General features: G+C 69.4%; 45 protein-coding genes and 1 riboswitch (1 of these 46 running past the window's edge). Of the genes, 20 read left to right on the top strand and 25 right to left on the bottom strand.

All coding sequences use genetic code 11. The annotated features are described in order from the left end of the window. Positions 1-426: 426 nt before the first annotated feature. Positions 427-831 carry a peptidase inhibitor family I36 protein gene (locus ACFY2X_RS16980; RefSeq protein ID WP_389939043.1) on the bottom strand — a complete coding sequence of 135 codons (405 nt, stop codon included), beginning with the start codon at positions 829-831 and terminating at the stop codon, positions 427-429. A gap of 241 nt (positions 832-1,072) precedes the next feature. Beyond that, a riboswitch (guanidine-III (ykkC-III) riboswitch) is annotated at positions 1,073-1,140 on the top strand. Positions 1,141-1,151: 11 nt separating this feature from the next. On the opposite strand from ACFY2X_RS16980, the gene ACFY2X_RS16975 reads away from it, so the two are divergent. Beyond that, on the top strand, positions 1,152-2,033 hold the full coding sequence (locus ACFY2X_RS16975) for an MBL fold metallo-hydrolase (RefSeq protein WP_389939041.1): 882 nt from the start codon (positions 1,152-1,154) through the stop codon (positions 2,031-2,033). Positions 2,034-2,049: 16 nt separating this feature from the next. Here the strand turns inward: ACFY2X_RS16975 and ACFY2X_RS16970 are convergent, their stop codons facing one another. Beyond that, positions 2,050-2,796, bottom strand: coding sequence for an alpha/beta fold hydrolase (locus ACFY2X_RS16970; protein WP_389939039.1), 747 nt, complete (start codon positions 2,794-2,796; stop codon positions 2,050-2,052). A gap of 79 nt (positions 2,797-2,875) precedes the next feature. Between ACFY2X_RS16970 and ACFY2X_RS16965 the strand changes: the two genes are divergently transcribed. Then, positions 2,876-3,832 (top strand): helix-turn-helix transcriptional regulator, encoded by a 957-nt coding sequence (locus ACFY2X_RS16965; RefSeq protein ID WP_389939037.1) that lies wholly within the window; start codon positions 2,876-2,878, stop codon positions 3,830-3,832. Between the two features lie 6 nt (positions 3,833-3,838). Here ACFY2X_RS16965 and ACFY2X_RS16960 read toward each other — a convergent pair whose 3' ends face one another. Then, a complete protein-coding gene (locus ACFY2X_RS16960; protein ID WP_389939035.1) occupies positions 3,839-6,988 on the bottom strand; it encodes a PDZ domain-containing protein in 3,150 nt (1,049 codons plus the stop codon). Positions 6,989-7,089: 101 nt separating this feature from the next. Further along, positions 7,090-7,221, bottom strand: a complete 132-nt coding sequence (locus ACFY2X_RS16955; protein WP_389939033.1) for a hypothetical protein — start codon at positions 7,219-7,221, stop codon at positions 7,090-7,092. Between the two features lie 370 nt (positions 7,222-7,591). Here ACFY2X_RS16955 and ACFY2X_RS16950 point away from each other — a divergent pair, with 370 nt between their 5' ends. Together ACFY2X_RS16950 and ACFY2X_RS16945 are read left to right on the top strand one after the other, a co-directional pair. Next, entirely contained in the window at positions 7,592-9,004 is a 1,413-nt protein-coding gene (locus ACFY2X_RS16950) for a sensor histidine kinase (protein ID WP_389939031.1), read from the top strand. A gap of 159 nt (positions 9,005-9,163) precedes the next feature. Continuing rightward, positions 9,164-9,445 (top strand): DUF3040 domain-containing protein, encoded by a 282-nt coding sequence (locus ACFY2X_RS16945; RefSeq protein ID WP_389939030.1) that lies wholly within the window; start codon positions 9,164-9,166, stop codon positions 9,443-9,445. 15 nt (positions 9,446-9,460) lie between these two features. Here ACFY2X_RS16945 and ACFY2X_RS16940 read toward each other — a convergent pair whose 3' ends face one another. The 3 genes from ACFY2X_RS16940 to ACFY2X_RS16930 all read right to left on the bottom strand — a co-directional run bounded on the left by ACFY2X_RS16940 (position 9,461) and on the right by ACFY2X_RS16930 (position 12,792). Further along, entirely contained in the window at positions 9,461-11,092 is a 1,632-nt protein-coding gene (locus tag ACFY2X_RS16940) for a penicillin-binding transpeptidase domain-containing protein (RefSeq protein WP_389939028.1), read from the bottom strand. 74 nt (positions 11,093-11,166) lie between these two features. Then, on the bottom strand, positions 11,167-11,817 hold the full coding sequence (locus ACFY2X_RS16935) for a lysophospholipid acyltransferase family protein (protein WP_389939027.1): 651 nt from the start codon (positions 11,815-11,817) through the stop codon (positions 11,167-11,169). Between the two features lie 354 nt (positions 11,818-12,171). Next, positions 12,172-12,792 (bottom strand): NUDIX hydrolase, encoded by a 621-nt coding sequence (locus ACFY2X_RS16930; protein ID WP_389939025.1) that lies wholly within the window; start codon positions 12,790-12,792, stop codon positions 12,172-12,174. 133 nt (positions 12,793-12,925) lie between these two features. Between ACFY2X_RS16930 and ACFY2X_RS16925 the strand changes: the two genes are divergently transcribed. Next, on the top strand, positions 12,926-13,462 hold the full coding sequence (locus tag ACFY2X_RS16925; RefSeq protein ID WP_389939023.1) for a GNAT family N-acetyltransferase: 537 nt from the start codon (positions 12,926-12,928) through the stop codon (positions 13,460-13,462). Between the two features lie 52 nt (positions 13,463-13,514). Here the strand turns inward: ACFY2X_RS16925 and ACFY2X_RS16920 are convergent, their stop codons facing one another. Next, complete coding sequence (locus ACFY2X_RS16920; protein WP_389939021.1) at positions 13,515-14,507, bottom strand: tyrosine-type recombinase/integrase; 993 nt, start codon at positions 14,505-14,507, stop codon at positions 13,515-13,517. A gap of 101 nt (positions 14,508-14,608) precedes the next feature. Here ACFY2X_RS16920 and ACFY2X_RS16915 point away from each other — a divergent pair, with 101 nt between their 5' ends. After that, positions 14,609-15,151 (top strand): MOSC domain-containing protein, encoded by a 543-nt coding sequence (locus ACFY2X_RS16915; protein ID WP_389939019.1) that lies wholly within the window; start codon positions 14,609-14,611, stop codon positions 15,149-15,151. A 139-nt stretch (positions 15,152-15,290) separates the two neighbouring features. After that, a complete protein-coding gene (locus tag ACFY2X_RS16910; RefSeq protein ID WP_389939018.1) occupies positions 15,291-16,385 on the top strand; it encodes a winged helix DNA-binding domain-containing protein in 1,095 nt (364 codons plus the stop codon). A 70-nt stretch (positions 16,386-16,455) separates the two neighbouring features. On the opposite strand, the gene ACFY2X_RS16905 is transcribed toward ACFY2X_RS16910, so the two are convergent. Next, entirely contained in the window at positions 16,456-17,337 is an 882-nt protein-coding gene (locus ACFY2X_RS16905) for a LysR family transcriptional regulator (protein ID WP_389939016.1), read from the bottom strand. Between the two features lie 154 nt (positions 17,338-17,491). Between ACFY2X_RS16905 and ACFY2X_RS16900 the strand changes: the two genes are divergently transcribed. Both ACFY2X_RS16900 and erm read left to right on the top strand, forming a co-directional pair. Continuing rightward, a complete protein-coding gene (locus ACFY2X_RS16900) occupies positions 17,492-18,184 on the top strand; it encodes a type 1 glutamine amidotransferase domain-containing protein (protein WP_389939014.1) in 693 nt (230 codons plus the stop codon). A 280-nt stretch (positions 18,185-18,464) separates the two neighbouring features. Next, positions 18,465-19,298, top strand: a complete 834-nt coding sequence (erm, locus tag ACFY2X_RS16895) for an ErmE/ErmH/ErmO/ErmR family 23S rRNA (adenine(2058)-N(6))-methyltransferase (RefSeq protein WP_389939012.1) — start codon at positions 18,465-18,467, stop codon at positions 19,296-19,298. A gap of 99 nt (positions 19,299-19,397) precedes the next feature. Here the strand turns inward: erm and ACFY2X_RS16890 are convergent, their stop codons facing one another. The 7 genes from ACFY2X_RS16890 to ACFY2X_RS16860 form a co-directional block, all read right to left on the bottom strand. Beyond that, complete coding sequence (locus tag ACFY2X_RS16890) at positions 19,398-22,580, bottom strand: discoidin domain-containing protein (protein ID WP_389939010.1); 3,183 nt, start codon at positions 22,578-22,580, stop codon at positions 19,398-19,400. A 13-nt stretch (positions 22,581-22,593) separates the two neighbouring features. Then, a complete protein-coding gene (locus tag ACFY2X_RS16885) occupies positions 22,594-24,288 on the bottom strand; it encodes a DUF5107 domain-containing protein (RefSeq protein WP_389939008.1) in 1,695 nt (564 codons plus the stop codon). Between the two features lie 11 nt (positions 24,289-24,299). Next, on the bottom strand, positions 24,300-25,139 hold the full coding sequence (locus tag ACFY2X_RS16880) for a carbohydrate ABC transporter permease (protein WP_389939006.1): 840 nt from the start codon (positions 25,137-25,139) through the stop codon (positions 24,300-24,302). Beyond that, positions 25,139-26,077: a carbohydrate ABC transporter permease gene (locus ACFY2X_RS16875; protein WP_389939004.1), complete on the bottom strand. Its 939-nt coding sequence runs from the start codon at positions 26,075-26,077 to the stop codon at positions 25,139-25,141. The genes ACFY2X_RS16880 and ACFY2X_RS16875 overlap by 1 nt, the downstream gene beginning before the upstream one ends. Positions 26,078-26,103: 26 nt before the next feature. Then, positions 26,104-27,543, bottom strand: coding sequence for an ABC transporter substrate-binding protein (locus ACFY2X_RS16870; protein WP_389939002.1), 1,440 nt, complete (start codon positions 27,541-27,543; stop codon positions 26,104-26,106). A gap of 134 nt (positions 27,544-27,677) precedes the next feature. Further along, positions 27,678-29,000, bottom strand: coding sequence for a rhamnulokinase family protein (locus ACFY2X_RS16865; protein ID WP_389939000.1), 1,323 nt, complete (start codon positions 28,998-29,000; stop codon positions 27,678-27,680). Further along, a complete protein-coding gene (locus ACFY2X_RS16860) occupies positions 28,997-29,992 on the bottom strand; it encodes a LacI family DNA-binding transcriptional regulator (RefSeq protein WP_389938998.1) in 996 nt (331 codons plus the stop codon). Before ACFY2X_RS16860 ends, ACFY2X_RS16865 begins: the two co-directional genes overlap by 4 nt. Before the next feature lie 137 nt (positions 29,993-30,129). On the opposite strand from ACFY2X_RS16860, the gene ACFY2X_RS16855 reads away from it, so the two are divergent. From ACFY2X_RS16855 to ACFY2X_RS16825, 7 genes are all read left to right on the top strand, one after another. Next, entirely contained in the window at positions 30,130-30,429 is a 300-nt protein-coding gene (locus ACFY2X_RS16855) for an L-rhamnose mutarotase (RefSeq protein WP_389938996.1), read from the top strand. Then, the gene (rhaI, locus tag ACFY2X_RS16850) at positions 30,422-31,540 is read left to right on the top strand and encodes an L-rhamnose isomerase (RefSeq protein ID WP_389938994.1); all 1,119 of its coding nucleotides are present in this window, start codon (positions 30,422-30,424) and stop codon (positions 31,538-31,540) included. Before ACFY2X_RS16855 ends, rhaI begins: the two co-directional genes overlap by 8 nt. Beyond that, positions 31,540-33,522 (top strand): bifunctional aldolase/short-chain dehydrogenase, encoded by a 1,983-nt coding sequence (locus tag ACFY2X_RS16845; protein WP_389938992.1) that lies wholly within the window; start codon positions 31,540-31,542, stop codon positions 33,520-33,522. The genes rhaI and ACFY2X_RS16845 overlap by 1 nt, the downstream gene beginning before the upstream one ends. Before the next feature lie 125 nt (positions 33,523-33,647). Then, the gene (locus tag ACFY2X_RS16840) at positions 33,648-34,295 is read left to right on the top strand and encodes a LysE family translocator (protein WP_389938990.1); all 648 of its coding nucleotides are present in this window, start codon (positions 33,648-33,650) and stop codon (positions 34,293-34,295) included. 95 nt (positions 34,296-34,390) lie between these two features. Then, positions 34,391-35,047, top strand: coding sequence for a LysE family translocator (locus tag ACFY2X_RS16835; protein WP_389938988.1), 657 nt, complete (start codon positions 34,391-34,393; stop codon positions 35,045-35,047). A 314-nt stretch (positions 35,048-35,361) separates the two neighbouring features. Next, the gene (locus tag ACFY2X_RS16830; RefSeq protein ID WP_389938986.1) at positions 35,362-36,321 is read left to right on the top strand and encodes an ATP-binding cassette domain-containing protein; all 960 of its coding nucleotides are present in this window, start codon (positions 35,362-35,364) and stop codon (positions 36,319-36,321) included. A gap of 71 nt (positions 36,322-36,392) precedes the next feature. Then, positions 36,393-37,148 (top strand): ABC transporter permease, encoded by a 756-nt coding sequence (locus ACFY2X_RS16825; RefSeq protein ID WP_389938984.1) that lies wholly within the window; start codon positions 36,393-36,395, stop codon positions 37,146-37,148. A 106-nt stretch (positions 37,149-37,254) separates the two neighbouring features. Here the strand turns inward: ACFY2X_RS16825 and ACFY2X_RS16820 are convergent, their stop codons facing one another. From ACFY2X_RS16820 to ACFY2X_RS16800, 5 genes are all read right to left on the bottom strand, one after another. Continuing rightward, the gene (locus ACFY2X_RS16820) at positions 37,255-37,821 is read right to left on the bottom strand and encodes a DUF4865 family protein (protein WP_389939218.1); all 567 of its coding nucleotides are present in this window, start codon (positions 37,819-37,821) and stop codon (positions 37,255-37,257) included. Positions 37,822-37,869: 48 nt separating this feature from the next. Then, positions 37,870-39,054, bottom strand: coding sequence for an RNA-guided endonuclease InsQ/TnpB family protein (locus ACFY2X_RS16815; RefSeq protein WP_389938982.1), 1,185 nt, complete (start codon positions 39,052-39,054; stop codon positions 37,870-37,872). 327 nt (positions 39,055-39,381) lie between these two features. After that, positions 39,382-40,551 (bottom strand): MFS transporter, encoded by a 1,170-nt coding sequence (locus ACFY2X_RS16810; protein ID WP_389938980.1) that lies wholly within the window; start codon positions 40,549-40,551, stop codon positions 39,382-39,384. Between the two features lie 51 nt (positions 40,552-40,602). Beyond that, the gene (locus ACFY2X_RS16805) at positions 40,603-41,376 is read right to left on the bottom strand and encodes an SDR family NAD(P)-dependent oxidoreductase (RefSeq protein WP_389938978.1); all 774 of its coding nucleotides are present in this window, start codon (positions 41,374-41,376) and stop codon (positions 40,603-40,605) included. 87 nt (positions 41,377-41,463) lie between these two features. Then, a complete protein-coding gene (locus ACFY2X_RS16800) occupies positions 41,464-43,449 on the bottom strand; it encodes an agmatine deiminase family protein (protein WP_389938977.1) in 1,986 nt (661 codons plus the stop codon). Positions 43,450-43,621: 172 nt separating this feature from the next. Here ACFY2X_RS16800 and ACFY2X_RS16795 point away from each other — a divergent pair, with 172 nt between their 5' ends. Further along, the gene (locus tag ACFY2X_RS16795; RefSeq protein ID WP_389938975.1) at positions 43,622-44,200 is read left to right on the top strand and encodes a TetR/AcrR family transcriptional regulator; all 579 of its coding nucleotides are present in this window, start codon (positions 43,622-43,624) and stop codon (positions 44,198-44,200) included. Positions 44,201-44,302: 102 nt separating this feature from the next. Here the strand turns inward: ACFY2X_RS16795 and ACFY2X_RS16790 are convergent, their stop codons facing one another. Further along, entirely contained in the window at positions 44,303-44,770 is a 468-nt protein-coding gene (locus tag ACFY2X_RS16790; RefSeq protein ID WP_389938973.1) for a MarR family winged helix-turn-helix transcriptional regulator, read from the bottom strand. A 115-nt stretch (positions 44,771-44,885) separates the two neighbouring features. Here ACFY2X_RS16790 and ACFY2X_RS16785 point away from each other — a divergent pair, with 115 nt between their 5' ends. Continuing rightward, on the top strand, positions 44,886-48,113 hold the full coding sequence (locus tag ACFY2X_RS16785; protein WP_389938971.1) for an efflux RND transporter permease subunit: 3,228 nt from the start codon (positions 44,886-44,888) through the stop codon (positions 48,111-48,113). A 410-nt stretch (positions 48,114-48,523) separates the two neighbouring features. On the opposite strand, the gene ACFY2X_RS16780 is transcribed toward ACFY2X_RS16785, so the two are convergent. Beyond that, complete coding sequence (locus tag ACFY2X_RS16780) at positions 48,524-49,561, bottom strand: hypothetical protein (RefSeq protein WP_389938969.1); 1,038 nt, start codon at positions 49,559-49,561, stop codon at positions 48,524-48,526. Positions 49,562-49,812: 251 nt separating this feature from the next. Between ACFY2X_RS16780 and ACFY2X_RS16775 the strand changes: the two genes are divergently transcribed. Next, positions 49,813-49,938, top strand: a complete 126-nt coding sequence (locus tag ACFY2X_RS16775; RefSeq protein ID WP_389938967.1) for a hypothetical protein — start codon at positions 49,813-49,815, stop codon at positions 49,936-49,938. Between the two features lie 137 nt (positions 49,939-50,075). Here the strand turns inward: ACFY2X_RS16775 and ACFY2X_RS16770 are convergent, their stop codons facing one another. Beyond that, positions 50,076-51,749, bottom strand: coding sequence for a beta-N-acetylhexosaminidase (locus ACFY2X_RS16770; RefSeq protein WP_389938965.1), 1,674 nt, complete (start codon positions 51,747-51,749; stop codon positions 50,076-50,078). Further along, positions 51,746-52,990: a Gfo/Idh/MocA family protein gene (locus ACFY2X_RS16765; RefSeq protein ID WP_389938963.1), complete on the bottom strand. Its 1,245-nt coding sequence runs from the start codon at positions 52,988-52,990 to the stop codon at positions 51,746-51,748. Before ACFY2X_RS16765 ends, ACFY2X_RS16770 begins: the two co-directional genes overlap by 4 nt. Positions 52,991-53,077: 87 nt before the next feature. On the opposite strand from ACFY2X_RS16765, the gene ACFY2X_RS16760 reads away from it, so the two are divergent. Continuing rightward, positions 53,078-54,026, top strand: the 5' portion of a protein-coding gene (locus tag ACFY2X_RS16760; RefSeq protein WP_389938961.1) for an ROK family transcriptional regulator. The gene runs 215 nt beyond the window's last position; 949 of the gene's 1,164 nt are visible here — the first part of the coding sequence; the start codon lies at positions 53,078-53,080; the stop codon falls past the right edge of the window.

Here is a 54,026-nt window from a genome sequence, read left to right as displayed (position 1 = left end):
GATATGGGGGTGGTTTTGGGGTGCTCCGCCCCCGCGGGTGGGGGGGGGCGGGCGCCGGCCGCGCCGGTGGGGCGCGCCCGTCCCGCGGTCTGTCCCTCAATGGGAAAAGGGTGTTGTGGAGCTAATTGCCTCGGTCGCCTAAGCAGGAAACCGTCGCGTGACTCCTCCGCTCCCTGAAGAGAGCGGCTTCTCGCTTCCCTCGACTGAGGTAGGCGACGGCCAAGCCCTGACCGTTTCAAACAAGGGAACCGTAACAGGGAAGCGATTCCCCTGCCGGGTAAACCCGACAGTCCCCTCGCTAGACACGATGGATTTCGACCTTTTTGTTACGCATGAATGGCGCCCGATCCGATGTGATTCATCCGATCGATCCATTCCGTGAAACCGCCGTTCGGCCGTGCGGAAACGCCCGTGTCCCGGGCCGGATCAGCACATGTCCCGGGGGCCCACGGCGTCGATCCGCTTGCCGAAGTTGGTGTCGTAGGCCTTGGCGTAGTCGCCGATGTTCACCCTGCGCCGCTCGGCCGGGTCCCAGTCGATGAAGCAGCCGGAGGCGTTGGCGTAGAACGAGTAGACGTGGTCGTGCAGGTTGGGCGGCATGTCGCGGTAACCGTTGGAGGGCATCCACCGCCACGGCGCGCCCCTGAAGTCCCTGTAGTACCAGAAGCAGATCTCGCCGCCACCGCACTGCTCGGCCGCGCGCCTGAGCGCTGCGGACTGCTGGGTGGAGGGTCTCGGCTCCGTCTGAGCCGGTGCGGTGAACCCCGTGCACAGGAGTCCGAGGGCGGCCATCGCCATAGCGGCGCGTGCTTTCTGAATGCCTGATTTCACCCTGAAAACCTCGTATTCGCTATTTGTTGTCGTCTGACAGGCGGTCCCCCTCATGATAGTTACTCTTAGTAGTGAAGTCATTACGGAAAATGAAAGTGCCGGTTTCGGGTCGTGGCGCCCGTGGAAATCAGGTCCGGCCGCGATGGGCGCGAACTCCGGACCGGTCTCCGGGCCGGGCGGGTGACCCTGCCGAGAAGATCCGGAAACGTCTCGGTTCCGACGTGTCGTGGTAATCTCCCGCTCGGAGGCACAGCGGTGCCTGCCCCGGACGAGATGTGCGCCGTACCCGGCCTGCTAAGACGACGCTCACTGGAGGCGTCATGGGTGCACGCGCGCGGCTGGCCGACTTCACGTCCGAAACCCCCGAACTCCGGGAGTTCGATGTCGACTGGATCCACGGATCGCCGTCGGCGAAGCACAACACGGACCCCGACATCCAGGTGTACGCCTACGACGAGCACACGTTCGTCCTGCGGCAGAACATGGCGATCAACTATGAGGCGCCGTTCCTGTTCCTGATGTTCGGCGACGACCGGGCCGTGCTCCTCGACACCGGCGCCACCGAGTCGGCCGAGTTCTTTCCCCTGCGGCGGGTCGTCGACGAGCTGGTCGAACGGTGGCTCGGCGAGCATCCTCGGGACCGCTACCCCCTGCTCGTCCTCCACACGCACCCTCACGGGGACCACGTCGCGGGTGACGCCCAGTTCGCCGGGCGCCCGGACACGGTCGTCGTCGGCGCGGATCTGAGCAGTGCCTGGGAATACTTCGGGTTCGACCGGGATCCCGGCCGGATCGCCCGTGTCGACCTCGGCGGCCGGACGCTGGAGTGCCTGGCCAGCCCCGGGCACCACGAGGCGGCCGTCACGTTCTACGACTCCTTCACCGGGTTCCTCCTCACCGGCGACACGGTGTATCCGGGGCGGCTGTACGTGCAGGACTGGTCCGCGTTCACCCGCACCATCGACCGCTTGATCGAGTTCGCCGCCGGGCGGCCGGTCACCCACGTCCTCGGCTGCCACATCGAGATGACCGGCGAGCCGGGTGTGGACTATCCCATCCGCACCACCTACCAGCCGGACGAACCGCCCCTGCAGATGACCGTCGGGCAGCTCCGGGACATCCGCAAGGCGATCGACGAGATCGGCGACCGGCCCGGATGGCACGCGTTCCCTGGCTTCGTCCTCTGCCGCGGAGACGGGTGAGCCGCCCGCCGCAGGCTCAGCCTGACAGGGCGGCGAGCGCGGCCGCGGTCTCCTCGGGCTTGGAGAACATCGGCCAGTGGCCGGTGGGCACGGCGTCGAAGCTCCACTCCGGCCCGGCCAGCGCCGCGAAGAACGGGTGGCCGGACGCGATCATCGCGTGAACCTGCTCCAGCGGGAAAGAGCAGGTGATGAGCGTCTTGGGCAGCCTGTCCGCGCCGCCCGTGAGCTTCAGCGGCTGGGTCATGGTGCCGTACGGCTGAGGGGTCGCGCGGGAGGCGAACCGCTCGCGCTCGGCCTCGCCCAGGCCCTCCAGGCTGGCTCCGGCCTGCTCCTGCTCCCGCCAGGAGATCAGCGGGTAGTCCGTTCCGCCGCCCTGCTCGGCGACCCGCTTCTCGATGAAGGCCGTCCACTCCGGCTCGTTGATGTCCATGTGGGACATGCCGTCGGGCTGCGGGCCGCTGTCGACGTAGACGACGCGGGCGACGCGCTCGGGGATCCGGTCGGCCGCGCCGGTGACGGGAGCGCCGCCGCCGCTGTGGGCGACGAGGATCACGTCGTGGAGGTCCGCGTAGACGATCACATTGATGATGTCCTGGATGTGCGTCTCGAGGTCGGTCTCGGCGGTGGCCAGATGAACCCGGTCGCCGAGTCCGGTGAGGGTGACCGGGTGGACGTCGTGGCCGGCCTCGCGCAGTGGCCGGGCGACCTTCTCCCAGGCCCAGCCGCCGAGCCAGAAACCAGGAACCAGGACGTAAGTGTTCATTTCACATCTCTCCTTCGTTGCTTGGTTTCACCCTAGAATCGAATCCGGACAGAACAGGTCCTGATTTCAGGGGAATCCGATGACCGTCACCCGAGTTCTCGCGCTGCTGGAACTGCTGCAGGCCAGCCCCGGCCTGACCGGGCCGGAGCTCGCCGCCCGGCTGGAGGTGGACGAACGCACGGTGCGCCGCTACGCGGTGAAGCTGGCCGAGCTCGGGGTGCCGGTGGAGGCCGAGCGGGGACGCTACGGCGGCTATCGGCTCCTGCCGGGCTACAAGCTGCCGCCGCTGATGCTCACCGACGACGAGGCCACGGCCGTGGTGCTGGGGTTGCTGGCCGGGCGGCGGACCGGGCTGGCGGTGGGTCAGGCGGCGACCGAGAGCGCGCTCGCCAAGATCCAGCGAGTGCTTCCGCGGGCGCTCCGCGAACGCGTCGACGCGGTGCCGGCGACGCTGGAGCACACCAGGGCCCCGGCGCCGGTGAGCACCCCGAAGGCCGGGCCGCTGCTCGCGCTCGCCGAGGCCGCCCGGCACGGGCACACCGTACGGCTGACCTACCGTTCCTGGAGAGGAGACGACTCCGAACGCGACCTGGACCCCTATGGGATCGTCTTCCACTCCGGCCGCTGGTACGTCGCCGGCTTCGATCACAACAGCGGGGAGATACGAACCTTCCGGGTGGACCGGGTGGCGGGCGCCGAGCGCACCGGGCAGGTCTTCGACGCCCCGGACGGCTTCGACCCGGTCGCGCACGTGGTCGGATCGCTGTCGGCGGTGCCGTACCGGCACGAGGTGAAGGTGCTGCTGGCCACGACCATGGAGGAAGCCGCCGGGAGGGTCCCGGCCTCGACGGCGAGACTGACCGAGACCCCCGGCGGGATCCTGCTGGAGACCAGGGCCGAGCGGCTGAGCGGGATGGCGCAGATGCTGGCCGGGCTCGGCTGGCCGTTCACCGTGATCACACCGGACGAGCTGCGCGGGGAGATCAGGGCGCTGGCCCGGCGGCTCGCCGAGGCCGCCGGCGACCCGGAGCCCTGACGGGTCTCACCGAGGCGGCAGGCGCGGGACCGTGAGCCGTGGCCGGTCCGCCGGGTTGGGCGTGTGCGGGGGATGCGTGGACAGGCGTTCCAAGGCGACCTCGATCGCCTTGTCGAGCTGGGCGTCCACGCCCCGGGCGTAGTCCTGGGGGGTGATGTCCACTTCGATGTCGGGGTCGGTGCCGTAGTTCTCCACCCGCCAGCCCACGTCGTCGAAGGCGAAGGAGAACTCCGGCTGGGTGGTGATCGTGCCGTCGGCCAGACGGTGCCGGGGGCAGATACCGACCACTCCTCCCCAGGTGCGCTTGCCGATCAGCGGGCCCAGGCCGAGCAGCTTGAAGGTGTGGCTGAAGATGTCGCCGTCGGAGCCGGCCCACTCGTTGGCGATCGCGACCATCGGGCCTCGCGGAGATTCCTCGGGGTAGGGCTCGGGCATGCCCCAGCGGGGGAAGTTGTAGCCGAGACGGCGGCGGCAGAGCTTCTCCAGCAGCAGCGCCGACACGTGGCCGCCACCGTTGAACCGGACGTCCACGATCAGGGCCTCGCGGTCGTGCTCGGTGAGGAAACCGCGATGGAACTCCGCGTAACCCTCCGGGCCCATGTCGGGGACGTGCAGGTAGCCGACCCGGCCGCCGCTGCGCTCATGGCAGCGGGCGCGGTTGGCCTCCACCCAGTCGCGGTAGCGGCCCGGCTGCTCGTCGCCGATGGCCCTGACGGTGACGGTCCACCTGTCCTCCCCCCGGCCGACGGTGAGCTGGACCTCCTGGTCGGCCTGGTTGACCAGCCGTTCGCCCGGACTCGCCGAAGGGCCCACGGGCTGGCCGTTGACGGCCAGTACGGCATCGCCCGGCCGTACGTTCACCCCCAGGCGGTTGAGCGGTGAGGTCGCCTCGGGGTCCCAGCGGTCTCCGCCGACGATCCTGGCGATCCGGTAGACGCCGTCCTCGTAGGACCAGTCGACGCCGAGCTTGCCCTGCCGGTAGTGCGGCCGGGAGCGGTAGGCGCCGCCGCTTTCGTAGGCGTGGGAGGTGCCGAGCTCGCCGAGCAGCTCCCACAGCAGGTCGGAGAACTCTCCCCGGGTGGTGATCCGGTCCACCAGCGGCAGGTAACGCCGGTAGACGCCGTCCCAGTCGATCCCCGCCATGTCCTCGGCCCAGAAGTTCTCCCGCTGCAGCCGCCAGGCCTCGCGGAACATCTGCCGCCACTCGGCCTCCGGCCGGATGGACACCTTGACCCGGGACAGGTCGATCCAGCCGCTCGCGCGGCCCGGCGTGTCGTCCTCCTCGGGCGCCTCGCCGGCCTTGATCATTCGCAGCCGTCTGCCCGCCTGGTAGAGGAGGGTGGCGCCGTCACGGCCGACCTGGAACTCCGAAACATCCTCGACCAGGGTCTCCTGCTTCTGGCCGGCGAAGTCGTAGACGTGCAGCGTGCCGTCCGAGGAGTCGGCGTAGTCGTCGCCGAGACTGCCCTCGACGGGGGAGGTCAGGTAGACGGCCTTGCCCTTGATCCCGGCGATGCGGTCGTAGCGTCCCTCGGGAACGGGGAAGGCGACGACGCGATCCTCGATGCCGTCCGGGTCGATGACCACCTCGGTCTCCGCCCCGTCGTCATCGTCATCGTCGTCCTTGTCGTCGTCCTTGAGCGGACGGGGCCGGGGGACGAAGGGGGAGACGACGTCGGCGCGGAGCCCGACGGCGTAGGGGCGGGAGCCGAGGGGGAATCCCAGGCCGTATTGGAGTTCGTCGTAGACCGGATTGAAGACGCGCTGGCCGATGAAGTAGAGGTAGTCGCCCCCGGGGTCGAAGGCGGGACAGGCGTCCCACAGCACCGGGCGGGTGGCGGGGAACGTCTCGCCGGTCTCGACCCTGCACAGCTTGATGGCCATGGTCTGCGCGGTGCCGCGGCAGGCGTAGGCGAGCCAGCGGCCGTCGGGGGACCACGCGGGGTCCTCGATCGCGCCGAACCTGCTGGAATCGATCACCGTGCTCCCATGGAGGTCGACCACGAGCAGTTCGTTGCGGTGATTGGTGATCGCGATCCTGTCTTCCTTGGGGGAGACCTCCAGTGCGATGACGTGCCCCGTGTCGAGGTGGTCGAGCCGGACCGGTTCCGCGCCGCCGTCGGCGGTGAGCACGACCAGGACCTCGCGGTCACCGTCGTCGCTGGCCGCCGCGATGAGCCGTTCGCCGTCGTTCAGCCAGGTCAGCAGGCGGTAGCGGACGCCGTACGGCGCGCCGTGCTGGCGGACCGGCCCCTCCCAGGCGGCGAAGGAGAACGCCTTGCCGTGGGTGGTGACGGCCAGGCCGCTGCCGTCGGGGTCGAGCGTGGCGCTGTCGAGGAAGTCCTCGGCCGGGACGAAGCGGCGGTTGCGCTGGGTCCGGGAGCTGCGCAGCCGTACGTCGATCCGGTGGGATTCCCCGTCCTCGACCAGGTAGAGCTCGGCTCCGGCGTGATAGACCAGCCTGCGGCCGTCGCCGGACAGGTTGCGGGCGTAGTAGTCGGCGTGGTCGGAGTGCCTGCGCAGGCCGGTGCCGTCCGCGGCACAGGAGTAGACGTTGCCGACCCCCTCGTGGTCGGAGATGAAGTAGACCCGGTCGCCGGCCCAGCAGGGCGAGGCGAGGTTGCCGGGCAGGGCGATGAGCCGCCGGAACCGTTCGGTGCCGATCCACAGATCGCCCGCCGTGCCGCCCCGGTAGCGTTTCCAGTGGGCCGGGTCGGCGGTGTTGCGGCCCAGCACGATCTGCGGCCCGTAGGAGATGGAGTTGGCCGGGCCGTACGGCAGGCGCTCGGGAACGCCGCCCGGCCGGACCCGGTACAGCCACTTCTGGCCGTCGAAGGGCTGGGCCTCGTCGCTGGCGTAGAGGACGGCGCCGTCGGGATCCCAGCCGGTGACGGTGGAGCAGGCCCCGTGGTGGGTCACCCGCCGGGCGGTGCCGCCGTCGGCCGGCATCACGTAGACCTCCTCGGGGCCCTCCTCGCGGCCGGCGAAGGCGAGGTGGTCGCCGTGCGGGGAGAACCGGGGGTAGCTCGCCTCGGCCACTCCGGCGGTCAGCCGGAAGGCCCGTCCACCGGTGGCGGGCACCGTCCACAGATCGTCCTCGGCGGCGAAGACCACCGTGTCGCCGAAGATCGCTGGGAATCGCAGGTAAGCGAACATCGTGTCACTCCATGATCGGGTGACCGAGGGCTCATCCCGGTCGCCCGATCATGATTTCACGCCTGAGGTAGGCGAAGACCTTCTGACCTACCATGCCCGTTTTATTTGGCTTCGAGATGTTTGGGTCTCTTCTCCCTGTTCTCCTTGTGCTGCTTGACCGAGCACATCGCCTTGAGTGTGGCCTTCTTCTGCTTGCCCGAAGTCTTGGCGGGTTTCTCGTTCGCGTCTCCCATGGTTCCCCCGTTTCATTCAGTGTGACAATGTGCCCATTTCTACACATCAAGCCTTTTACTACCCTATAAAGGCATCAATCACCCATACCTCATGGGTCACAGCGGGGCGCGGGCCATGCCGCCGCCTCCGGGGCGCGGTGTGACCGTGAGCCGGCTTGCGAGGGTGGTCCCGCGGTGAGGCGTCGGGCCGTCCGGCGACGCCCTTCATTTGGCGAGGGTTATGGGAACAAATATTCGATTCAATCGCAAACCTGGGGTCGATGGTTGTTCCCGGAATGCGATTGGAATGCTTATGACATGCGGATACTCATCGTCGAGGCGCTGCGCGGGCAGGCGGGCGAGGGCTCCGCGATGGACTGGGCGGCCGACGATGGCTAGGTGGCGGCAGCTGCTGCGCTCGGTGCGCGGCCAGGCCGTGAGCGTCAACCTGGTGATCTCGGCTGCGGTCCTCGCCCTGACCTTCACCCTGGTGGTGATGCATGTGCGCCATGACTCGGCGGACCAGGCAATGGACAGGGCCGCACGGACCGCGCGCGTCGTCGGCGTGTACCTCTACACCTACCCGGCGCCGGATCCGATTCCCGTGCCGTCCGACGGAGCCCCTCTGATCCAGGTGATCGGCTCCGGTGACGGGAGGGTCATCGCGGCCAGCCCCGCGCTGAAGGGCAAGCCGCGTATCTCCACCCTCGCCCCCGCCGCGAACGACAGCCGGGTGGACGGCACCCTGTGCGAGCCGTACTTCACCCCCTGCGGGCAGCTCGTCGCGTTGCGGATCAGAACCGCCTACTACAGGCAGGTGATCATCTACGCCGCGGCGCCGCTGCCCTTCTTCACCGGATGGGTTTTGCCGGTCCTCCTGGCGGTGCTGTTCCTGACGCTCCTGACATGTGGCGCGGTGAGCACCTGGCGGACCGTCGGCAGGGCGCTCCGCCCGGTCGAGGCGATCAGATCCGAGACCGCCGAGATCACCGAGACGGGGCTGGACCGCAGGATCACGGTGCCGGACACCGGCGACGAGGTGGCGCGGCTGGCCGACACCATGAACTCCACCCTCGACCGCCTTGAGCACGCGGCGACGAACCAGCGGCAGTTCGTCTCCGACGCCTCCCACGAGCTGCGCAGCCCCCTCACCGGGCTGCGTACCCGGCTGGAGCTGGCCCTGAGCGCTCCGGAGGACGAGCCCTGGGGAGAGACGGCGAGGGCGGCGCTACGTGACGTCGAACGCCTGCAGGAGGTGGTGGACGACCTGCTGGAGCTGGCACGGCTCGACGCCGGGGCCCTCGCGAGCCGGGTGAAGACGATCGACCTCGGGGAACTCACCGCGGAGGAGATCGGACGCCGGGCCAGAAGGGTGCCGATCACGGCCGAACTGGCCGGCGACGTGATCGTCCAGGCCGACCCGCTCAAGATGGCGAGGCTCCTGACCAACCTCCTGGCCAACGCCGAGCGGCACGCCGACGAGGAGGTGGTCGTGAAAGTCGCCGCGGAGGGGAAGGAGGCGGTGCTGGAGGTGATCGACGACGGCGAGGGGATCGAGCCGGCCGACCGGGAGCGGGTCTTCGACAGGTTCACCCGCCTGGACGCCTCACGAAGCAGGGACGCCGGAGGGAGCGGGCTGGGGCTGTCCATCTCCCGGGAGATCGCGATGGCCTACGGCGGGCGGCTGTATCTGGCGGACAGCCACCGCGGGGCCCGGTTCGTGCTGCGGCTTCCGCTGGCAGGAGCGGCCGACGGAGCCGATGGGGACGGCGGGGGCGGCGCGGGAACGGCGAGCATCCTCTGATCGGGGCCGCCGGAAACCGTCCCGGCCCGAGAGCGCACCGTCCGCGACGCGCCGGCGGGGGTGGAAAGAAGTGGTAAATCAGAGCCCTCGGAATGGATAATGATCTTCATGATTGGGGAGGAAGTCGGCACACGCCTTGCGTTCCGGTGGAGGTGCGGCATGGCCTGGTCGCAGGACGAGGAGCGAATGCTGCTGCAGATCGAGCGTCATCTCATCGACGAGGACCCGCGGCTGGCAGCGCGACTGGAGTCGTTCAACGAGCGCGTCCAGCGCAAGGAGCGCGGGCGCGGCAGGCGTGAGGCGAAGAAGGAGAAGCGGTCGTCCAAGCGCTCCCGCCGGTCCGCGATCGTCATCATGGTCAGCTGGGTGCTGATCGCGACCCTGATCGCCACGTTGCTCATCATGGTCCTGCGTCACGAGGCCGCCGCGCTCCCGCTCTAGGGCCGCCGTACGGGATCAGCCCAGGGCGTGCAGGAACCGCGCGGCCACCGGCGCCGCCACCGCGCCGCCGCCGGAGCCCTCCTCGACGATCACCGCGAAGGCCAGGTCGCCCCGGAAACCGATGAACCAGGCGTGGGTCTTCAGCGCGTCCTGCGGGCCGAACTCGGCGGTGCCGGTCTTGCCTCGGGTTCCGGACGGCAGGCCCGCGTCCTTGGCGGTGCCCTTGGTGACCACCGCGGACATCATCTGATGGATCTGGGGCTTGACGCCCTCGGGGAGGTCGCGCGGTTCGGACTTCTGCTCCAGGGAGGGGACCAGCGTCGGCGGGCGCCAGGTGCCGTCGGCCAGCGCGGCGGCGACCGAGGCCATCAGCAGCGGGCTGGCGGTGATCCGGCCCTGGCCGAAGGACTCCGCGGCCAGTTCGGCGTCGCTCTGGGCCTTGGGGAAGCTGCCCTTGGCGGCGGGGACGCCGATGCTGAGCGGTTTGTTGAAGCCGAACAACTCCGCGGCGCTCAGCAGCTTGCCGGCGTCCAGACGCTCCTGGGTCAGCGGGGCGAAGGTGGTGTTGCAGGAGTGGGCGAAGGAGTCGGAGAAGGTCACCGAGCCGTATCCGGCGTGGTGGGAGTTGCGGATCGGAAGGCCGCCGATCTTGATGTCCTTGGGGCAGGTGACCCGCTCGCCCGGGGTCATCCCGGACGCCAGCAGCCCGACGGCGGTGACCGCCTTGAAGGTCGAGCCGGGAGGGTAGTTGCCGTCCAGGGCCCGGTTGAAGCCGCCCTGGTTGTTCACCACGGCGAGGATCTCGCCGGAGGACGGCTTGATCGCGACCATCGAGGCGGTCTTCTTCAGGTCGCGGACCGCGTCGGCGGCGGCCTGCTGGACCCGCAGGTCCAGGCTGGTCTCCACCGCCTCGCCGTCCTCGCCCTCGATCTTCCCGGCGGTCTTGGAGGTCTTCTTGGCGGCGTCGACGATCTGGATCTCGGTGGTGGGTCTGCCGGCCAGGCGTTGCTGGAAGGTCTGCTGCAGCCCGCCGCGGCCGATCGCGTCGCCCGCCTTGTAGGCGGAGCCGAGTGCCTTGACGTCCTTCTCGGTGGCCTTGTCGAGATAGCCGACGAGCTGCTGCACCGAGCCGCCCACGTCGCCGCCGTCGATGCGGCGGCCGTCGGAGGCGGTGATGCCCGCCCGCCGCGGCCATATGGTCTTCAGCGCGAACCCGGCGCCTTCGGTCAGATCGGGGTGCACGGCCTTGGGAGACCATTTGACCCGCCAGTGGCGGTCGACGACCGCCAGGTCGATGAGACCGGAGTAGCTCCACTCGCCGATGTTCTTCAGCTTCAGCGTGGCGGTGTAGGCGGCCTGCCCGACGCCGTCGCCGGTCTCGCGTGCTCCCTCCAGCCGCACCGCGAGGTTCTCGACCGCGAGGTTCTTGCGCATGTCCTCGTAGGCTTTGGCGAACGCGGGGTCGGCCGTGCCGAGTTCGGCGCGCATGGCGGCCAGGTCACCCTTCTGCCAGGCCTGGGTGAAGCGCTGCGCCGTCTCCTGAGGGGTGCCCCGGGTGTGCAGCAGCCACCACGCGCCGCCGCCGGCGGCTCCCGCCACCAGCACCACCGCCACCGACGTGATCACGATCGTCTTACCCCGTGGCACCTGACTACCCCCAGTTCTCCGAGCCCCAGGGGCCGAAGCCTAGCGCGGCCAATGCGACATATGCAGACAAATGATCATTTGTTCTGGGTACGGCTGGGCGCATAGCTTTCCACGTACTCCTGCCCGGACAGCTCCTGGATCGCCATCATGATCTCGTCGGTCACCCGGCGCCGGTCGCGCGCGCTGGTCTCCGAACCGATGAAGGTCAGCGGCTTGCCGATCCGCACCCCGACCTTGCCGAGCTTGGGCACCGAGGCGCCGATCGGCAGCACCTCGTCGGTGCCGCTCATCGCCACCGGGATCACCGGGGCCCCGGTGGCCAGGGCCAGCCAGGAGACCCCGACCTTGCCCCGGTAGAGGCGGCCGTCGGGGGAGCGGGTGCCCTCGGGGTAGATGCCGAACAGCTCTCCGTCCCTGAGCACCTGCGCGGCCGCGTCCAGCATGTCCTGTGCGGCGGTGGGACTCTGCCGGTCGATGCTGATCTGGCCGGTGGCCCGCATCCACGCCGCGGTGACGGGATTGCCGGTGAAGTATTCGGCCTTGGCGACGAAACGGACCTGGCGTGGGAGCACCAGGGGCAGGAAGGTCGAGTCGAGGACCGACAGGTGGTTGGAGGCAAGGATGGCCGGACCCGACGCGGGCACGTGCTCAGCCCCGGTGACCGAGGTAGGCCACAGCAGATGAAGAAAGGGGGAGCTGACGAGCTTGGTCAGGCGATAGAGCACGGGCTCTCCTCATGAGACGGGTCTCACCACACTAGGCGATGGCCCGGCAGCCGACAGGTGTGCGTACCCGCACGAGCGGGTCCCAACGTTTGTAGCCTTTCTCCAAGGCCAGAGGCAAAACCATGGGCCCACCGGAGGTCGCGCCGGAGAAACGCGACGCCCCGCGAGAGCCGGAGCTCTCGCGGGGCGATAACGCTTAGTGCCGATGTGGCGGTCGCCTCCTCGGCGAGAGGCACAACACGGCTCCAGCCGAACGGTATTCCGTGAAGGCGGTAATTTGCGGCCCGGGGGACACAAACCACATCGGCACGATTACTCTAACCGACGTCCATCGGAGGTTATTCCGGGTCCGGGTCATCGGCGTGTCCAATGTGGCTGGGCGACCCCGGCAACCCGCAGGTCACGGCCCTTCAAGGCGACTTCGGCGAACTGCCAGAGGATTGCTCCGGTGGGAGCGTGGATCACGATCGAGGGGCCCAGCGGCATCTGCAGCAGGCTCCGCCCCTCCTCGTCGATCCGCCAGCGCGGCACCTCGGGAGCCAGGAATCGCTCCAGCGGCACCCGGTGAACGGAGGCCACCTCGTGGGGATCCCGGCGAGGGCTCTGCCGCCCGCCGAACGCCACCACCGGAGTGATCACGAATCCGGAGTCGGTGACGAAGTCGTCCAGCAGCCCGGCCACCTCCACGTCCCGGATCGAGACCTCCTCCGCCAGCTCCCGCAGCGCCGCCGTGACGGCGTCCTCACCCTCGTCCAGCCGCCCGCCGGGCAGCGCCCACTGCCCGGCGTTGCGGCCGTGCGCGGCCCGCCTGATCACGATCGTGTACGGCCCGCGTTCGTCGTCTTCCAGCACGCACACGGTGACCGCGGCATGCCGCAGGCCGTCGGCCAGTGGAACGGCGTCCTTCCGCCGGAAGGCGGCCAGGTTCGCGGTGATGCGGGGGCGAAGCTCGTCGAACGGGGGCAGATGAGCCATGGAGGTCAGGATCGCACACACGGTCCCCGGCCGTGACCTCTCCGCCTCTGAAACGCCATGCCACCTGCCCCGGACGATCCGTATGCTTCCGTGACGTACGGCGGGCGGAATCGACACCTCGAGGGAGGCCTTCGTGGAGACCGAGCGACTGGTCATGCGCAGATGGCGCGAGGCCGACCGGGAACCGTTCGCGGCGCTGAACGCCGACCCCGAGGTGATGAGACACTTCCCCGCGCCCCTCACCCGGCAACAGTCCGACGCCATGGTGGACCGGATCGAGTCGGCGTTCGACGAGCACGGTCATGGGCTGTGGGCGCTGGAGGTGCGCGCCACGAGGGAGTTCATCGGGTTCACCGGACTGGCGTGGCAGACCTTCGAGGCGCGCTTCACCCCGGCGCTGGAGGTCGGCTGGCGGCTCGCCCGCGCCGCCTGGGGGCACGGCTACGCGGGTGAGGCGGCGCGGGCGGCGCTCGACCACGGGTTCGGCGCGGCCGGGCAGGCCGAGATCGTCTCCATGACGGCGGTGACCAACCTGCGCTCCCGGAGGGTGATGGAGCGCCTAGGCCTGACCAGGGATCCGGCCGACGACTTCGACCACCCCCGCGTCCCCGAGGGGAGCCCGCTCCGGCCGCACGTGCTCTATCGCATCAGCCGCGACGCCTGGCGATGAGCGTCTCGACGCCCGCGGCCGAGCCCGGAGGCCCGCCGCCCGCCGCCACCGGTCACAGTGGCTTGGGCGCGGGCAGGGTGATCCGGTCGACGGCCTCGCGGCGGCGCCGCTCGGGGCGCCGGTCGTAGCGGGCCGTGGTGGCGGGGGAGGAGTGGCCGACGAGAGCCTGCGCCGTGGCCAGGTCCACACCGGCGTCGAGGAGCTCGCCGATGAAGGTGCGCCGGAAGTCGTGCGGGGTGCGGGGCATGGCTCCCGCCTGGGCCATTCGCCTGGCCAGGATGTCGGCGATCGCCTGCCCTGTCATGGCCGCCGGTCCGCCGTCCCGGATCCGCAGCCGCCCGGACCTGCCGACGGGGCAGAACAGCGCTCCGGCCGCGGCGCCCCGTACGGCCAGCCAGCGCTCCATCCGGCCGACGGCCTCGGTGGTGAGGTAGACCATCCGCTCCTTGTCGCGCTTGCCGCGCACCCGCAGCGAGCGCGCTCCGGGGTCGTAGTCGCTCAGGGTCAGCCCGGCGATCTCCGCGCGGCGGCAGCCGGTCGAGTAGAGCACCGCCAGCAGGGCGGCGTCGCGGACTCCGGCGGGGGAGCCGTCGCCGTCGCAGGCGGCCAGCGCGGCACCCACGACCTCGGGCGGGATGTGCTGCCCGGTGGGCAGGCGGGTGTGCTCGACGGTCGGCAGGTCGGCGGCGCGCTGGTATTCCTCGGCGGTCATCTGGCCGAGCCGCCACGCCTCGCGCAGCACCCTGCGCAACGCGACCAGGTGTTTGTTGATGTAGGCGGGTGACCAGCCGCGCTCGGTCATCAGGGCACGGATGCGCACGGTGTGCTCGTAGCGCAGGAGATGCCAGGGCTGGCCGGCTCCGGAGGAGACCTCGTCGCCGGAGATGAGGGCGGCCAGGCGGTCCAGGCAGCCGCGCATCGCCCGGCGGGATTCGGCGCTGGACAGGGAGTCGAGATACACCCGGTAGGGGTCGCGGGCCGGCTCGATGGGGGTTCGGAGTGTCTTGGGCAGGGCGGGCGCGCTCACCCGGCCGATCTTACTCACTTTTTATGATCTACATTGTAAAGGGAGCGGGTCGTGTTCAACCAATTATGAAAGCCCTTTATGAAAGCCCTCACCCCGCGAAAATGAGGAAGGATCACCTCATGGGCGGACGAGTGACGGCGGTGAGCCGCAGTGCCACGCACACCTTCGGCAAAGCCTGTCATCCGGTCATCCGGCTGCTTGCCGGTCTGGGGGTGGAAGGCGACGCGCATCTGGGGGTGACGGTGAAGCACCGATCGCGGGTGGCTCAGGATCCGGCCCAGCCCAACCTGCGCCAGGTCCACCTGATTCACGCCGAGCTCCATGACGAGCTGCGCGCCGCGGGGTTCTCCGTGGCGGCGGGTGAGCTGGGGGAGAACGTCACCACCCGTGGCATCGATCTGCTGGGTCTTCCGGCGGGGGCGTTGCTGCGGCTGGGGGAAGAGGCGGTGGTCGAGGTCACGGGGCTGCGCAATCCGTGCCGGCAGATCGACATGTTCCAGCCGGGCCTGTTGAAGCAGGTGGTGGGCTGCGGCGAGGATGGCGGGCTGATCCGCAAGGCCGGGGTGATGGGTGTCGTGGTGACGGGTGGTGAGGTGCGGCCCGGCGACGCGATCGAGGTGGAGCTGCCACCATCACCGCACCGGCCGCTGGACCGGGTCTAGGGAGCGCCCTCCGCCTTCGAGCCGGAGAGGCTGTTTCCGGGGCCGGGCGGTCATGGGTTCATGCCGAAAAATATGGAACGAATTGTTCCGTTCTGATATTGTGGTGAAGACCCCGGAGAGCCCCGATGAGAGGACACGCATGCCCGAGGCGCTCAGCAGGCGCGCGCTCAACCGAGCCACCCTGGACCGGCAGCTGCTGCTGACCCGGGCGCGGCTGCCGGCGCTCGACGCGATCCGGCACCTGTACGGCATGCAGGCCCAGGCGCCCAACCCGCCCTACATCGGGCTGTGGACCCGCCTGGCCGATTTCGGCCACGAAGACCTGGCCCGGTTGCTGCGCGAGCGGAGCGTGGTGCGGCTGGCGCTGATGCGTTCCACCATTCACCTGGTCACCGCGGAAGACTGCCTGGCCCTGCGCCCGCTGCTTCAGCCGATGCTGTTGCAGAGCCTACGGGGCGGACCCGGCAGGAACCTGGCGGGGCTGGACCTGGACGAGCTCGCCGCCGCGGGACGGGCCCTGGTGGACGAGAGGCCCCTCACCTTCCGCGAGCTGGGGGAGCGCCTGCGGGAGCGCTGGCCGGAGCACGCCTCGGCGGACCTGGTCAACGGTGTGCGCAACACGGTCGCGCTGGTGCAGGTTCCACCGCGGGGCATCTGGGGTGTGGGCGGGCAGTCCAGCCACACCAGCGCGGAGGCATGGCTGGCCCGTCCCCTCGATGAGCGGCCTTCCCTCGAGGAGATGATCCGCCGCTACCTGGCGGCCTATGGTCCCGCGACGGTGATGGACATCCAGCAGTGGTCGGGCATGACCCGGCTGGGCGAGGTCGCCCGGGGCATGGGGCTGAGGGTTTTCGCGACCGAGGACGGGGCGGAGCTGCTGGACCTGCCCGAGGCCTCCCGGCCCGACCCGGACACCCCGGCGCCGGTGCGCTACCTGTCGGAATTCGACAACATGCTGCTGTCGTTCGCCGAGCGGACTCGGACGCGGATCATGGCGGACGAATACCGCGGAAGGGTTTTCACGGTCAACGGCATCATCAAGGCGACGGTTCTGGTGGACGGGTTCGTGCGGGGCATGTGGAAGGTGGCCAGGAAGAAGGGCGAGGCGGTGCTTGAGGTGGAGCTGTTCCAGCCGGTCCCGGCCGGGGAGCGTGCCGCGCTGGAGCAGGAGGGGATGCGCCTGCTGGAATTCGTCGACTCCTCCGCCGGGGTTCGTGAGGTTCGTTTCAGCTGACCGTGCCGCCGTGTCGCGGGGGTCGCCGCCGTCACCTTCGCCCGCGACCGGCTCCGCTCGCATCGCGTGTTCACCACAGGGAGGCCTGCTTGAGCAGCCGGCTGTGCACGGCCGCGATGTGCGGCAGTGTCGCGGTGCCGGTACGGGTCGCCAGGAACAGAGTGTTGATCGGAGGGATCTCCGGTTCGAGCAGCGGGACCAGGCGGCCGGAGGCCAGCTCTCCGGCACACAGGTAGCGGGGCAGCACCGTGACGCCGGCACCGGCGGCGGTGCTGGCCAGCACGCCCCGCAGATCGGGCACGACCACCGCGGCGCTGCCGGTGGGGCGCGTGCCGAACACGAGACGCCAATATCGGCGGATGATGGGCAGGTCCTCGGCGTAGGAGATCAGGGGGACACCGCGCAGGGCGCCCGCCGGATCGCTCGGGAGCACCGACCGGTCGATCCGGGCGGCCCAGGCCGGCGCGCCGACGAGGACGAACTCCTCGTCGGTGAGGGGCACCGCGGTGAGTGCCCTGCCGCGCGGCCGGATGGCGGAGATGACGATGTCGAAGCGTCCCGAAACCAGTCCGGCGAGCAGGTCGTCGGCCAGCCCGAGGGTGACCCGCAGCTTGAGGCCGCGGTTCACCAGATCGGCCAGCGAGGGCAGCACACAGGCGGCGGTGAGCTCCGCGGGCCCGCCCAGGTGCACCGGTTTGGCCAGCGGGTCGCGCGAGACGAGGCCGCGTTCGGCGATCGCCGCGAGCGCGTCGATGTGAACCGCCACCTGCCGGGCGAGTTCGTCGGCGACGGAGGTGGGCACCACCCCGCGTGGCAGCCGCTGGAACAGCTGCTGGCCGAGCTGGGCCTCCAGGGTCCGGATCTGCGCGGTCACGGTGGGCTGGGACAGGCCCAGCTGCGGCGCCGCGCCGGTAAGGGATCCGGCCCGGTAGACCGCGAGAAACGTACGCATCAGGGATAGGTCCATTCGTTCTCCCCTATGCCTGGTCCATCGAAATTTCTATGGATCATATGCATATATCTATTGGTCATCGAATGGGAGAGCGCCCTAACGTCATGCGACGACCGCGACCGGGCGGTCGAAGACCGCATGTCAGGGAGAGACGATGCCCGCTACGAACACGATCCTTCTGGCGCTCACCAGCCACGACCGGCTGGGCGACACGGGCAGGACCACCGGCTTCTATGTCTCCGAGGCGGCGCACCCGTGGCAGGTGTTCGCCGAGGCCGGATACCGGGTCGACCTGGTCTCGCCGCGGGGTGGCCGGCCCCCGATGGACGGGGTGGATCTCTCCGACCCCGTTCAGCGGGCGTTCCTCGACGACGCGCATGTCGCCGCCAGGCTTGGCGCCACGCTCCGGCCAGAGCAGGTCGACCCGGCCGGATACGACGCGATCCTCTACGTGGGAGGCCACGGCACGATGTGGGATTTTCCCGGTGACGCCGCGCTCGCCCGGGTCGCCCGCGACATCTACGAAGCCGGTGGCGTGGTGGCCGCCGTCTGCCACGGCCCGGCCGGGCTGCTCGGCATCACCCTGTCCGACGGCCGCCATCTCGTCGACGGCAAGGCCGTGACCGCCTTCACCAACGATGAGGAGAGCGCGGTCGAGCTCACCGGGGTGGTCCCTTTCCCGCTGCAGACCGCGCTGGAGGAGCGCGGCGCCCGGCACAGCGGGGCGGCGAACTTCGCCCCTCACGTGGTGGTCGACGGGCGCCTGATCACAGGTCAGAACCCGGCCTCGGCCGTCGGCGTCGCCGAGGCCGTCGTCAAGGCTCTCGCCACCGCGCACGCCTTCTGAGCCCCGCGGCGCCCGCATGCCGCCCGTGTCATGCCCGTCGGCACTTCGAGGCCCGGGTGCGAACCCGAAAACGCGTTGCACGGGCTTCGAAGTGATCCGTATCGTCTGGACCATGTGCATATGCTTCGCGCCCTTCATGCTGGGCGCCGTGGCGCGTCCCCGCAGCGGCCAGGCTCTGGCCCGCTAGGGACGCTTCTCTTCTTTCTTCTCCGCGCGTCCCCGATGCGTGTGCCCAGGGCCTCCGAGACCTGTTCATCTCGGACCCGAAAGGGCAACAGCCGTGGCGCAGTCTTTCGCGCATGGAAACCGTTCGCACGTTCGCGGGCAGGCCGGGAACCGAGGCGGCCGCACCGCCCGTGACCGGGCCAGGCGCACCCTCTCGCAGAATTTCCTGATCGATCCGCACGCCGTACGCCGCGTGGTGGAGGCCGCCGGGCCGCACGAGCTGGTCCTGGAACCGGGCGCGGGGGAGGGGGTCCTCACCCGCGCCCTGGCCGGAACCTGCCGCAAGGTCATCGCCTATGAGATCGACCCGCTGCTGGCGGAGAGGCTCTCCACCCGCACGCGCGGCGGGGGCGGAATCGAGGTGGTCAAGGGAGACTTCCTCGGAGCGGGCGCTCCCCGCGAGCGGTTCGCGGTGGTGGGGAACATCCCCTACTCGATCACCTCCGGGATCGTCGGCTGGTGTCTGGGCGCCTCCTGGCTGACCTCGGCCACGCTGGTCACCCAGCTGGAGTACGCGCGCAAGCGCACCGGCGACTTCGGCCGCTGGAGCCTGCTGACCGTGCGGACCTGGCCGGAGCACTCCTGGGAACTGCTGGGACGCATCGGCCGGGAGAGCTTCCGACCGGTGCCGGGGGTCGACTCGGCGATCCTGGGCATCGTCCGGCGGCCCGTGCCCCTGCTGCCCGGCGAGCGGATGGCCCGCTATCGCGAGTTCGTCGAGTACGGCTTCGCCGGGCTGGGCGGTTCGCTGCGCGCCTCGCTGAGAATGCGGTATCCGGCCCGCCGCGTGGACGCCGCCTTCGAGGCGGCGTGGCTACGGCCCGGCACGGTGGTGGGGTTCGTGCACCCCGAGCAGTGGCTGACCCTGTTCGAGCGCCTGCACCGGTGAGGCTTCGCCTCGCTCGCCGGACCGACAACCCTGGCGGTCCGGCGAGCGAGGCGGTGTGATGGGTCGTCCTGTTGAGCGTGGTGCGCGCCGCGGCGCGTGTTACTGGTCGCCGACCTCGATTTCGGCGAACTGCATCAGGTAGTGGGGCGCGTCGAGGCGGAGGGAATTTCCGGTTATCCGGACATAGCGGGCGGTCGTCGGGGTGAAGGCGAAGACCTGGCCGTCCGCGCCCGGTTTGGGGTAGGCAGTCCTGGACGCGACCGTGGTCCAGGTCGCGTTGTCGGACGAGACCTGGATGGTGAAGTCCACCGGGAAACCGTTGCCGGTGTTGCCGCCGTCGCTGCGGGGCCACAGGACCACCTTGCCGACCCGGGACGGCCCGGCCAGGTCCACCGTCACCCACTCTGGATGCTGGACCGTCGACAGCGCGGAGCTGAAACCCATCGAGTACCACAGCTGCGACAGGTGTCCCCCGTCGGTGGCGTTGACGCGGAGCCAGCTCTCGGCTGGATACTCCACCGAGCTGGACGAGGTCACGGTACGGCCGAGGGCCAGGTTGCCTCCGGAGGTCTCGATCTCGGCGAACTGCATGTGGTAGTGGCCGAGGTTGTCGGTGGACAGCTTCGTGCCGGTCACCTTCACATAGCGTGCCTTGACGGGAGTGAACGGGAAGGTCTGGACTTCGGCGTTCGGCCGGGGGTAGCCGGTGCGGGATGCGACGGTGGTCCAGCTGGAGCCGTCGGCCGACACCTGGATGGTGAAGTCGACCGGGAAGCCGAGGCCGGTGTTGCCGCCGTCGTTGCGCGGGTAGAGGTCGACCCGGCTGATCGAGTGCGCGGCGCCCAGGTCCGCCCGGATCCACTCGGTGTGGTTTGCGGTCATGTTGTCGATGCTGCTCCAGCCCATCGCGCCGGGTGCCGAGGCGCGTCGGCCGTCGATCAGGGCAGCCGTACCCCAGCCGTCGCCCTGGTAGGAACTGGAAGCCGTGACCGTGCCGCCCTCGGCACGGTTGATCATCGGGTTGATCCTGAGGTTGTCGAAGCGGGCGCTCGCCCCGCCGGTGACCAGGGCGATGTCGCCGACCGGGTAGGAGCTGTCGGTCACCGTGAGGACCGGGCTCTGGCCGGTGCCCGAATAGACCTTGATGACGCCGCCGACGGCCACCACGCGCAGACGGGTCCAGGCGCCGGCGGCATACCCGGGGACGGACGCCTCGGCGAGGGCCGTCCCGCTTCGGTACACGAAGACCCGGCCGTCGTTGCGCTGGGCGATCAGGTAACCGCTGTCCATGTCGGTGCCGTTGAGACTGCGGACCATCAGCCCGGCCCAGTTGGTGTTGCCGCCGCCGGCCGCCACCCCGGTGATTCTCAGGTCGACTTCGGCGGCGACGTCGGCGTAGGAGCGGCCCTCGACGGCGGAGGTCACTCCCCAGACGGCGGAGGCGTCGGACTGGACGTACTCGCCGCCGCTGATCGACCACGTGCCCCGGGTGTGCCGCCAGTTGTGCTCGCCGGAGTCGAACGTGTCGCCGAACGGGAACGCCGTGTCGGGGGCGGGGGAGACCAGCTCGTCGAGGAGCTGCTTGTGCCGGTCGGCGACGTCGGCGCCCGAGTGGTCGTAGGTCGTGCCGTTGAGGATGAGGCTCTCGGCGATCTGCCGCGCGGTCACCGGCTTGGTCGCTTTGAGCAGGTTGAGGAGTTCGAAGTCCTGCTGGCCGTCGAGCTGTGCCTCGCTGCGCAGGCTGTCGTAGATGTCGTAGGCGGCCTTGTCCGGCCGGACCAGCCAGTTGTCCCCGGTCTGCCAGTCGTTGAAGGTGTCGACGTTGCCGAAGTTGCTACCGTCGCCGAGGTTGCCCCAGTAGTTCCAGCCCCAGTGCAGGTAGCCCTCGCCGCCGACCTTCCACGCCAGCCAGGGGAGCAGCCGCGTCCCGGCCAGGTGGTAGCCGATGAAGCGGTTCATGTGGCCGTCCTGCGGGACGATGCAGGTGTAGAGCCACAGGTCCTTCCCGGCCAGCCGCCCGCTCTGGTAGTGCGCGACGTTCTCGTCGTACGTTCCCGTGTACGGCGTCAGCGTGGTCAGGTTGGTCTCGTTGCCGGGGAAGAGCCAGGCGTGCGCCTCGTTGGTGCGCGGGTTCGGGAAGTACGCCCGGTATTTCGTGTAGAGCCAGTTCGCGGCGTCGACCTGCGCGGTGGTGGAGGGCTCGTCGAGCGCGCTCATGTAGAACGCGTCGGTCCAGCCTTTGGCGTCCAGGTGCGCCTTGAGCGCGGGGAAGATCTTGGCGAGGTAGGCGTTGGTCTGGGCGGTGTCGGGCGTCGCGAGGATCCGCTTGACCGGCCCGTTGACGCCGTTGGCCGCGACCAGCATCTCCAGGCCGGGGTGGTTCCCGTCAGGGTTGCCCTCCAGCAGGGTCGGCGTATAGATGTACTGCATCGCCCCGGCGTCGACGAAGAGCTGGACGAAGCGATCGAAGTTCGTCCAGTCGAAGGTGAAGTTTCCCGACGAGTCCACGGTGGTGCCGGGGATCAGCAGTGCCTGGAAGTCGGCGTAGATCACGTTGTTGCGGTGCCTGGCCATGTTCGCCGCGATGTTGCCGATGACCTTCCACCAGTTCGCGTCGTACATCGTCACGCCGTACTGCACCGGGATCGACATCTGCGTGCCGGAGTAGTCCCAGCCCGCCGACGTGAACCAGTTGTTCATCTTGAAGGTGGACCGGTTCGGGGGCGGGATCGTGACGTCGTAGACGGTGAGGCTCACCGGGACCGTGACGTCGCCGGAGCCGCTGTGCACGACCGCGCTGCCCCTGTAGACGCCCGGTGTCTGCCCCGCCGGGACATGGGCCTGGTAGAAGTACGCCAGGGTGGTGCCGGCCGCCAGGTTCTGCGGGGTGTTCGCCACCAGCGCGTCGTAGTACGCGTTCCCGCCGTCCGGCGGGTTCTGCACGTCGGTGCCGATCTTGCCGATGTTGGGATGGTTGTATTCGCGCCGCACGGTGACCCCGGAGATCGGCGTCCCGGGTCCGGTCAGGGAACCGGCGCTGATCGAGACCCCGCTCTGGGCGCTCGCGGACCGCACCAGGATCTGCGCGGCCTGGTACTCGTTGCGCGCCGCGTAGAGCGCGATGGCGCCCGGCGCGCCGGGTGGCTGGACGGTCGAGGTGAACGGCCGGTCCGACGCGTTCTGGATCCACACGTTCAACGCGGCGGCGCGAGCCGGAGCGGCGAACAGGAACGGCAGTAGCAGGAGGATTGCGAGTAACGGCCCTTTCACGAAGCGGTGCACGATGCCTCCAAGGTCAGCTCATCCGGAAGTCGTAGGCGGCGGGGAGTTCGGCGTCGGCGCCGTGGTAGGCGAACCAGAGCTCGTCCAGCGAGTCCTCGCCCTCGCGCAGGTCGGGCACGGTCAGGTGGCCTTCCAGCAGGCGGCCGGCGCGGTCCCGGTCTCCGGCCTTGAGCGCGGCCTGCGCCTCGAGCAGGCGGATCCGGCCGTGATCCGGGGATCGCAGCGAGTCGATCAGGTTCAGGGCGTCGCCCGGCCGGTCCGCGGCGATCAGGGTGGTGAGGGTCTCCACGGTCAGCGGGTGCAGGCCGGGTGCGAGCGCGTGTGCCTCCAGGAGGAGGACGGCCGCGGCCGCGTCGTCCCCGTGGATGCGGGAGGCCTCGGCGACGGCGCGCAGGGTCAGGGGGTCACGGTGCCGGTCGAGTGATCTTTCCCATGCTCGTACGGCGCCGGCGGGGTCGCCCGAGGCCCAGCGGTTGAGGCCGAGGTGGTAGAGCCCGTGCCGGTCTTCGGCGTCTTCGAGCAGGCGCAGCCAGCCCGGCCCGACGACGCAGCTCGCCTCGCCGGGCAGCCGCCCGGTGGCGAGGAGGCCGAGCCATGGCCGCTGTTCCGGGCCGAGCGTCGTGTCGGGAAACGGGGTCGCGGCCAGTTCGGGGATGCCGCCGGCATGCCGGTCGAGCGCGCCCCATCCCGAGCCTTGGTGCAGGACCTCACCGGCGGGCAGGTCGGCCCATTCCTCGGCGTGGTCGGGCAGGACGGCGGCCGTACGTGAAGGTTCGCAGGGGCCGTAGGCCTCGGTCCAGGTCCATGTGGCCCCGGCGGGCATGGGGAGGTGTTCGAACTGGGTGCGGGCGAGCCCGGCCTGGATCTCCAGGTAGCGGGAGCCGGGTTCGGACAGCCAGTCCTGCCAGTGCGCGCCACCGGGCCCCGAGCTGCCCCAGCCGAACAGCTTGCGGCCGGACAGCCGGTCCGTGGAGACGTGCAGCAGGCCGTAGCCGGACTCGTCCACCGCGGCGATCCACGGCTGCCCTTCGACGTGGAAGAAGTAGTCGGCGGCCGTGCGCCAGCGGGCGGGGACGCTGTCGTCCTGGGTGAAGGGGATGGTGGTGAGTTCCTGCGCGTAGCCGTAGTGGTCGGCCTTCGAGGCCGGGACGAGCACCCGTGTGGCCGGAGTCTCCGGGATCGCGATGTTCGACCACCAGTAGACCGGCACCTCATGCGGCTGAGGATTCCGCAGGGTGATCCCGACGAGGAGCACATCGGCCGCCAAGCGGGCGTCGATCTGCAGGATCAGCCCGCGCATCCGCTCGTACTCGTACATCCGGATGCCCTCGCCGACCCGGACGGCGTGGAGCGGCTCGCAGGTCAGCGGCCAGTGCCCGGTCGTGCCGAGGTTCCACTCCACGCCGCCCGCGAACCAGGCGTCGCGGAGCGCGAGGTTGGCGGGCTGGATCACCGGGTTGCGGAACAGCAGCTCCCGGCCGGCGGACTTGTCGACGAGCGACCAGAGGCGTCCGCCCAGGGAGGGGAGGAACTCGGCTCGCAGGTGCTTGTTCTCCAGCACGATCGACGGGATCTCCCGCTCCACCGGGTGGCGGCCGTATCCGTCGCGCCTGCCGTACGGCAGCAGCGAGAACGGGACGCCGTAGGCGGCCCGGACGGGAGGCGGGCGCAGGATCGGGAGAGGGCTGACCGGGCCGGGGTCTGCCATGCGGACACGCATCATTTGCCCGCTCCAAGGGTCAGGCCGGAGATGATCCGGCGGGCGAGCAGGATGTAGAGCGCCAGCATGGGCAGGACGACGATCGCGACGCCGGCGATCAGCCCGCCGTACTCCGACTGGTAGGTCGCGGCGCCGTACAGGGTGAACAGCGCACGGGCCAGTGTGAAGCCCGCGTTCTCCTGGATGAACACGATCGCGAGCAGGGTCTCGTTCCACAGCCCGATCGCGTTCAGGATCAACGCGGTGATCATTCCGGCGCGGGCCAGCGGCAGGGTGACCGAGACGAAGGTGCGCAGCGGCGACGCGCCGTCCAGCGCGGCCGCCTCCTCCAGTTCCTCGGGCAGCGTGCGGAAGAACCCGGTCAGCAGGAACACGGTGAAGGGCAGCGAGAGCGCGACATAGAGCAGGAACAGCCCGAACAGGCTGTTGGTGAGCTTGAGGTGGGCCATCCCGGCGAACAACGGGATGATCACCGTCTGGATGGGGATCCCCATCCCGATCGCGATGAAGCTGGTCAGCGGGCCGGATCCGCGGACACCGAGCCGGCTCAGCGCGTACGCGGCGGGTGCGGAGAGCAGCACGATCGTCACCGAGGCCGCGGCCGTCATGATCACGGTGACCAGGAACGCGTGGCCGAACTCGGCCTGGTCCCAGGCGTAGCGGAAGTTGCGGAACGGCTCGCCGCGCTCGAACCAGGTGCGCGGCAGCCCGAAGGGATCCCGGAAGATCTCCAGGGGTGTCTTGAAGGAGGCCGAGATCAGCCAGTAGAGCAGCAGCACGTTGATCGCGGTGAACAGCCAGATGAACGCCGTGCCGGCGAGCCTGAGGGGGTTGCGCATCAGTATTCGAGCCTCTCCCCGCGCATCACCCGGCGCAGCGCGAGCACCAGGACCGTCACCAAAGTGATCATCGTCACGGCGCAGGCGCAGGCGACGCCGTACTCGGGCGTGCCCTGGGTGCCGAAGGACCGGTCGTACACGTAGACGGCCAGCGTCCAGGTCTGGTTGGGCGGCGCGTAGGTGCCGGGCCCGGCGAGGACGAACACCATCTCGAAGATCTTGACGGCGCCGATCGTCCAGAGCACTCCGGCGATGCCGACGACGTCCCAGATCATGGGCAGGGTGATGTGGCGGAACTTCTGCCCGGCCGAGGCGCCGCAGAGATCGGCGTCCTCGTAGAGGTAGCGCGGGATGCGGTCGACCGCCGCCATCAGGATCGTGATGTAGAACCCGGCGCTCGCCCAGATCAGCGCGCCGATGACGATCCAGACGATGTTCTCCGGCCGCAGGAATTTGGCGGCGGGCAGCCCGAGCGCCTGCAGGAGGAAGTTGGCCAGCCCCTGCTTGGACGGGCTGTACTTGAAGACGAACCCGAAGAACATGCCCAGGGCGACCGGGGCGACGATGTTCGGGAAGAACAGGATCGCCCGGATCGTCTTGCCGGCCTTCATCTCCCGCAGCACCATCGCGAACAGGAAGGCGAACAGGAACGTCCCGACTCCTCCGGCCACGATGTACATGAGCGTGTTGCCGAAGGCGTACCGGAACGAATCGCTGCCGAACATCTCCTGGTACTGGGTGAGCCCGGTGAACTCGGGGGCCTCGCCCGCTCCCGACCATCGGGTGAAGCTCAGCGCGACCGTGACGATCGCCGGGCCGATCAGGAACAGGACATACAGCACGATCGTGGGCAGTACGAACGGCCAGAACAGGCGGCGTTTGCGGACGAGGTGCGGTGCCGGCGTGCTCGCGGCGGGCAGGAGGCGTGTACCCGCCACGGACCGTTCGCGTATGGCCTGCGCCATCACTGCTGGGTCTTCCAGAACGCGGCGGTCGCGTCGGCCAGCCTGTCGATGAACTGCTGCGGGGTGAGCCTGCCCTTCAGCAGGTCGTTGTCGGCCGGGAAGAACACCTGCTCGGCGTACTTGCCTCCGGCGATGCCGTCCACGCCGTCCATGAACAGGGTGTGCGTCTTGGCCGGGTCGTCCAGAGCGGCCTTGAGGCCGGCGATGTCGCCGGGCACCGGCAGGTCTTTGCGCGGGGTCAGGTTGTCGGCGACCGCGGGGATTCCGGCGAGCATGCTCTTGGTCAGGAGGTAGGCGATGAAGGCCTTGGCGGCCTGGGGGTGCTTGGCCTTCTTGGTGACGCCGAAGCCGATCTCCTGGACCTCGACGACGTCGTGGGTGGCCCCCTCCGGCATCGGGTACTGGAACGAGCCGAAATCGATGGTCTCGGTTCCGCCCTGCTTGGCGAGGTACTCCCGGGCCTCGGTGGGACCCCAGCTGCCCATGAACAGGTAGTCGGCGTCGCCGTCCGCCCAGCGTTGCTGGATCTGCGGGAACTTCGCGGCGTCCCAGCCGTCGATCAGATAGGTACCGGTCTTGGCGGTGTACTCGGCGGCCTTGAGGAAACCCGGGTCGGTTTTCCAGAGCCGGCCGGTCTTGTCCTGCGCGGCGCCCGCCAGGCCGCCGGGGCCGACATACCGGGACGCGACCTGGTCGAAGAACCACGCGCCGTAGTAGCTGATGTCGCCGTCCAGTGCGACGGCCGAGCGGCCGGCCTTCTTGGCCGCGTCGAAGAGCGCGAAGACCTCGTCCATGGTCCTGGGCGCGGTGAAGTTCTCAACCTGCCGCTTGTCGTACCACCATGCGTTGCCCAGCACGATGTACGGCACGGCGAACAGCCTGCCCGCGTCGTCCTCGGCTGCGGGGGTGTCCCAGTAGGGGGCGGGCAGCAGGTCGCGGACCGTGCCGTCGCCGGTCTTCATGTCGAGCACGTCGTCCACCGGCTGCGTGCCGCCCGCCGCGACGACGGCCGCTCTGATGCCGGTGAGGTCCTGGTCGAACAGGTCGGGCACGGTGTCGGTGTTCAGCGCCGGGACCAGGTTCTGCCGCAGGTAGGCGCGGCCCAGCCACTGGATGTCGACCCTGACGCCGGTCTGCTTGGTGAAGCAGTCCGCGACGTGGCGCAGGACCTTGCCCTGCGGCTCGTCCTTGGTCCACATCGACCAGTAGGTGAGTTCCCTGTCGGTGATGGGCTTCGTGCCGGCGCCGGGGCACGGGGTGGTGAAGTAGGCGGCTGCCGTGGGCAGGGTGAATTCTCCGGAAGACGTCGTCTGTTCCGCGGGTGCCGCGTCGGCGCCCTTGCCGTTTCCGGGGCTTTCGGGGCTTGCGGTACTGCCGCAGGCGGTCAGGCCGAGGGACATCGCGAGGCCGAGCGCGGTGAGGAGGCGATGCTTGGACACTGCTTCTCCTGCATCGATTGGGGGGCTGCTTAGAGAAACGTTTTAATAGAGTCGTCGGGACAGTAGGCCTGCTTCTTCGGCTATGTCAAGGGTTCGCGGGACGCCCCTTTTCCGGGGCATTCCGCGTATACGTTTTAAGTCCTGGGCTCGTACTCGCGGGTTTGCCGCGTCGCCGCGACCAACGCCCGCATCTCGTCCAGACTCCCGACCAGCCCACGCGCCCGCGCCTGGACCAGCACGTTGCCGAGGGCGGTCGCCTCGACCGGCCCGGCCACGACCGGCAGCCCGCAGGCGTCCGCCGTCAGCTGGCACAGCAGGGCGTTACGGGCACCGCCTCCGACGATGTGGATCACATCGACCGGTTTCCCGGACAGCCGGGTCGCGTCGGAGATCGCGCGGTGGAAGGCGGCGGCCAGGCTGTCCAGGATGCACCGGGTGATCTCCGGCATCGTCTCCGGGACCGCTCCGGTCCGGCCGCAGTGAGCCGCGATCCTCGACGGCATGTCACCGGGTGGCAGGAACTCCGGACCGTCGGGATCGATGAGCCACCGGCGGGCGGGCAGGCGTGCCGCCGCCTCCAGCAACGGCTCGACGTCCGTTGTCCCCCAGGTCCGCATCGACTCCTGGAGCAGCCAGAGTCCCATGACGTTGCGGAGATACCGGACCGTGCCGTCGATCCCGGTCTCGTTGGTGAAGTTGGCCGCCCGGCTCTCCTCCGTGAGCACCGGTTCGGTCAGTTCGACACCGGCCAGAGCCCAGGTTCCGCACGAGATGTAGGCGAAGCGGTCACCCGAGGCGGGGACGGCGGCCACCGCCGACGCGGTGTCGTGCGAGCCGACCGCGGTCACCGTGGCCCCGTCGAACAGCCCGATCGGTTCGCCGGGTTCCCGGATCGGCGGGAGGATTCCAGCCGGGATTCCCAGTCCGGCGACGAACGGCCGAGCCCAGTCGCGCTCGCGCACGCCGTACAGACCCGTGGTCGAGGCGTTGGTGCGCTCGGCTCCGAGCTCGCCGGTCAGCCAGTAGGCGATCAGGTCCGGGATCATCAGCAGCGTCGCGGCCCGGTCCAGATGCGGCTCCGTGAGCAGCTGGTAGATCGTGTTGAAGGGGAGGAACTGCAGGCCGGTGAGTTCGTAGGGGTCGATCCGCTCACGAAAGACGCTGGTACGGCTGTCGCGGTAGCAGACCGGATTGCCGAGCAGGTTCCCCCGGGCGTCCAGCAGGCCGTAGTCGACCGCCCACGAGTCGACACCGATCGAGTCGTGGGGTCCTGCCTTGGCGAGACCGTCCAGGACGCCCTGGTAGAGCGCGAGAACATCCCAGTGGAGGCGGTCGCGCAGCCGTACCGGGCGGTTGGCGAAGCGGTGCACCTCGGTCAGCTCCAGGCGGTGCCCGTCCAGGCCGGCCACCATGACCCGGCCGCTCGACGCCCCCAGGTCCACCGCCGCGAACTTCACCGGGTGCTCTCGCGGATCACGAGCTCGGGCTGGAACATGATCTGCTGATGAGCGTGCCGGCCCGGGTTGTCGCACTCGTCCAGAAGCAGTTCGGTGGCGATACGGCCGAGCTGGTACGTCGGCTGCCGCACCGAGCTGAGCGTGACCGCGGACGCGGCGGCGAACTCGATGTCGTCATACCCGATCAGCGAGACGTCCTCGGGGACGCGGACGCCCCTCTGGATCAGCCCGCGAAGGACGCCCAGCGCCAGCAGGTCGTTGGCGCAGAAGATCGCATCGGGGAGGTTGGAGACCAGCTTTTCGGCCGCCTGCTGGCCGGTGCGGGCGTTCATCTCCGGCATGACGATCTCGGTGACCTTGCCGCGCCTGCCGTGCGTCCGGAGTGCGCGGCGCATGCCCTCCTGACGCTCCCGGCACTGCCGTATCGACAGCGGGCCGGTCACGAAGGCCAGCCGTTCGGCACCCCCGTCGAGCAGGTGCGACGTGGCCAGGCGCCCGCCCGCGACGTGGTCCACGGCGACCGAGCACTGGTCGGAGCGCTGTGCCGGATGGTCGAGCAGCACCACGTTGATGCCGCGCTCGCGGAGGCGATCCAGCGGCTCCGGATCCTCGCCCGCCGGGGTGATCAGCACTCCGCGGACCCGGTGCTCGGCGAGCACGAGCAGGTTGCGGTCCTCCCGGGTGCGCGACTCCGCGGAGTTCGCGAGGATCACCGCATAGCCCCGCTCTCCCGCGATGTCCTCCACGCCCGCCGCGACGTCGGTGAAGAACGGGTTGGCGATGTCCAGGACGGACAGTCCCACGGTGCGGCTGTGCCCGGCGCGCAGGGTCGACGCCGAGCCGTGCCGGACGAAGCCGAGCTCGCGGATGGCCCGCTCGACCCGGGCCCGGGTTTCCGGGGAGACGCGTTCCGGCCGGTTCAGGGTGTTGGACACGGTCCCGGGCGAAACTCCGGCCCGGGCGGCGACGTCCTTGATGCTGACGGTACTCATGACGCCGTCTATTAAAACGTGCAAAGTCCATCGGCCGCCAGCCGGTCAGCCGGTTGCCCGGAATCGCCCTTGACATGGCTGGGGACCCCTTCTAGCGTCCTCGATGTCACTTAAAACGTTTCGATAGATGGTGAGTGATGCGTCGAGCCTGTTTCCTGCTGAAGGTCCGCCCGGACCGGCTGGCCGAGTACCGCGAGCGTCATGAGGCCGTCTGGCCGGACATGCTCGATGCGCTTCGGACGGCCGGATGGCACAACTACTCGCTCTTCCTGCGTGATGACGGGCTGCTGGTCGGCTACCTGGAGACGCCGGACTTCGGCGTCGCCCGCGCGGCCATGGACGCGACCGAGGTGAACGCCCGATGGCAGGCCGAGATGGCGCGCTTCTTCGAGAACCCGGAGATCGTCGTCCTCGACGAGGTGTTCCATCTTGATTGAGATCGAGACCTGCTCCTGGGCGTATGGCAACAGCGGAACCCGGTTCAAGGTGTTCTCCCAGCGAGGGGTGCCCCGCGACCCGTACGAGAAACTGGCCGACGCGGCGCAGGTGCACGCGTTCACCGGTGCGGCTTCGCGCGTGGCGCTGCACATTCCGTGGGACCAAGTCGCCGACTTTCAGGATTTGTCGCGATATGCCAGTGAACTCGGCATCCGGATCGGGGCGATCAACTCCAACGTTTTCCAGGACGACGACTACATGCTGGGCAGCGTCGCCAACCCCGACCCGCGGATCCGCCGCAAGGCCCTGGACCACCTGCTCGCCTGTGTGGACGTCATGGAGGCCACCGGCTCGGACACGCTCAAGCTCTGGTTCGCCGACGGCACCAACTATCCCGGCCAGGACGACATCCGCGCCCGTCAAGACCGGCTCGCCGAGGCGCTGGCCACGGTCTACCAGCATCTCGGCGAAGGCCGGCGGATGCTGCTGGAGTACAAGCTGTTCGAGCCCGCCTTCTACACCACCGACGTGCCCGACTGGGGTACGGCGTACGCCCATTGCCTGCGCCTGGGGGAGAAGGCGCAGGTCGTCGTGGACACCGGGCATCACGCTCCGGGAACCAACATCGAGTTCATCGTGGCCGTCCTGCTGCGCGAGGGCAAGCTCGGCGGGTTCGACTTCAACTCGCGGTTCTACGCCGACGACGACCTGATGGTCGGCGCGGCCGACCCGTTCCAGCTCTTCCGGATCATGCACGAGATCGTGTCGGCTGACGCGCTCGGCGTGTCCTTCATGCTCGACCAGTGCCACAACATCGAGCCGAAGATCCCCGGTCAGATCCGCTCGGTGATGAACATCCAGGAGGCCACGGCCAAGGCGCTGCTGGTGGATCGGGCCGCCCTGGCCGAGGCTCAGGCGGGGGGTGACGTGCTCGGCGCGAACGCGGTGCTGATGGACGCCTACAACACCGACGTCCGGCCGCGGCTCGCCGCGCTTCGGGAGAGCCAGGGCCTCGACCCCGACCCGATGGCCGCCTACCACCGCTCCGGATACGCGGAGAAGATCGCGGCCGAGCGGATCGGCGGCGTGCAGGCGGGCTGGGGCGCGTGATGCGCGAACTGCTGGACAGGGCCCACCTCCTCGGTTCCGATCGGCGCACCACGAACTACGGCGGCGGCAACGTCTCGGCCAAGGGGGTCGCGGAAGACCCGGTCACCGGTGAGAAGGTCCCCCTGCTCTGGGTCAAGGGGTCAGGCGGCGATCTCGCGACCCTCACCGAGGACGGCCTGGCCGTGCTTCGCCTCGACCGGCTCCGCGCCCTCGCGCACCGGGCGGAGGACGATTTCGTGCCCCTGCTCGACCACTGCCGATACGGCCCCGGCGGCGCGACGCCCTCGATCGACACCGCCATGCACGGGCTCATCGACGCCGCCCACGTGGACCATCTGCACCCCGATTCCGGAATCGCGATCGCCACGGCGGCCGACGGGCCCGCGCTCACCCGGAAGATCTTCGGCGCCCGGGTCCTGTGGGTCCCGTGGCGCAGGCCCGGCCTCGGCCTCGGCCGCGAGATCGCCGCGCTCCAGCAGGACAACCCGCAGGCCATCGGCGTCATCCTGGGCGGTCACGGCATCACCGCCTGGGGTGCGACCTCGGCTGAATCCGCGGCCCGCTCGTACGAGATCATCGAGACCGCCGAGCGGTTCATCGCCGAACACGGCCGCTCCGAACCCTTCGGGCCGGAACTACACCGGCCCCTCCCGCCGGCCGTACGGCATGAGCGTGCCGCGGCGATCTTTCCGCTTCTGCGCGGCCTGTGCTCGACCGACGCGCGCACGGTCGGTCACTACACCGACGACCCCGACGTACTCGACTTCCTTTCCCGAGCCCGGCATCCCCGGCTGGCCGCGCTCGGCACCTCCTGCCCGGACCACTTCCTGCGGACCAAGGTCCGCCCTCTCCTGCTGGACCTGCCCGCGACCGCGCCGCTGGAGGAGGTCCGGGTACGGCTGCGCGGCCTGCATGCCGAATATCGCGCCGAGTACGCGGCCTACTACCAGGCCCACGCGGTCGAGGGGTCGCCCCCGATGCGCGGTGCCGATCCGGCGATCGTGCTGGTCCCGGGCGTCGGCATGTTCAGCTTCGGCAGGGACGCGCATGCGGCGAGGATCGCGGGGGAGTTCTACGTCAACGCGATCAACGTGATGCGTGGCGCGGAGGCCGTCTCCCGATATGAGCCGATCTCGGACGCGGAGAAGTTCCGGATCGAGTACTGGGAGCTCGAAGAGGCCAAACTCCGCCGGCTTCCCGCGCCCGACCCGCTCGCGGGGCGAATCGCCCTGGTCACCGGGGGTGGCTCGGGCATCGGCGCGGCCACCGCCCGGCGGCTGTCGCGGGAGGGCGCCTGTGTCGTCGTGGCCGACCGCGATCCCGCCGGCGCCAGGGTGATCGCCGAGGAGATCGGCGGCGTGGCCGTGCAGTCCGACGTCACCGACGAGGCTCAGGTCGCGGCAGCCGTACGGAGCACGGTACTGGCCTACGGCGGCGTGGACCTGGTCGTGAACAACGCCGGGCTCTCCCTGTCGCGCCCATTGCTGGAGACCTCGGTCTCGGACTGGGATCTGCAGCACAACGTGATGGCCCGCGGCTCGTTCCTCGTCTCCCGCGAGGCCGCACGGGTGATGATCGAGCAGGAGCTCGGGGGCGACATCGTCTACGTCTGCTCGAAGAACGCCGTCTTCGCCGGCCCCGACAACGTGGCATACGGCGCCGCCAAGGCGGACCAGGCCCACCAGGTCCGGCTGCTCGCGGCCGAACTCGGGAGGTACGGCATCCGGGTGAACGGCGTCAACCCCGATGGAGTCGTGCGTGGTTCGGGCATCTTCGGCTCCGGCTGGGGCGCCCAGCGGGCCGCCGTGTACGGGGTGGCGGAGGAGGAACTGGGCGCCTTCTACGCCCAGCGGACCCTTCTCAAGCGGGAGGTGCTTCCCGAGCACGTGGCGTTCGCCGTTTTCGCGCTCACCCGGCTCACCCACACGACAGGCCTGCACATCCCGGTGGACGCGGGAGTCGCGTCCGCCTTCCTCCGGTGAACCCGGCACCGTCCTCCCAGCGGGGCCGATGAGGAGGTTGTGGCCGCTCACATCGTTTCGAGGTTCAAGGCCACTTGGCGGAATTGGCCGTTCCCTCGCCGGAGTGAGCTTGGGAGGATTCGTGCATGATCTCTTTCAGCGCCGCCCTCGGCATGGCGGCGATCGCGCTCGGACTGGTCCTGACCCCGGGGCCCAACATGATCTATCTGGTCTCGCGGTCGGTGTCGCAGGGACGCCGGGCCGGGCTGGTCTCCCTGGCGGGCGTCGCCGCGGGCTTCCTGGTGTACCTGACCGCGACGGTGGCGGGCATCGCGGCGATCTTCGCCGTGGTGCCCGCCGTCTACACCGCGATCAAATTCGCGGGTGCGGCGTATCTTCTGTGGCTGGCATGGAAGACGGTGCGCCCGGGCGCGCAGTCGGCCTTCGCGCCCAGCGCGTTGCCGGTGGATCCGGCGCGGCGGCTTTTCTCCATGGGGCTCGTCACCAGCCTCCTCAACCCGAAGATCGCCATCCTGTACGTGTCGCTGCTTCCCCAGTTCGTCGATCCCGCACACGGCGGCGTCGCCGGGCAGAGCCTCGTCCTCGGCCTGATCCAGATCGTCATCGCCCTGTCGGTCAACGGCATGATCGTGCTGTCCGCGGGGTCGATCGCGGCGTTCCTGGGGCGGCGGCCGTTCTGGACGCGCGTGCAGCGCTATCTGATGGGTGCCGCGCTGACCGGGTTCGCGGTGCGCCTCGTCACCGATCGCTCCCGGGTCGTGGTCGCGGCGTGAGACCGGGAGGGGGCGTCGTCCCGGCCCCGGGCTGAAGCCGGGCCGGGTCTGACCCTTCGTATGAGCGAGGAATGCCGGAAATCTAAACTTTTGCAATGCTTGCTTCGGCTCTCGCCTTCACCCTCGTCGCGCTGATCCTCACCGTTTCTCCCGGTCCTGACACCGTGATCGTGCTGCGTACCACGGTCTCCTCGGGCCGCCGTGCCGGGTTCCTCGCGGGACTGGGAGTCAATCTCGGCTGCTACGCCTGGGGAATCGCCACCGCGCTCGGCCTGACCGCGTTGCTGGCCGCCTCCGACGTCGCCTACACCACCGTGCGGATCGCGGGCGTCGCCTATCTGGTGTGGCTCGGCGTGCGTGCGCTCTGGAACGCCCGCCACGCCGTTCCCGCGGGGCCCGGGGAGCCGGCCGAGGTCACCGGGGCTCCGGGCGAACCGTCCGGCGCGCCCGTCCGGGCGCTGGCGATCATGCGCACCGGGTTCGTGACCAACCTCCTCAACCCCAAGGTGGGGGTCATCTACATGACCTTGCTGCCGCAGTTCGTCCCCTCGGACGTCCCCGTACTGCCCGCGACCCTGCTCCTGGTCACCATTCACAACCTGCTGGGCGCGGCGTGGTTCGGGCTCGTGGTCCTCGCCGCGAGCCTCATGCGCCGCGGTCTCACCCGCCCCTCCGTCCGCCGCCGCATGGAGCAGCTGACCGGTCTGGTGTTCATCGGTTTCGGCCTTCGCCTGGCGGTCGACGCAGGCTAGGAGGTCCCGTTCCGCTCCCGGAGGCCGGTCGCCGGCGAGGCCCCGGGAGCGGGAACCCGAAATATTTTCCGCTTTTCCGGCCGCCTCTGGGAAAGCCCATGTCGGAGAGGATGCCCGGCCTCGGCGCCGGGGCTGCAGCGCACTTTCACCTGAACCAAGGAAAACGCGTTTTCGCAGGTCAAAGGCAAACATGAACGTACGTTTCACGTTTGCCAAGTCCGTATTCCGTGGTCAAGGATGAATCATCTCCAAACAAGTCCCTGGCCAGGGGTTTCTTTGTCATGCCTGCAGCCGCCCACCCCGAGGAGGGGACGATGATCCATGCCCGAGGGCTGACCCGACGATTCAAGGTCAGACGAGAAAGCGTCGACGCCGTGCGCGGCCTCGACATCGATGTCGAGGCCGGTCAGCTGGTGGCCTTCCTCGGCCCGAACGGGGCAGGGAAGTCCACCAGCCTGCGCATGCTGACTTCTCTGCTTCCCCCGACGTCGGGAACCGCGACGGTGGCGGGCTGCGATGTCGTGTCGAACCCCGCCGGGGTGCGCGCCCGCATCGGCTACGTCGGGCAGAAGAACAGCGCGGGGGAGAACTTCCGCGTCCGCGACGAACTGGTGACCCAGGGGTGCTGCTACGGCCTCACCCGGGCTCAGGCACGCCGGCGGGCCGGTGAGGTTCTCGAACTGCTGGATCTGGAACCGCTGGCCGACCGGAAGCCCGGCACCCTGTCGGGTGGCCAGCGCCGCCGCCTCGACATCGCCCTGGGGCTCGTCCACCGCCCCGCCCTGCTGTTCCTGGACGAGCCGTCGACCGGCCTCGACCCGCAGAGCCGCGCCAACATCTGGGAGCACATCCTGCGGCTGCGCGAAGAGCGCGGCACGACGGTCTTCCTGACCACCCACTACCTGGAGGAGGCCGACAACATGGCCGAGCGGGTGGTGATCATCGACCACGGCCGGATCATCGCCGACGGGACGGCCGAGCGGCTGAAAGGCGACCTGGCCGGTGACCGCATCGCGATCACCACGAACGACGAGCCGGGGGCGGCGAAGGCGGCCGAGATCGCCGGGCGGACCATCGCGCCGGGCGAGGTCACCGTCGACGGGACGGCCGTACGGCTACGGGTGCCCCGCGCGGGCGCGGCGCTGCCGGAGTACCTGCGGTCGCTGGAGGCGGCCGGCGTGAAGGTCGCCACCGCCGAGACCGCCAGGCCCACGCTGGACGACGTGTTCCTCACGCTCACCGGCCGCAGCCTGCGCGAGAGCGACGACGCATGACACCGCGGCCCCGATTCCGGCCGGCCGCTCACCCGTTCGGCACTCATTCACAAGAAAGGTAAGACGTGCGCATGCGGTTCGTCCGTGACACCGGAACCGTGTTCTTCCGCGAGCTCGCTCCCGTGCTTCGCGAGCCTCTGGTTCTCCTGTTCGCCATGGTGCAGCCCCTGCTGTTCCTGTTCCTGTTCGGCCCGATGCTCGCGGGAACGGGGGGCTTCGGAAGCGAGGGGACGCCATGGCAGTGGTTCGTGCCCGGAATTCTGATCATGATGTGTCTCTCCGGGCCGATGATGGCCGGATATTCCCTGCTGACCGAGCTGATCGGCGGCTCGATGGAACGGATGCTGGTCACCCCGCTGAATCGCACGGCGATGCTGATCGGCCGGACTCTCAAGGAGTTCGTGATCCTGCTGGCGCAGGCCGTGCTGATCATCGGCCTCGCGGTGCCGCTGGGGTTCCGGCTCCGTCCCGCGGGCGTGCTGGCTGGGCTGGCGCTGCTGGTCGTGTTCGGGATCGGGCTGGGAGCCCTCTCCTTTGTCCTGGCGATCGCGTCCCGGCCGGGTGGCGAGCTGTTCTGGGGGGTCACCCAGATGGTGATGTTCCCGCTGCTGTTGCTGTCGGGTGTGCTGTTGCCCACCGGGTTCGGCCCGGCGTGGCTTCAGGCCGCCGCCGCGCTGAACCCGGTCTCCTACGTCGTCGAGGCGGAACGGGCGCTGTTCGACGGCCGGTTCGCCGACCTGTCGGTGCTGTACGGCACGCTCTCGGCCTGTGCCGTCGCCGCGGTGGGCCTGGCCCTGGGCACCCGGGCGATGCGGAGGGGCGTCTGACCGGTATCTGACGCGCGACCGGTCCGGCCGAGGGGACGGGCGTCCCGTGTGGTTCCGCGCGGTTCCGTACGGCCCGGCGGGCCCGGACCACCGGCGCCGGCCCGGACTACCAGCGCGGGGCCGCCTCAAGGTCGCCGAGGTGCGGGGCGGACAGATGAAGCACCTCGTAGGCCGTTTCACCCGTGTCCGGAACGCCGTCCTCCCAGAGCGTGAAGCGGACCAGTTCCCAGCTCCGAGGGTCGACCGCCAGCGCGATGGTGTGCACACCCTCGGCACGGGCCCGCTCCCGGAGTCCGGCGAGTGCTCGCTCGACGGCGGGGGCGGGGTCGGCCCCGGCCGCGATCGGCTCGGTGCGGCGGGTGGCCGAGCGGGGGACGGCCGCGTGCGCCGGCCCCCGCTCCAGGGCGACGCCCGTCCAGTGCCGGACTTCGGGGCGGCCGAAATCCTCGACGATGCCGCCGAACCCCGCCCCGCCCCACAGGAAGCGGTTCATCCCGCCGGTGTCGGCCCACAGGTAGAACGGGGCGTACTGGTTGACCGGCGAGCCGCCGACGCCTCGTTCGCGGATGAGGAACGCCTTGAAGCCGAGCCCGGGAAACGCGTCGAGAGCCGTTCCCCTCGTCGCCACGCGATGCCGGATGATCTTCATGTCGTAGTCGGCGGGCAATGCGATCTCGTACTGCGTGACTCCTCCGCTCCCTGAGAAGGGAGCGGCTTCTCGCTAAGCCGCTTTCGCAGCGTTACGAAGGGCAAGCCCTGCCCGGAGAATGTTGATCGCCGCGTTCACATCGGCATGCGCGGAAAAACCACACGCCGTACAGCGGAACACCGCCTGGGTGACACGGTTCTCCGCAGCGCAGTGCCCGCATTGGGCACACGTGCGGGAGGTGTTGGCGGGGTTCACCGCGATCAGCTCACGACCGGCGCTTTCAGCCTTGTACGCGAGGACCCGCAGAAACACCCCCCAACCCGCATCCAGAATCGACCGGTTCAAACCGGACTTGGCCGCGACGTTCCTGCCGGGCGCCTGGATCGTGCCGGACGCGCTACGGGTCATGTTCGCGATCCGCAGGTCCTCGTGCACGATCACGTCATAGCCGCCGACCAGCGCGAGCGCGGCCTTGTGCGCCGAGTCGAGCCGCTGGCGGCGCACCTTGGCGTGCAGCGCGGCGAGGCGGGCCACGGCCTTACGCCGCCGGTTGGACCCGCGTTTTTTGCGGGCCAGAGCCTGCTGGGCGGCGGCCAGGCGGCCGGCGGAGGCGGCCAGGGGGCGCCGGTTGGCCAGGGGTTCGCCGTCGCTGGTCGTCACCAGGGACGCGATGCCCAGGTCGATCCCGGCCACCGCGCCCGCGGCGGGCAGCACCTCGGCGGGCACGCCGTCGCACGACAACACCACGAACCAGCGCCTGCCCTCCCGTGTGACGCCGATCGTCTTCACCCGGCCCTTGACCCGGCGGTGCTGATGCACCCGGACGTGCCCGATGCCCTGCAGCCGCACGAACGTGGCGGCCGGGTGGTTGGGCTGGGAGTCCCACCGGCAGCCGTCGCCGTCCCTGGGCCAGACGACGGTGTCGAACCGGCCGCGCCCCTTGAACCGTGGAAACCCCGGCGTGCGACCGGAGAGGACCCGGGTGAAGAAGGCGGCGAACGCCTTATCGAGCCGTCGCAGGGTGGCCTGCTGGGAGGAGAACGACCACCGGCCCTGCCCGTCGGGGTCATCGGCACGGATGTGCTTGAGCTCGCCGGACTGATCGCCGTACCGGACGGTCACCCCGGCCCTGCGGTAGGCGGTGCGCCGGTGTTCCAGCGCCGCGTTGTACAGGACCCGGTGGTCCTCCAGGCAGGCGGCGAGCGCGATCTGCTGGTGGCGGGTGGGACGCAGCAGGAATTTATAGGATCTACGCACGGCCGCTCACCGGGGCGCCGATCGGTTCCTCACGGTTGGCCCGGAGCACCTTCTCACGGCACACCGTGACGCGGTCCCCCCAGGGCGGGGCGGCGGCACCCGGGGCGGCACGCGCCGCAGTGCCCGAGGTCAGACGCTGCGCCGGGAAAGGGACGCACCCGAGGAGCCACCCGCTCAATGTAACGGCGCCGCCCGCCCCAGGTCCGGGGAAAGGACCGGAAAGGCATCCGGGCGGGGACGGTATTCCCCCGTCGCCTGAAGGCGACGGTCCCCTGCCGAGGCTTTGGTGGCCAACACCGTCTCGGCCATCCTCTTTCCCCGTTTCGCTCAAGGGGCTGCCCGGGCGCGGGGGCGCAGGGCGCCGGCTGAGGCGGCCATGAAGGCGGCGAGGAAGGCGGGGATGGCCAGCGCGGCGGGCAGGCCGGTGATCTCGGCGGTGCCGCCGATGACGGCGGGTCCGGCGACGAGCCCGGCGTAGCCGATGGTGGCGACGTGGGCGATGGCCTGTCCGGCGCGGGCAGGGTCGTGGTTTCCGGCCGCGGAGAAGACCTGGGGAACGATGGTGGCCAGGCCAAGGCCGAACAGGGCGAATCCGGCGATGGCGACGGGGACCCGGCCGGCGAGGAGCGCGGATCCCAGGCCGAGGGCGGCGACGAGGCCGGAGTAGCGGACCAGGCGGACAGGGCCGAGCCGCAGGGCGAGGTGGTCTCCGGCGAAACGGCCGACGGTCATGGCGGTGGAGAAGACCGCGAAGCCGAGAGCGGCGACGCCCTGGGGTGCGCCGAGGTCTTCGACGAGGTAGACGGCGGTCCAGTCGACGGCCGCACCCTCTCCGACGAGTCCGGCGAAGGCGACGACGCCCATCAGGATGATCCAGCCGGACCAGGGGGCACGGGCGGGCGGAGTGACGGCGTGGGCGACGGGCGGAGTGCGGGGCAGCAGATGCCGTCCGGCGGGCAGGGAGATGAGCGCGAGGGTGATGCCGGTGGCGGCGAGGGTGATCCCGGCGCCCAGGCCGAGCCAGGCGAACAGCCCGCCGATGCCCGCGCCGATGAGGCCGCCGATGCTGAACATGCCGTGGAAGGAGGACATGACGGGGCGGCCGTAGGCGCGTTCGACCTCGACGCCGTGGGCGTTCATGGACACGTCGAGGGAGGCGTTGACGAGGCCGTACAGGAAGAGGGCGGCGACGAGGAGGGGGAGGGTGGGGGCGTAGCCGGGAAGGATGACGGCGAGGCAGGTGGCGATGCCCGCGGGCGTGACGACGCGGGCGCTGCCGAGACGGTCGGTGAGGCGTCCGGCGAAGCGCATGCCGACGACGAGCCCGGCGGCGACGGCGAGCAGGCCGTAGCTGAGCTCTCCGTCGCTGAGGCCGAGGCTGTGCTTGACGGCGGGAATGCGGGCGGCCCAGACACCGGAGACGGTGCCGAGCAGGACGAAGAAGAAGGAAACGGCGCGGCGGGCGCCGACGGTCTGCCGGGTCGCGGCCTCGCTCATGAGCGCCCCCGAGTTTTTCGGCTCAGGGGCGATATTCAATCACGCGCGCGGTCAGTGGACGGAGAAACCACCGTCGACGCAGATGGCCTGACCGGTGACGTAGACGCCGGCTTCGCTCGCGAGGAGGACGGCGATGCCGGCGAAGTCGGCGGGGACGCCGTTGCGGCCGGTCATGGATCGGGCGGCGAGGGCCTCGACGCGGCCGGGGACGGCCTGGGCGGGTTCGGTGAGGGGCGTGAGGACGAAACCGGGGATGAGGGTGTTGACGCAGACGCCGTGGCGGGACCACGCTTCGGCCTGGGAGCGGGTCAGGCCGGTGATGGCCGCTTTGGAGACGCCGTAGGCGCCGCTGTCGCCGAAGGCGCTGATGGACTGCTGGGAGCCGATGTTGATGATGCGGCCCCAGCCGCGCTGGGCCATGTGGGGGCCGAAGTGCTGGCCCAGGAGATAGGGGGCGGTGATGTTGACCGCCATGGTCTGCTCGTAGTCGTCGACGGTGAGCTCGTCCATGGGGCGGCGGATGTTGTTGGCGGCGTCGTTGACGAGGATGTCGACGTCGCCGTAGAAGGTGGCCGCCTGCCCGCAGACGCGGTCGACGCCGGCGCGGTCGCCGAGATCGGCGCTGATGGAGGCGGCGCGTACGCCGTGGGAACGCAGCCGCTGGACGGCCTGGGCGAGTTCGTCGTGGCGGCGGGCGACGATGACGACCGCGGCGCCGGCGCGGCCCAGGGCTTCGGCGATGCCGTACCCGATGCCGGAGCTGCCGCCGGTGACGAGGGCCACGCGGCCGGTGAGGCCGAAGAGATCGTCGAGATATCCAGACATACCGAAGGAACCTATCATCCCACCTTTGGGTGGGTCTCCTTGATGTGTCCTTGCCTGGAGGCGGCGCAACCGGGACCGGGCGAGCGTTCAGCTCCGCTTGGGCATTTGCTGAGTCGAGCAGTGGATGCCGCCTCCGCCCTCGCCGAGGGTGTCGACGGGCACCTGCACGATCTCCCGTTTGGGGTACAGGTCCCGGACGATGACGGCGGCGTCCTTGTCGGCCTTCCTGTCGCCGAAACGGGGCAGGACGACCCCTCCGTTGACCACGTAATAGTTCACGTAACTGGCCAGGAAGCCCTCGCCGCGGCGGCCGATGTCGCCCGGTTCGGGAAGCTCGACGAGCTCCAGCCGCTTGCCACGGGCGTCGACGGCGGTGCTCAGGACCTTGCGCGCCTGGTCGTAGGCGGCGGTCCAGACGTCCCGGGGCGCGTCCTCGGGCGGGGTGCTGATCACCACGACGCCGGGCTCGGAGAAGCGGGCCAGTGCGTCGATGTGGTAGTCGGTGATGTCCTTGCCCTTGACGCCTTTGACCCAGATGACGGTGGTCGCGCCGACGGTTTCCTTCAGCGCTCGCTCGATGTCCTTGCGGGTCTTGCCGGGGTTGCGGTTGTCGTTGATCAGCGAGCTCTCGGTGGCCATCAGCGTGCCTGCGCCGTCGACCTCGATCGAGCCGCCTTCGGCGACGATCGGCGCCTGGATCCTGGAGACGCGTTCCATGGTCAGGATCTCGCGGGCGACGTCCTTGTCGCGGGAGTGCTCCTGCTTGTCCCCCCAGCCGTTGAAGTTGAAGTCGACGCCGGCGATGCCCTTCTGGCCGAGCACGAAGGTGGGTCCGATGTCGCGCATCCACAGGTCGTCGACCGGGATCGGCACGACTTCCACCCCCGAGCCGCAGGCACGCTGCGCGGACTTGACGTCCTTGGGGTTGGCGAGCAGCACCACCGGCTCGAAGTCGGCGATCGCGCGGGCGATGCCGGCGATGTCGCGGCGGACGCCGGCGGTGTCGGACTCCCAGATCAGCTCGGTCGGCCACGACATGAAGGTCAGGTCGTGCGGATGCGTCTCGTCGGGCATCCGCCATTCGGCCGCCTTCGCCGCGGGGTCTTTCTGCGCCGCCGCGGTCGTCGTCCCGGCCCGCGTCACCGGTGTGCCGCAGGCGCTGAGCGCGCCACCGACGGTGGCCAAGATCGCCGTCTGTAGCGTCTGACGTCGTGACATGTACAAAGATTTCCTGACTGAAATTTTCGTTAGGATGAGCTTAGTCCGGCTGCCGGGGTGGTCTCGGCACCGGTGCGGCCGGTGAACCGGGCGGCGGTCCGAACGAGGTCGGCTGGACGTGGTCGGCGCTGCCCGCAGCGCCTCCCCGGCGGCCGGAATCTGCTGGGTGATGCAGTGCACTCCGCCACCGCCGTAGGCGATGACGGGCGTCTTCACCCCGACCACCGTGCGGCCGGGGAAGGCCGCGCCGATGACGGCCAGCGCCTTCTCGTCGGCCTCGACGCCGGCGACGGGGACGACCACGGCGCCGTTGGCCACGTAGAAGTTCAGGTAGCCGACCTCGACCAGGTCTCCCGCGACCTCGACGAACGCGCTCTGCGGTAGCTCGATCAGCTCGAACGGCCGGCCTGCGGCGTCGGTGGAGGCCTCCAGCACGCTTTTGTTGGCCCGCATCCGCGCGTAGTCGGGATGCCCGGGGTCGTCGGGCAGCTGGATCAGCACCTTCCCGGGAGCGGTGAATGCGGCGACGCCGTCCACATGGCCGTCGGTCTCCCGGTCCTCCAAGCCGCCGTACGGCAGCCAGATCACCTTGGTGACGCCCAGCCTGGCCTTCAGCTCGGCCTCGATGCCGGCGCGCGAAAGGCCAGAGTTCCTGTTCCGGTTCAGCAGGCACTGCTCGGTGGTGATCAACGTCCCCTCGCCGTCGACCGTGATCGCGCCGCTCTCCAGGATCATGTGTGATTCGACGCGGTCGACGCCGAGACGCTCCAGCAGCAGCGCGCTGATCCGGTCGTCCTGGTCCCACGGATGGTGCTTGCCGCCCCAGGAGTTGAAGCGGTGAGCATGTCTCGCCACAGCTCCTTCCGGGTCGGCCAGGCCATGAGGCAGCCGTCATGTGCGGCCCATTCGGCCGGCATGCGCATGGTCTCTCCTGTCTGAAATTTCAGTCAGCAAATGCGGGTTGCTATAGTGCATACCGACTGAAGATTTAGTCAAGACGTCTCCGACTCCTGCGACGTGAGGTGCAATGTCGTCCGATCGCCAGCGGCTGATTTTGGAAGCGGCCGTCCGTGTCATCGCCCACAGCGGCGTGCGCGGGCTACGAGTGGAGAAGCTGGCCGCCGAGGCCGGGGTGTCGGTCGCGCTGATCTACTACCACTTCGGCGACCGCGCCGGTCTGATGCGCCGGACCCTGGAGTTCGTCAACGAGCGGGCCGGCCGGTACACCAACGAAGCGATGGAGATCGGCGAGGATCCCCGCGCCCAGCTTGAGCTGCTGCTGCTCCTGGAGCTGCAGGACACCCCGGAGGTCCGGGAGAACAGTGCGGCGTGGGGCGAGTTGCGGGCCAGCGCGGTGTTCAATCCCGAACTGCGCGAGCCGCTCAGCGTGTCCACGCGCGGCTGGGTCGACGATCTCGCCGGCATGATCCGGCAGGCGCAGGCGGCGGGGCTGGCCGCCGCCGAGGCCGATCCCGTTGACGTGGCCGAGCGTCTCACCGCTCTTGTCGAGGGGGTGAGCGAACGCTGGCTCAGCGGCTCGATGACCCTGGAGCGTGCCCGCGAACTGGTGGAAGGCGCCGTGATCGCGGAGCTGGGCAGGCGATGACGGTCACCGGAGAAGGGTGAGGCGCGTTTCACGAGCCGGGTCGTCAGGGCCCGCGGACCCTGACCTCGGCCCGATCGTCCACGTCGAATCATCAGACACGCCTTAGAGGGCCTTCTCGGTGGAGAAGGTGGCGGCGACGGCCTGAACCTTGTTCATGACGTTGGACAGGTCGTGAAGGGTGGGGGTGTCGAGGCGTTCGAGAACGTATCGGAAGTCGGCGAGGCCGGCGTCGGCGATCTGCTCGACGAGGGCGCGGCCGGCGGGGGTGAGCTCGACACGGCGGACGCGCCGGTCGCTGGGGTCTTCCCGGCGGGTGACGAGGCCATGGCCGACAAGGCGGTCGACGATGCCGGTGACGGTGCCGAGGCCGACCCCGAGGTGGTGGGCGAGGTCCTGGCCGGAGGCGGAGTCCTGGCAGGACAAGGTCATGATGACCTTGAGCTGCCGCATCGTGAGGTTGGAGTCGAAGAGGGGAGAGGAGGGACGCTTCTGGGCGAAGAGCCGTCCGAGGTCCCGCTGTATTTCGCCGATCCGGCGGATCAGCTCTTCCCGTTCGTCGTTCACGCTCACCTCTCGCTTCCTGAGAAGGTTATCAGGATAGTAAGGCGTCGCTAAATATTCGCGTGAGGCGAAGTGTTAGTCTGGGGCGAAATTAGCTGTGACATCCCCCTAGGAGTCCGCCCCCATGACCGCCTTGGCCAGGTTGAGCCTTGCCAACCGCAGCCTCGTCATAATGATCGCGGTCGTGTTGAGCGCATTCGGCGCCTTCGCGATCCCGTCGCTGAAGCAACAGCTGCTTCCCTCGCTTTCCTTCCCGGGCGCGTTCGTGGTCGCCCCCTACCTCGGTGCCTCACCCGAGATCGTCGAAGAGCAGGTCACCAAGCCGATCGAGGACAGTTTTCAGGGCATCGACGGCGTCACCGAGATAACCTCCACCTCCAAGGAGGGGTTGTCGCAGGTGCAGGTGTCGTTCGAGTACGGCACCGACATCGACGCGGCGGTCGCCGAGATGCAGCAGGCGGTGTCGCGGATCGACTCCCAGCTGCCCGACGACGTGGATCCGCAGGTCCTGGCCGGAGGAACCGACGACATCCCGGTGATGGTGCTGGCGGTGGGGGCCGGCGGTGACGAGCGGGCCATGGCCGACAAGCTTGAGCGGATCATGGTGCCGGAGCTGAAGGGCGTCGACGGCGTCCGCGACGTCACGGTGACCGGTACGCGCGACGAGACCGTGGTGATCACTCCGGACGTCAAGAAACTCGCCTTCCTCGGGCTGGCGCCGACCGCGGTGGCCGACGCGTTGCGTGCCAACGGCCAGTCGATTCCGGCGGGCAGCCTGGTGGAGGACAACAAGTCGCTGACGGTTCAGATCGGCAGCCGGATCACCTCGATCAAGGATCTGAAGAACCTCTACCTGACTCCCGCCGCGCCGCAGGCCCAGGCCCAGCAGCGGCCGCCGCAGCAGGCGCGTCAGGTGCCGGGCCGTACGGTGCCGGCCGCGCAGGCACAGCAGGCGCAGCGTCCCCCGGCCGCCCCCAAGCCGGTCAGGCTCGGCGACGTCGCCGACGTGGAGCGGTCGCTGGCCGAGAGCACCTCGTTGACGAGGACCAACGGTGAGCCGAGCCTGGGCGTGTCGGTGACCATGAAGCCCGACGGCAACGCGGTGGCGATCTCGCACACGGTGAACGAGAAGGTACCCGAGATCGTCCGGGCGATCGGCGACGCCTCCAAGGTGACGGTGGTCTTCGACCAGGCGCCGTACGTGGAGCGCTCGATCGAGGACCTGACCACCGAGGGCCTGCTCGGCCTGGTCTTCGCGGTGCTGGTCATCCTGGTCTTCCTGCTGTCGCTGCGCTCCACGCTGGTGACCGCGATGTCCATCCCGCTGTCGGTGATCATCGCGTTGATCGCCCTGTGGCTGGGGGACTACTCGCTCAACATGCTCACCCTGGGCGCGCTGACGATCGCGGTCGGGCGTGTGGTGGACGACTCGATCGTGGTCCTGGAGAACATCAAACGGCACCTGGAGTACGGCGAGGCCAAGCGCCAGGCCGTGCTTTCGGGCGTGCGTGAGGTGAGCGGCGCGGTGACCGCCTCGACGCTGACCACGGTCGCGGTGTTCCTGCCGATCGCGGTGGTCGGCGGCATGGTGGGACAGCTGTTCGCGCCCTTCGCGATCACCGTGACGGTGGCGCTGCTGGCCTCGCTGCTGGTGTCGCTGACGGTGATCCCCGTGCTGGCCTACTGGTTCCTGAAGACGCCGGCGCTGAGCGCCGAGGAGGCGCGGGCGGCGCGCGAGAAGGCCGAGGCCAAGGAGCTGCGCAGCCCGCTGCAGCGCGCCTACATACCGGTGCTGCGCTTCGCGACCAGGCGGCGGCTGGTCACCGTGCTGGTCGGCATCCTGATCTTCGTGGGGACGATGGGCCTGGTCGGGCGGCTGGAGACCAACTTCCTCGACTCCTCCGGTCAGAACACCATCGCCCTGAGCCAGAAGATGCCCCCCGGCACCGACCTGGCCACGACGGACGCGGCGGCCAAGAAGGTCGAGCAGGTGCTGTCCTCACTGGAGGACGTGCAGGACTACCAGGTCAACGTGGGCTCCGGCGGCGGGTTCATGGGCGCGATGGGCGGCGGCGGAGACCGCGCCTCCTACTCGGTGACGGTCGCCGAGGACGCCGACACCCCGGCGCTGGAGAACACGCTGCGCGAGCGGCTCAAGGCCCTGAAGGACGTCGGTGAGATCACCGTCGGCGGCTCCCAGGGCGGCCCGGGAGGCGGGTCCACCAACCAGCTGCAGGTAATCGTGCAGGCGCCGGACATCGAGGCGCTGCGGACCGCGACCGAGACGGTGCGCGGTGCCATGGCCGGTCTCGGCGGGCTGCGGGACGTCTCCTCCAACCTGGAGGCCAGCGCTCAGCGCGTCGAGGTCCAGGTGGACCGGGAGAAGGCGGCCGCCAAGGGGCTGACCGAGACACAGATCGGGCAGCTGGTCGCCCAGAGCTTCCGCGGCGCGCCGCTGGGCCAGATCACCCTGGACGGACAGGCCGGTGACGTGATCCTGCGCACGGGCGACGCGCCGGAGGACCTGAAGGCGATCCGCGACCTGAAACTGCCGACCGCGACGGGCGTGGTCAAGCTGTCGGACGTGGCGAAGGTGGCCAAGATCGACGGGCCGACGCAGGTGACCCGCATCGACGGGGAACGCAGCGCGACGGTATCGGGTACGGCAACTGGCAGCGACCTGGGCAGCGCCACGGCGAAGCTGACGGACAAACTGAAGACCCTGTCGCTGCCGGCCGGGGCGAGCTACACCATCGGCGGCGTCAGCGCCGACCAGGCTGAGGCGTTCGGCCAGCTGGGGCTGGCGATGCTGGCCGCCATCGCGATCGTCTTCATGATCATGGTGGCGACGTTCCGCAGCTTCGTGCAGCCGCTGATCCTGCTGGTGTCGGTGCCGTTCGCGGCGACCGGCGCGATCGGGCTGCTGCTGGCCACCGGCACCCCGATGGGCGTGCCGGCGCTGATCGGCATGCTGATGCTCATCGGCATCGTGGTGACCAACGCGATCGTGCTGATCGACCTGATCAACCAGTATCGCGAGCAGGGGCTGGGCATCGTGGAGGCGGTGATCGAGGGCGGCCGCCGCCGCCTGCGGCCGATCCTGATGACCGCGGTGGCGACCATCTTCGCGCTGATCCCGATGGCCCTGGGACTGACCGGATCGGGCGGGTTCATCTCCCGGCCGCTGGCGATCGTGGTGATCGGCGGGTTGCTGTCGTCGACACTGCTGACGCTGGTGCTGGTGCCGACCCTTTACGTGATGCTGGAGCGGACCAAGGAGCGTCTGCGCCGCAAGCCCAGGGGCGGCCGGCACGAGGCCGAGGTGAAGGTCTACGAGGAAGCGTCGGTTTAATCGACCGTTCAGTCGCGCCCGGTGGCCTGTCTGGGTTACCGGGCGCAGCCATTTCGTGTGCGATCGGGCCGCACTAGAAAGGCGGCGCGTATGGGTGGTTTTTCACTTGGTCGTAGATCGCACGGAGCCAGGGCTGACGGACCTGGGGCAACCGCGCCAAGGTGTCGAGGAAGATGCCAGAGTCCGGCCGGAAGGTGAACGGCAACCAGGGCGGCGGATAGTCGCGGTGGACGTCGTCGGGGAGCGCGCCCGACACAGGGGCAGGAATGCGGTCATGTGGGTAGGCCAGGTACGTCCACACTTCGGCGGCGAGTGGCAAGTGGCCGGGGGGCTGGATAGAAGAGCTGGGCACAACCGGGAGGCGCTTCCAGTGGGAGCGGCTCCCGGCTCGGCGGGAATCGGACTGGTGATCAGCTCAGCCGGGCGTGCTTTGAAGCGGCCCGTTCGAGCTCATGTTCGACGTGGTGGTGGGGCACCGTCATCGTGATCTTCCCGCCATCTCGCAGATTGATCAGGTAGCCGGGTCCGCTTCCGGGTCGGGCGCTGGCCCACACGCCACTGGCCGTGTCCGCGCTCAGGTGCTCCAGATGGGCGCCCTTCAGCCCGAGATTCACGCGCTTCCAGGTCGTCCCGTCCCAATGCAGCACGACATCGGCCAGCGGCCGGCACCATGCGTCGCCGGCTCCGGCGGAATGTCGGACCGTGCCGATCGCCCACACGTCATCGCGTGCGAGTGCCGCGAGGTCGGTCATCAGGATCGGGTGCGGCTCCGGGCACGAATCGGTCGCCGCCGGAAGGTCGATGTGGGGCAGCGCGGCCCTGGACCAACGACCGTGATGCCACCGCATCATCACGGGCTGTCCGGTGGTGGAAGACAGTGCCCACAGGTCTTCAGGGCCGGCTGCGGCCAGCCGTACGCGTTCTGTCGGGGCTTTGACCGAGCGCCACCGCCTGCCGTTCCAGTGCCACAGCAAGCGCTTGTCCCCTTCGGAGAACCAGATGTCGTTCTCGTCCACGATGGCGGCGTCGTACAGCCCATCGGCCGGCGGAGACGTCAGGCGAGAGGCCTTCTGCCAGCGGCGACCGGTGAAACGCAGGAACTGCACCGTTTCGCTGTGATAGTCATGGCCGAACAGCCACGCCTTCCCATTGGAAGTCGCGGCCTTCAGGACGGCGGGGTCCCAATCCCGCAGACCGTGGGGGCCGGGGCCGCGGGTCCATGCGGCACCATCCCAACGCATCATCCACCAATATGCGGCCATTTCATCGGCGATCACCCAGGCCTGATTCTTGCCTGTCGCCACGATCTGCTGGTCCTCGCCCTCGCCTCCGGTATCGCCGGTGAGATGCCAGCGGCCATCGGGGGGCGCGTTGGCCACGTCGGCCCTGTGGGGAGTCGATACGTGGGCTGATTGCGACGATCCTCCGAAGAGCAGCAGGCCCGTCATGACGACGGCTATCGATCTAGATCGCATTCCTGCAAGATAGGCGAAGGCGTACGGCGTGGGCAGGCTTTGGTCTGTATGGCTCGGCTGCCGTTGGCAGGCCAGAGGGATTCCAGGCCGAGCGCGCCTCGGGCGTCGCGGTCACCCTCGTCGTGCCCGAATGCCGTGGAGATCGTTTCCTCTGAAGGAGCGGCCGATGACTCTCCCCGTGGAAGGCGGAACCGGTCTTCGTTGTATGAATTCCGCCGTTCCGCGTGCCGACCCTTTACGTGATGCTGGAGCGGACCAAGGAGCGTCTGCGCCGCAAGCCCAGGGGCGGCCGGCACGAGGCCGAGGTGAAGGTCTACGACGCCGACGAGCTGACCCCGGCCGCCGGATGAACCGCCCGATCGCCGTACGGCGGTGCGCCGCACCGCCGTACGGCGATCGGGCTTCACGGCACCCTCGCACGCGACCACGACGCCTGCCGCCAGCCTGTTTCAGGACCAGGGGTGTTCTGGGGTGATCTTCGGGTGGGTCAGGTCCTTGGCCGGCCGTACTGGGCGACGATGTTCGTGGTCCACTCCTCGACCTGAGCGTTGACCTCCGCGAAGTCGCGAGGCAGGCCGGGTGCGTCGGGTCGGGACTGCCACGGGTGGGGCCCGCTCTCGGGTCTGAACTCCACGCCGAGCGCCTCGAGCCGGCGCTCGTGGGATCGCAGGCGTCTGCGGAAGTCGGCGAAGGCGCGTTGCCGCTGCCCCCACACGACCTCGGCGAAGGCCGCCAACCGCGGGAAGGCCATGTAGTCGAGATGCCGCGCTGAGTCGATGTGCTCGGTCCAGATGTTCGCCTGCGCACCGAGGATGTGCCGCGACTCCTCCTCGGTGAGTTCGGACGGCACGGGCTCGAACCCGTAGACGTTTTCAAGACTGATGATGCTGCCTATGGGCACCGGCTCCGCCGGATCGCCGGACTGCCGGAAGTCGAGGTAGAGCTCGGTGAACGGGCAGGTCACCACATCGTGCCCAAGCCTGGCGGCGGTGACGGCTCCGAAGGTCCCCCGCCACGACGCCACGGTCGTCCCGCGTGGCAGGCCGCCTTCCAGGATCTCGTCCCAGCCATATGGCCTGCGCCCGCAGGCGATGAGGTACTCGGTGAACTGGCGGATGAACCAGCTCTGCAGCTCGTCCTCGTCTCGCAGCCCGAGCTCGCGTATCCGCTCCTTCGCCCGTGGGCTGTCGCGCCACTGTTTCTTCGGAACCTCGTCGCCGCCTATGCAGACGTAGTCGCCGGGGAAGAGCTCCAGCACCTCGTCGAGGACCGCCTTGAAGAAGGCGATGGTGCGATCCTCGACGTTGAGAACATTGTCGTTCACACCCCAGGTGGTGCCGACGGGTAGGGATTCGTCGAGGTTGCCGAGTTCGGGATAGGCGGCGATGGCGGCCTGGGTGTGGCCGGGCAGGTCGATCTCGGGCACCACCGTGATGAACCGGTCGGCGGCGTAGGCGACGATCTCCCTGATGTCGTCCTGGGTGTAGTAACCGCCGTGCGGCCGCCCGTCGTACTTCTCGTGGACCGCTGCGCCCACGCTCGACTCGCGGCGCCACGCGCCGACCTCAGCGAGCCGGGGGAAGCGTTTGATCTCCAGACGCCAGCCCTGGTCGTCGGTGAGATGCAGGTGCAACACGTTCAGCTTGTGCATCGCCAGCAGGTCGATGTAACGCAGCAGATCATTCTTGGGGAGAAATCTCCTCGCGACGTCGATCAGCACCCCGCGCCAGGCAAAGCGGGGCGCGTCCGCGATGGTCACGGCCGGAATGGACCACGGGCCGTGCCCGAGCGGCCCGGCGCGGAAGGCGTCGGCGGGAAGCAACTGGCGCAGGGTTTGAGCACCGTAGAAGGCGCCCGCGGGACCACCCGCCTCGATCCGGACGGCGCCGGAGGTGACCTGGAGACGGTAGGCCTCTTCGGCCAGATCCGCCGCACGGACGAGCTGGATCGTTCCGGGACCGGGCGAGCCGGGCAGCAGAGGGAGCCGCGTCGCCGGACCGAGCGCGCCCCGCAACCAGCGGACCGTGTGCTCGAACGCCGGGTCGGAGGCGATGACGGTGTCCTCTGTGAGGACGAAACAACCTTCGGCCGCGGTGATCAGGATCGGCCGGGGGATCACGGTGTCGGTCGGGCTTTCTTCTGGGCTTTCAAAAGAGCTCACAGTGCCTGTACCGTCCCCGTCTCGCGAGCGTGCTCAGCGGCCCAGACGAGCAGATGGCCCGCGAGTGCCTCCTGTGGGTCGCACCCGAGCAACGTCTGGTCTCCCGCGGCCACGGCGTCGAGGAAGGCCGCCGTCAGGCCCGCGTCTCCTCCTCCGTGGCCGTCCGCCGCCGACGCCCCCGCTCCGCTCCGCGTGTCAATCCATTCCTCCTCGCCTGTACGGAAGTCCACGATCCGCAGCGTCATGCCGTCGCCTTCGAGATAGCCGTGTGTGCCGAACAGGCGGGTTTTGCGATGTTCCAGTGGTGTGAACGCCGTCATGGTGAACGACGCGGTGACTCCGCCCTCGAACTCCAGCATCACCACCTGCTGATCCACCACATCGTTGTCGCAGTCGTAGACGCACCGGCCATAGGGGCCGGTCTCCAGCGCATGGAGAACGGCCTCGGCCGTCGGTTCGGCGGTGACCGCGCTGAGCGGCCAGAACTCGGTGTTCGGATCACCCAGGCAGCCCAGGTAGAAGCGGGTCGCCGAGTAGGGGCAGTCGGCCTCGACGGCGCACCCGGTGCACCGCTCGCCCGCGCCCTCCGGGCGGTTGTCCGGCCGGAAGTGGAACAGGCCGCCGAAGGAGGCCACGCGCACCGGCCGCAGTCCGATCACGTGCAGCAGCCAGTCCATGTCGTGACAGGACTTGGTCAGCAGCATAGGTGCCGAGGTGTCGGCCCTTCGCCAGTCTCCGCGCACGAACGAATGCGCGTGGTGCCACCAGCCGACCGGCTCGAGATGTTCGACACTCGCCAGGTCGCCGAGCCTGCGCTGCTCGATCACGGCCTTCAATGCCAGGGTGTAGGGCGTGTAACGCAGGACATGTCCTACGGCGAAGACGACAGAACGGCGCTGGACCGCTGCGACGATCCGCCGGGCGTCAGCCTCCACCGGCGCCATCGGCTTCTCCAACAGGATGTGGTAGCCCAACTCCGCGAAAGCCACTGCCGGGTCGGCGTGCAGGTGGTCCTGGGTCGCGATGACGACGGCGTCGGCGAGCCTGCCGACTCCGGCCAACTCGGCCCAGTCGTGGAAGACTTCTTCTGGGGAGAGGCCGAATTCGGCGGCGAATCTTTCCCTGCGTTCCAGGTCAGGTTCGGCGACGGCCACGATGCGTCCACGTCCACTCCTCACCGCTTCTCTGGCGTAGATGAGTCCCCGCATCCCCGCGCCGACCACAGCAAGACTCACAGTCATTGAAGTCGCATCTCCGGCATGTAAAGGTAACTAATAATGGAGTACATCATTAGTGGTGACACGATGAAAGAGTCAAGGGGTGAGGAAATGGAAAACGCCGGGGGCGACCTCCAGAGGCTGCGCCAGCTGAACGCGCTCGCCAGCCTGCACGCACTACGCGGTTCGCCGCCGCTCACGCTCGCGGAGCTCGCACGGCGCACCGGCCTGTCACGGGCCTCGATCAACGAGGTGATAGCGGATCTGATGGGCCGGGGATGGGTGACCGAGGTGCCGCCGGCTCCCGGTGTCATGGGCCGTCCGGCGCGTAGATACCGATTCCGGTCAGAGGCCGGATACGTGCTCGGCCTGGACATCGGCGTTCACAAGGTGCTCGCGGCGATCACGGACCTGAACGGCGAGGTGATCGCCAGCGGCCGGACCGCCGTCGGGGCGGAGACCCCCAGGCAGGAACGGCTGGCCGCCGTCGACCGGGCGATAGCGGCGTGTCTGGCCATGTCGAACGTGCCGGTGGCCGACATCTGGGCGGTCACGGCGGGCACCGTCGGTGTGGTGGATCGGGAGGGCCAGGTGACCACGGTCTACTCGATTCCCGACTGGGCAGGGGTGGACCTCGCCGGGCATCTGCGCAAGACGTTCGGGCGGACGGTGCTGGTCGCCAACGACAGCAAGCTCGCCGCCCTCGCCGAGCAGCGGCTCGGCGAGGCACGCGAGGTACGCGACCTCGTCTACCTGCACGCGGGGCGTAGACCCGGTGCCGCGCTGATCGTCGACGGCAGGCTCCACATGGGCTTCAGCGGCGCGTCGGGCGAGGTCGGGTTGCTGGAGGCGGTGCGCTGGCTTCACATGGCGAAACACCTCGAACAGTGTCCCGGGTTCACGGGTCATCCGCCGGACCAGATCGCGGGCCTGGTGTTCGAGGCGGCTCGCGTGGGCGACCCCGCGGCCCTCGACGCCGTCGGACGATACGTGGCCGATCTCGCGGTCGGGGCGGCGGCCCTGATCCTCTCCCTCGACCCCGAACTGGTCGTGCTGGGCG

It is taken from the genome of Streptosporangium sp. NPDC000396, assembly GCF_042898655.1.
Classification (GTDB): domain Bacteria; phylum Actinomycetota; class Actinomycetes; order Streptosporangiales; family Streptosporangiaceae; genus Streptosporangium.
This window is presented reverse-complemented; position numbering and strand designations above follow the sequence as displayed.

What these genes read in the sequence shown, in the direction of transcription:
- ACFY2X_RS16965 (WP_389939037.1), top strand. Translation starts at nt 2,876, where the DNA reads ATGACCGTCACCCGAGTTCTCGCGCTGCTGGAACTGCTGCAGGCCAGC.
- ACFY2X_RS16910 (WP_389939018.1), top strand. Translation starts at nt 15,291, where the DNA reads ATGCCCGAGGCGCTCAGCAGGCGCGCGCTCAACCGAGCCACCCTGGAC.
- ACFY2X_RS16810 (WP_389938980.1), bottom strand. Translation starts at nt 40,551, where the DNA reads ATGAGCGAGGCCGCGACCCGGCAGACCGTCGGCGCCCGCCGCGCCGTT.
- ACFY2X_RS16830 (WP_389938986.1), top strand. Translation starts at nt 35,362, where the DNA reads ATGATCCATGCCCGAGGGCTGACCCGACGATTCAAGGTCAGACGAGAA.
- ACFY2X_RS16780 (WP_389938969.1), bottom strand. Translation starts at nt 49,561, where the DNA reads ATGACGGGCCTGCTGCTCTTCGGAGGATCGTCGCAATCAGCCCACGTA.
- ACFY2X_RS16950 (WP_389939031.1), top strand. Translation starts at nt 7,592, where the DNA reads ATGGCTAGGTGGCGGCAGCTGCTGCGCTCGGTGCGCGGCCAGGCCGTG.
- ACFY2X_RS16855 (WP_389938996.1), top strand. Translation starts at nt 30,130, where the DNA reads ATGCGTCGAGCCTGTTTCCTGCTGAAGGTCCGCCCGGACCGGCTGGCC.
- ACFY2X_RS16825 (WP_389938984.1), top strand. Translation starts at nt 36,393, where the DNA reads ATGCGGTTCGTCCGTGACACCGGAACCGTGTTCTTCCGCGAGCTCGCT.
- ACFY2X_RS16885 (WP_389939008.1), bottom strand. Translation starts at nt 24,288, where the DNA reads ATGGCAGACCCCGGCCCGGTCAGCCCTCTCCCGATCCTGCGCCCGCCT.
- ACFY2X_RS16930 (WP_389939025.1), bottom strand. Translation starts at nt 12,792, where the DNA reads ATGGCTCATCTGCCCCCGTTCGACGAGCTTCGCCCCCGCATCACCGCG.
- ACFY2X_RS16880 (WP_389939006.1), bottom strand. Translation starts at nt 25,139, where the DNA reads ATGCGCAACCCCCTCAGGCTCGCCGGCACGGCGTTCATCTGGCTGTTC.
- ACFY2X_RS16905 (WP_389939016.1), bottom strand. Translation starts at nt 17,337, where the DNA reads ATGCGTACGTTTCTCGCGGTCTACCGGGCCGGATCCCTTACCGGCGCG.
- ACFY2X_RS16805 (WP_389938978.1), bottom strand. Translation starts at nt 41,376, where the DNA reads ATGTCTGGATATCTCGACGATCTCTTCGGCCTCACCGGCCGCGTGGCC.
- ACFY2X_RS16795 (WP_389938975.1), top strand. Translation starts at nt 43,622, where the DNA reads ATGTCGTCCGATCGCCAGCGGCTGATTTTGGAAGCGGCCGTCCGTGTC.
- ACFY2X_RS16785 (WP_389938971.1), top strand. Translation starts at nt 44,886, where the DNA reads ATGACCGCCTTGGCCAGGTTGAGCCTTGCCAACCGCAGCCTCGTCATA.
- ACFY2X_RS16945 (WP_389939030.1), top strand. Translation starts at nt 9,164, where the DNA reads ATGGCCTGGTCGCAGGACGAGGAGCGAATGCTGCTGCAGATCGAGCGT.
- ACFY2X_RS16970 (WP_389939039.1), bottom strand. Translation starts at nt 2,796, where the DNA reads ATGAACACTTACGTCCTGGTTCCTGGTTTCTGGCTCGGCGGCTGGGCC.
- ACFY2X_RS16840 (WP_389938990.1), top strand. Translation starts at nt 33,648, where the DNA reads ATGATCTCTTTCAGCGCCGCCCTCGGCATGGCGGCGATCGCGCTCGGA.
- ACFY2X_RS16845 (WP_389938992.1), top strand. Translation starts at nt 31,540, where the DNA reads ATGCGCGAACTGCTGGACAGGGCCCACCTCCTCGGTTCCGATCGGCGC.
- ACFY2X_RS16900 (WP_389939014.1), top strand. Translation starts at nt 17,492, where the DNA reads ATGCCCGCTACGAACACGATCCTTCTGGCGCTCACCAGCCACGACCGG.
- ACFY2X_RS16955 (WP_389939033.1), bottom strand. Translation starts at nt 7,221, where the DNA reads ATGGGAGACGCGAACGAGAAACCCGCCAAGACTTCGGGCAAGCAGAAG.
- ACFY2X_RS16915 (WP_389939019.1), top strand. Translation starts at nt 14,609, where the DNA reads ATGGGCGGACGAGTGACGGCGGTGAGCCGCAGTGCCACGCACACCTTC.
- ACFY2X_RS16960 (WP_389939035.1), bottom strand. Translation starts at nt 6,988, where the DNA reads ATGTTCGCTTACCTGCGATTCCCAGCGATCTTCGGCGACACGGTGGTC.
- ACFY2X_RS16860 (WP_389938998.1), bottom strand. Translation starts at nt 29,992, where the DNA reads ATGAGTACCGTCAGCATCAAGGACGTCGCCGCCCGGGCCGGAGTTTCG.
- ACFY2X_RS16835 (WP_389938988.1), top strand. Translation starts at nt 34,391, where the DNA reads ATGCTTGCTTCGGCTCTCGCCTTCACCCTCGTCGCGCTGATCCTCACC.
- ACFY2X_RS16765 (WP_389938963.1), bottom strand. Translation starts at nt 52,990, where the DNA reads ATGACTGTGAGTCTTGCTGTGGTCGGCGCGGGGATGCGGGGACTCATC.
- ACFY2X_RS16975 (WP_389939041.1), top strand. Translation starts at nt 1,152, where the DNA reads ATGGGTGCACGCGCGCGGCTGGCCGACTTCACGTCCGAAACCCCCGAA.